Raw genomic sequence first — 57,671 nt, 5'->3', positions numbered from 1 at the left:
CGTCTTGGGAACCTTGCTTGTCTGTTTTCAGTTTGGCTTTCAGTCTGGCTTTCAGGCCAATTCGGCAGCCGCCTCCGCGGCGAAGGCGAAAAACGTTATTTTTATGGTTCCGGACGGATTCTCACCCGCCTATGCCGCCAGCTACCGCTTGTATAAGGGCGACTTGACCGTGATGGATCCGCTGCTTGTAGGCATGGTGAGGACGTATTCGGCCAATTCCGCGTTAACCGATTCCGCCGCTGCCGCGACGGCGATGGCAACGGGTTATAAGACGAACAATGGGATGATCGGGACGACTCCGGACGGAACATCGCGCCGGACGCTTCTCGAGGCGGCGCGGGAACAAGGCAAGTCCACCGGTCTGGTCGCGACCGCGAACATTACCGATGCGACGCCGGCCGCTTTTTCATCGCATATCGCCTCCCGTGACGAAGAAAGCGACATTGCGCCGCAGCAACTGGAAAATGCCGATGTTTTGCTGGGAGGGGGCAAAGCCTTCTTCCTTCCCGAATCGCTGGGCGGCAAGCAAAAGTCACGCAATTTGTTGGAGGAAGCAAGGCGCAGCGGCTACACTATCGTGGAGGACCGCGCTCAGCTGCAAGCCGCAAGCGGCAGCAAGCTGCTCGGGTTGTTCGCGGGCGGGGACATGGCGCCCGAGCTTGATCGGGAGCATACGAATGAACCCAGCTTGAAGGAAATGACCGGGAAAGCGATCGACGTTCTCCGTCAAAACAAAGCCGGCTTTTTCCTGCTAGTGGAAGGGAGCCAGATCGATTCGGCAGGGCACTACAATGACGCCGCTTGGGCGATGAAAGACACCCAGGCGTTCGAAGAGGCGGTTGCGCTGGCGATCACGACACGGGCGGAATGTCGGTCGGCGGATACGGTCAAACCGATGCCAAGCTTGAGGTGCTGCATCGTGTCAAGGCATCCGGGCTCTATATGGCAGACAAGCTGAAGGGGGATAGAAGCAATATCGCAGAAGTGCTTGCAACGTATGCCGGCATCAACCCGACCGCTGCGGAAGCAGCCAACATCAAGAACGCGAAAGATGCGGTGCATGCCATTAACGCCGTGATTAGCGAACGTGCTCTCATTGCCTGGACAACCTATTTGCACACCGGCGTGGACGTCCAAATCTATGCATTCGGGCCGGGAGCGGATTTATTCCGGGGCTTGCACAACAATATCTCGTCGCGCAAGTGCTACATATCGAGTTTGAGCGGTAACTGTCAGAAGAAGTGAAGTTGGCTAGGAAAAGAAGGGGGTGTCCCACAGTGAGACAGCCCCCTTATTCTCGACGTTCGACTTGCCGGAAAATTGCAAAAATGCAGCATTCCTATATGAGGTGTGCTCCGTTACAGGAAATCCTGCAAAACTGCATCAATTCAGCATGTTCAATGGTAATAAATCAAAAAAACGCTGAAAATGATGTATTTTTGCATCAATTCGATAAAATATTGGCTCAAGTACCATAAAATCCTGCATTTAGGCAGGATTTTATGGCCTCATTCATCATCTGACGCTTTTCTCGTCCCCGTCTAATCTGTTATTCTATCTTGCCCCGCACCCATATGCACCGCCTAGGGGATATGCACCACTAGGGGATATGCACCGCCTATGGGGACAGCCTGGCTTTTTTCCCAACCTCTCCGATTTCCGGCGCAACCGTCCCCGTTTTTTGGCCCAACCGTCCCCGATTCTTAGCGCAATCTTCCACGCAGGGCAGCTTGCCGTTACGCTTCCTCCAATACTCCGGCCGGCCCGAAAAACTCGTAATGAATCCGCTCGGGTGCAACGCCAAGTCCGGGCAGAGCCCGATAGATGGCCTTCATGAACGGCACCGGTCCGCAGAAGTACGTATCCGCCCGCTGCCACACATCGGCTGGCAAGGCGGATGCCAGCCACGCCTCGTCTATGAATCCTTGACGGTCACAATCGGCGCCCGCCTCGGGGCGCTCGTAGCAGACGAAGCTCCGGACGCGTTCATTCGCTTCCGCCAAGGCGCGAACCTCGTCGTGGAATGCATGAACCTGGCGATTCCGCGCGGAATGAACGAAATAAACGTCCCTTTCCGGCTCGTGCTCCGCCAGCGCCTGCAGCATGCTCATCATCGGCGTGACACCGACGCCGCCGCTAAGGAGCACGACCGGAGTCGGGCTGCCTGTACGCAGCGTGAATTCGCCGGCAGGTGCCGTCAGCTCTAGCCGATCGCCTTCCTGCACAACGTCATGCAGATAGCAGGAGACGATGCCGGCGGGGGAATGGTCATCGCCGCTTTCGCGCTTGACGCTGATCCGGTATGTGTCTCCCCCTGGAACCTGGGATAGGCTGTAATGGCGCAGATGCGTATTCTCCGAACCCTCCGGCTTCACCCGCACCGTAATATATTGTCCCGGAACATAAGAAGAGATGGCCCCGCCGTCTTCCGGCTGAAGATAGAACGACGTAATGACATCCGATTCCGGCACCTTGCGGACGACGCGGAAGCTGCGGAAGTCTTCCCAGCCGCCTTCCTCCTCCCCCGCAGCCCGGTACATATCGCGCTCGACCTGGATGAAAATATCTGCAATGACGCCGTACGCTTCCGCCCAGGCTTCCAAAATGTCATCGGTCGCCGCATCCCCAAGCACATCCTTGATGGCCAGCAGCAGATGCTTCCCGACAATCGGGTAATGCTCCGGCTGAATATGCAGAGCACGGTGCTTGTGGCCGATCTGCTTCACGACCGGCATAATGTTCTCCAGACGGTCGATATTCGCCGCCGCGGCATAAATGGCAGAGGCGAGCGCCTGCGACTGGCGGCCCTGCCGCTGGTTCGCGTGATTGAAAATATTGAGCAGCTCGGGATGGTTCGAGAACATTAATTCATAAAATCGCTTCGTAATCTGTTGGCCATGCGCTTCCAGAACGGGCACGGTCGCTTTCACAATCTCAATGGTGCGCGGCTTCAGCATCCTAACTCATCCTTTCGTAATTGGAATTCCGCAATGGAACTGATTCCAGTCTAACGAAGTGATCTACATCACAATGTGATCTTGCGCACAGCAAACGTGAGATATTCGTGAACGACGGAGCATTTTCGAGATAAACCGGGAGGGAGCCGCTCAAACATGGAGCGGAGCAAGCAAGATACGGGGACAATCCGATTAATACATAACGAAGGCGATATACGGAGCATAGGTCCGCTAGGGCCGGAATATATATTATGATATAATATAGGTATAGCAACTGTTGCAACCCGGTATTGGTTCAAAATGCCAAATTAAAAAAAGAAAGGATCAGGATACCAATGTGTCCCCGAAGGATGCTTCCCCAAAGGACAGTCTGGAAACGTTATGATCTTTCTTACATCTAGCTTCCTCTCGCAGAGAACCGTCACTCCGATGTAGACTGACTGCGAAGGAAGCGTGAAATGATGCGAAGGACCTGCTCCTCTATCTTGCTTTCCGCCGTCGGTCGAAGGACGAATCCACGAACGATGAGAGGGAACCAAGATGAGGAAAAACGAACAATTACGTCATATTGTATGGATGTTGTTAGGCTCAATGCTATTGGCTTTCAGCTATTATCACATTAATTTTCAGAATCACCTGGCTGAAGGCGGATTTGTCGGTCTCGCGCTGATCGGAAAATATACGTTCGACTGGTCACCGGCGCTGACCGTTCTGATGCTTGATATCCCGGTATTCATTGCCGCTTGGTTCTTCAAGGGGCGAAGGTTCATCATGAATACCGCGATGGCGACGGGAGTGTTCTCCCTTACCTATGAGCTCTGTGAGCGCTACTCGCCGTGGGTAATGAATTTCGGCAGCAATATGGTGCTGGCCGCCGTCGTATCCGGTGTGCTGACCGGCTTCGCCGCAGGAATCGTGCTCCGCCACGGAGGCGCAACGGGCGGCGACGATATCGTAGCCTTATTCATCAGCCGCTGGACGAAGTTAAGCGTCGGCACGGTGTTTATCATTATCGACATTGTGGTACTGCTGGTCTCCTTGTTCTATTTGCCGCTGTGGGATACGCTGTATACCATTCTCGCGGTTAGCATTGGAGGCAAGGTCATTACTTGGACCGTGCAGGCAGGCGTGCCGCGGCATGCCGTATCGGTGCGTTCGCAGACGGCCGTTCACCATCAGCATGGTTAATATACAACATGAGCGAAGGCCCGTCCGATCTCTTCCCTTGGGGGAGGGACCGAACGGGTCTTTTTTGCGTGGAATCGGGGCCGGAATGCATGTTCGCCCAATTTGTGGCATAGGCTTGTGTCAAAGGCATAATGAAAGGAGGACGTCGTATGGAAGGGTTGATGAAGTCAATGCTCGATAAGCTTCCTCCGTGGGCGTATCAAATCTTTGCGGTCGTCATTGCCGCCGGCATGATTTTTTATTTCGTGAAGACGCTCTACATCAATAAAAAGCTTAGCGATATGATCGCCGACGTCATGCGCCGTGACGATCGGATGCAAGATATTCAACTGCGGATGGACGAACTGCGGGGCGGCCAGATTATTCACGAACATACGGCCCAGCAGACGCTGTCGGCGCTGCGCGACGTGAAGCCGTTCATGGATGCGCTTAACGATATCCGGGCGATTGCGGATCCGTATGCGGTCCTGACCGAGGCGTCCTTCTTGCTGCAGCGGATGCTGGATATACTGGCTGTCGACATGAAGCTCAAGGCGGGGGGACATCATCGCTGCGGCATCTGGCTGCATGCGGATCAGATGCTGACGCTGCGCTTCGCCTCGGCTGGGTTCCCCAAGCATTATGTTGGCGAGCGCCAACTGCATGTCGATCGCTCGGTAGCCGGGCGATCCTACCGGAAGCAGGCAATCGTGCAGATTGCGGATGTGACGAAGGATGAGGATTGGGAGCGGAATACGGACTCCAAGAGCCCGTACCAGGCATTGATGTGCTTGCCGCTTGGCACTTACGGGGTGCTCACCATCGACGGGCTTGAGCCGTTTCATGACTCCGGCCGGGCCATCGGTGAGATCTATGCCTCGCTCTCGACCGGAATCATTGCGGAATATATCGCCGCCTACCGGAGATGGTCGCAGACTGATCACGGGAGCACCAGCTTCGGGACCTACGGAGTCATGTAAGTGCCTTCACGGTTAAATTTCCTGTTTATTTCCGAAATAGCGCTAGCAGCAACGACCCGACTATACTGATTATGATGCAGGTGACGATCGGAAAATAAAAAGTCGAGCCGCCGTTTTTGACAACGATGTCGCCCGGCAGGCGGCCAAATGGAATCCAGCGGCCCAACACGGCCCATAATACTCCGACAACGATAAGTACAATCCCTGCCCCGATCAGCAGCTTCGGCATGGAAGGCATCGCGGTCACTCCTTTCTTCTGGCAAGGCGCAGCACGGCAAGCAGGGCCTGCCTGTTCTATTCTGTAGTATACCCCCTTTCCTGACCTATTCGCATGCCGCGCAGGAGCGGATTTATAAAATTCTGATAAAATCGGCAGCCAGACGGTTACAAATCGGGCAACCTTGGGTATACTAAGAGGGAAAGGCATACCCATCACAAGGAGGGGATAGAGCATGGAGCAATTCACGATCAATCTCAACCAAATTGGTGGCGCTTATCAACAGGGCGATTGGGAGCATATCGACGCCATTTACAAGCGGGCGCGAGCGCGAATTACCCAGGGCAGCCCTGTCGTCCTCTATCGGGATACGGCGAATGGTTCGTCCATTACCGTCCGTGTCTATGAGCACTTAAGCGAACTGGAGGAATGGATACAGCATATGGAAGAAGAGTACGGTCTGACAGAACCCTATCTGTTATAACTGTGCTGTCAATAGCGAGCCGCCGGGCAACCGGCGGCTTTTTTTGTCTATAGCGTTAGGCGTTTAACGGAGTCCAATCCTGGGTTCCGCTAATACAATACATTGTATCTTGGATGAAAAGGAGGATAACAAATGAGCGATGGAGTAAAAGAGCGCGGTTATGGCATGGGCGGCCTCTGGACTTCGACAGGTGTCATCCTGGTTCTCTTTATTTTGCTGGTTATCGTATCCCGCGGAATGATGTGGTAAGGTCCGGCCCGTCAGTCCGGGCTTGAAGTGCGATGAGTGAATTGAGCGCGCCGGGAAGAGGCGCGCTTTTTTAGTGGCTCGTCTAGGTTGGCGAGGCGCCGAATGAGCCGATTGCGCGGGCAGAGGCGGCGGTGATTCTCGAGCGGCTGCTGAACAAGGATGACCACGTGTAAAGGAGCCGAAGATCGTCTCTTCGGCTCTGCCGTTCGAGCGGGGATAGAGGCCAAAGGATCCCGGGGTCACGGCCGAATCGTGACGCGGGTATTGACGGGAACATAGGAAGATAATTGGAGGATATCGGCATTATACATCCGGATGCACCCGTGGGACACTATTCTGCCGATGGAAGAGGGATCGTTTGTTCCGTGTATGCCGTAATGCGGCTTGGACAGGCCCATCCATAATACGCCGAACGGGCCGCCGGGATTATATTGCTTGTTAATAATCGTAAATTCTCCCGTCGGCGTCCTGGTGACCATCTTGCCGATTCCGACGGGGTAGCCGCGCACGACCCGGTTTCCGTCCAGCAAGTAGAGCATGCGAGCTGATAAATCGACAATGATGCGGTAGGACGGCAACTATATTCCCTCCTTTGCTCTACTGTATGCGCTCAGCCGCCAGCATGAGCATGCCGGCGGGCAAAGTGGGCGGAAGCACAATAAGGCGGACGATCGCCATGCGCCTGCAGATCTCCCTTCGTGGGAGGATGCCTGCCAAAGACAACACGTCTCGGCACCAGCGGTACGGGGGACGTTCTGGTTCTCCCGCACCGAAGGTATGGAGAGATATGTACTTTGGCCCATTCGCCCGCACTGAGATAGCAACAGGGAACCCTGAAGAGGTTCCCTGCCTTGAGCTTAGATTGCAAAAATATGATTGCCGATTTTGCCGGTCTGCTGGCGCGACCAGATCCATTGGGACGTTGCGGTGGCCGGATTGAAATAATAAAGAGCACCGTTCGTCGGATCCCATCCCCGCACCGCTTCCCAAGCCGCGGCATAGGCCGTACTGTCCGGCTCCAGCCAATATTGGCCGTCATCTACGGCAGTGAACGCCAGCGGCTGGAAGATGACGCCCGCTACCGTATCCGGAAATTGCGACGATTGCAGACGATTCATCACGACAGCTGCCACCGCGACTTGTCCGGTGTATGGCTCACCGCGGGCTTCGCTGTAGACCGTGCGAGCCAGCATCTTCAATTCGTCGGCATTGACCGAGACCCGCTTCAACGCTTGCCAGGTGTTCGGGCCGGCGATGCCGTCAACCTTCAAGCCGTAGTCCTGTTGAAAACGACGCACGGCCTGCGCTGTATTAGAACCGAATATTCCGTCCATAGGCTGCTTGTAGTAATCCAGTATTTGCAGACGAAATTGCAAATCCCACACATCCCCGCTGTAGCTTCCTTGCTGGAGTGTAGGAGCGGCCGACGCCGCCGGAATGAAGGACGACAGACAAAGGATAACCGCCAGAAATGGCAAAATAAGTTTCTTCATGTTCTTCCTCCTTTCCCCTGCATTATATAAACCGAGACGGGGAGGCTCAATGCCAGGATATTGGAAATAAAACTTCAAACTTCCAAGAGCATAGGCAATTGAACGGAGAGCGCCAGATTTTATATTGCAAAATAAGTTGTAATCCGTTATGATGAAATGGCTTTCAAACAATATTTATTGCAACAAATGATAATTCGGGTGTATCATAGCAATTAAAGATAAAATATTAATCGCTAATGGAACACTAAAATATGCGATGAATTGAGGTATGAAAAGATGAGTATTGAAGTCGACTTTACCGATCATTCGAAATTAAACCGAATATTAACAACAAATATTGATGATTTTCTTCACATCGCGAAAGCGCTTTCGACCGAATTGAGAATCGAAATGTTTAAAAGCTTGCTTGTTAGGCCGATGAACGTCGGGGAAATTTCCGACAAATTCAATATTCCTGCATCTACCGCTGCCGTAAACATCAAAAAATTGGAAGATGCGGGATTGATCAAGACGGAAATGGTTCCGGGAACGAGAGGGACCCAAAAAATATGCGCCGCCGTCTTCAGCCGGATTGTCGTCGATTTTGCGTATTTCAACCCGGCGCCATCTGAGTCTTGCGCCATCGTTGCGGTACCGATTGGCCATTACGTAGATTCCGATGTACAGCCGACATGCGGCATGTTAAGCGAAAAATCGATTATCGGCGAAATGGATGAGCCGCGATCGTTTTTTGAACCGGAGCGTATTGACGCTCAGTTGATCTGGTTTAGAAAAGGCTATTTGGAATACCGCTTTCCGAATCGCGCCCCGCGAGGCACTAAGATTCTGCGCTTGGAATTGACGATGGAGGTTTGTTCGGAAGCGCCGCTCCATAACTTGGATTGGCCTTCAGATATAACTTTATGGATTAACGGAAAGGAGTTGGGGACCTGGACAAGTCCCGGCGATTTCGGCGGAGAACGCGGACTGCTTACTCCGTATTGGTGGGGCAGCGAAAATACGCAGTACGGACTGCTCAAAACGTGGAGTACGAACGGGGACGGGTCGTTCATCGACGGAAGAAAAATTTCCGAAGTGCAGATCAAGGATCTGGAAGCGGACGACACGACTTCTATTACGGTCCGTATCGGCGTCAAGCCCGATGCTGACAATGACGGCGGGATCAATTTGTTCGGCAAAAAGTTCGGAAACTATGAAACCGATTTACAGATGAGAATTTACTACGAGAATGAGTCTGAATGAAGGGGTGGGTTTAGATGAAAAAAATAAAATGGTTGAGCGCGCTTCTCATTTTGGCGGTCATTGCGGCTGGCTGCGGAGGGTCCGGCAATACGGGCGAGTCTTCCGCCGGTAACGGCAAGACGACCATTACGTTCCTTAACGGATTTACGGGCGGGGACGGAGGTTACATGAAAAAGATTACGGACGGCTTCAACAGCTCCCAGGATAAATATTTCATTAAAGAGATGCAGGAGAAAGATCATTATACCAAGTTCAAATCCGGCAATTATGATTTGGTTGTCATTCATGCCAATAATTTGCAAACGTACAAAATGGACGGCATGATTCAGGATATCACACCGGTCATGGAGAAAGCGGGCTTGCAAGAAAGCGACTTCCATCCGGCCGCTGCGGACTTGGCGCGGCTGGACGGCAACATGTACGGATTGCCGCTCGATATCCACCCGCTTACGATGTTCTACAACAAAGAGCTTGTCGCCGAAGCGCCGCAAACCTACGCCGATTTGGCGGCGCTCAATGCGGAATTGCAGGCAAAGGATAAAAATTTATTTGCGGCGGGCGTTCCATCTAGCGGGATTGTTGAATTTTATATTATGACGATCGCCGCGCAGAACGGCATTCAATTGCAGCAGGATAATTATTTGAACTTTAATCAGCCTGCATTTGCCGATGCTCTCCTGACATTCCATGACATGATATGGAAGGACAAGCTATCCCCGGCGGGACTTGGACTCGACGGAGAGTTCCAGGCCTTCATGAAGGAAGCGCAGGACGCGAATGCATCCGTGCAGACTGCGGTCGCGCTGACGGGGCCATGGTTCTACGGCGCGGCCAAAGATAAATTCGGCGACCAGCTGGGGATCGGCCCGGTCCCTCAATTGGGGACGGAGCAAGCGGTGTATGGCAACGGTCATATTATCACTGTGCCTGCCGGCGTCAAGGACGACAAGGTGCTCGAAGGGATTGCGGAATATTTGAAGTACATGTTCACGACGGAAAATCTAATCCATTGGGCGGAAGCGGGACAAGCTCCGGCCCATGCGGCAACGATGAACTACATCGAAGAGAATCAAGACCAATACCCGTTGTCCTATGCGAACCAGCAGCAATTCGAAACCTATGTCAAAGCTCCGCAAGTCTACCAATTCGGAGAACAGATGCGCTACATGAACGAAAAAGTATTCAGTAAAGTCGTGCTTACCGAAGATCTAAGCAAGGATGAACTCATGCAGGAACTGGAGACGGCAACGGAAAATGCGAAGCAAATCGCGGCCACGCAGCCATAAGGCCAAGCCGTTCCCGGCGATATAAGGCAATGACGATGCGGCTCTGCTGCTCCCGCTCCGGAAGGTAACGGGGGGCAGAGCCCTCACTATCGCAATGATAAGGAGGAACCTATGAATTACTCCATGAAATCCAAACGATGGGCTCTCCTGTTTGTGCTGCCGTTCGTGGCATGCTTCATTCTGTTCTGGCTGGCTCCGCTCGTATACGGCATCTTCATCAGTCTGTTCAAATGGAATATCGCCAGCGGGAACAATGGGTTTGTCGGCCTGGACAACTACAAGGCGATTCTTACTTCAGGCACGATTTACAACAAGCTGTTCATCAATGGGCTGAAAAATACGTTCATCTTCGTCCTGCTCAGTGTTCCGCCATTGCTCTTGGTGAGCTTGGGGCTCGCTTTAATTATTAATTACTTGCCGAGTCGTTGGAAGACCGTTTATCGGACCGTGTTTTTCATGTCCTATTCCGTCTCGGTAACCGCTGTCTCCGCGATTTTTTTGTGGCTGTTCAACGGCAACGGCGGGTTCGTCAATAATGTGCTCATGTCGGCCGGCATGGACAAGCCGATTATGTGGCTCAACACGCAGCCGTACGCCTGGATCACGATTTTGATTACGACGATATGGTGGACAATCGGCTTTAACATGATGCTGTTCCTGAATGCGATTGACGAAGTGGACGAGCAGCTCTACGAAGCGGCCGGCTTAGACGGGGCCGGAGCATTCAAAAAGTTCTGGTACGTCACATTTCCCGAAATCCGCAATATTAGCATTTTTATTATGATTACGACGGTCATCGCTTCGTTCAACCTGTACGGGCAGACGAAGCTGATTACGGCCGGGGGGCCGGAGCAATCGACAAGCTCTCTCATTATGAATATACAACAGACGGTATTCGATATGAACCAGCTTGGCATCGGCTCGGCGATGGCCATCCTGATGGGGTTGATTATGATGTTCGTGACCGGGGCGCAGTACTGGCTGTCCTATCGGAATCAATGAGCAAGGAGTGGGCATCGTGAGAAAAAAGGGGAAAATAATCAATTTTATCGCCGCTACCATACTAGGACTGTTATTTTTGCTACCCATTCTGTGGATGATCTTCACTTCCTTCAAAACACTCGGGGAAGCGATGTCAAGCTCTGCCCTGCTTCCGAAGCAATGGACGGCAGAGAACTATGCCGGGATTATGAGCGATGCGCAAAATTCGCCGATGCTGCTGTGGATTTTAAATACGGCTATCGTTACGCTCGCGGGCACCTTGCTGGTCGTATTCGTCGATGTGCTGGCTGCCTATTCATTGGCACGATTGCAGTTCCCCGGCAAAAAATTGTTGTTGGCCGCAGTTGTCGGCGCGTTGACGATTCCCGGAATCGTCACCCTGTTCCCGGCGTTCTACTTATTTAAATCGTTTCATTTGCTCGATACGTTCGTACCTCTCATTTTCCCTTATTCAGCCGGTACGATGGGTGTTTTTCTCGTCTATAATTTCTTGCTGTCCTTTCCTAAAGAGTTGGAAGAGGCTGCATATCTGGATGGCGCATCGCAGTGGAAAATATTAACCAACGTTATTTTTCCGGCCATTCGCCCGGTTGTAACGACGTTGTCGGTCATTACCTTTTTGGGCATTTATAACGACTATTTATGGCCGTCGCTCGTGGTCAGCTCCACCGAGATGAAAACGATTACTGTCGGGATAGCCAGCTTGATCCAAGGCTCCAATTTCGTGAATCCGGCCAAGATGATGGCATCGACCGTCATCGCGACGCTGCCGGCCATCCTGATCTTCGTGTTCACCAATAAATATTTCGTCAAAGGCGTTACCAATTCAGGGATAAAATAAAGAAAATAGGAGTGGAGTCATCATGGCATATAGAACCGAATATCCTAGACCGCAATTTATACGAAAAGAATGGGGAAATCTGAACGGCACGTGGCAGTTCGCGTTCGATGATGACAACGTGGGCACCGCCCAGAAATGGTATACGAAAGAGCAATTTTTCAACCGGAAGATCGAGGTTCCGTTTGCCTATCAGACCGAGTTAAGCGGCATTCACGATCCTTCGTTCCACGATGTCGTATGGTACCGCAGAGCTTTTACGGTCAACGAGGCCTGGCAGGGCAAGCGCGTTCTGTTGCATTTCGGAGCCGTCGACTATCGCGCCCGGGTATATGTTAACGGGCAATACGTAGGGATGCATGAGGGCGGCAGCGTTCCTTTTCACTTCGACATTACCGATGAATTGACCTGGGGAACGGAACAGGTGACGGTTCGGGTCGAAGATCCGTCCGCCGACGAGACGATTCCGCGCGGCAAGCAGTACTGGCTGGAGCGTCCGGACGCGATCTGGTATACGCGCACGACGGGAATATGGCAGACCGTATGGCTTGAAGCGGTCCATTCAACAAGAATCGGAACGGTAAAATATCATCCGAACGTCGATGAGGGCGAGGTAACGCTGGAATGGGAAGTAGAGGGCGATTACCTGGGGAAAAGCGTTGACCTCCGGATCTCGTTCCAAGGCGAGCTGATCGCGGAAGATCGCATTTATCTGCAATCGGCTTATACGAAAAGAGCGATCGATTTATTCAACCGTCATATTTTTCGAACGCCATTTCATCACATGGGCTGGACCTGGACACCCGACACGCCGAACCTGTTCGACGTTACCTTCGAATTGAAGCAGGGCGACGAGGTGCTCGATCGCGTAGAATCTTACTTTGGCATGAGAAAAGTTCATACCGAAAACGGTATGGTTTATTTGAATAACAAGCCTTATTACCAGAAGCTGGTGCTTGATCAAGGATATTGGCCCCAAGGATTATTGACGGCGCCGAGCGACGAGGATTTGAAGAAGGATATCGAGCTGGCGAAGCAAATGGGCTTCAATGGCTGCCGCAAGCATCAAAAGGTGGAGGATCCGCGCTTTTTATATTGGGCGGATGTGTTGGGATTTCTCGTGTGGGGGGAATGCGCGGCGGCGGCCTCCTTCAGCGAGAACGCCGTAGCTCGATTAAGTCGGGAATGGATCGACATCGTGGAGAGAGACTATAACCATCCTTCCATCATCGCCTGGGTGCCGATCAATGAGAGCTGGGGAATTCCGATGGTCCAGAGCTGCGAACAGCAGCAGCATCACAGCTTGGGGATGTATCATTTACTTCATTCTTTGGATACGACGCGGCTCGTCATTTCGAATGACGGCTGGGAGCAGACGACAACCGATATTTGCGCGATTCATAACTATTCACATGGCGGGCAGGAGGAACCGGAGAAATACGAGTATTATAAACAATCCCTTGCCACCAAAGAACAAATTTTGCAGGCTCAGTCGGCCAAGCGCCGAATCTACGCGAACGGCTTTGCCCATCAAGGCGAGCCGATCCTGTTAACGGAGTTCGGGGGAATTGCCTACAAGCTTGGCGCCGACGAGGGGTGGGGCTATACTTCCGTAACCAATGAGCGGGATTTCGTGCAGGACTACCGCAGAGTGATCGAGGCCGTCTACGCTTCCCGCGTGATCCATGGATTTTGCTATACGCAGCTGACGGATGTGGAGCAGGAGATCAACGGATTATTGACCTATGATCGGAAGCCCAAGTGCGATTTGAACGACATCCGGCAAATCCATGAGTTGTGGAATCAAGAGATTGTCGAGCAATAAGGGGGAAGGAGCTGATCGAGACGATGCAAAAAGGATTTCGTACGGTACAAACGGTAACGACGGATCAAATTCATGTGCGCGACCCATTTGTATTTCCGGATAAGACAGAGGGGAAATATTATTTGTTCGGCACGACATTCGCCGATGGCTGCGGGGATATCGATCCTGTGTTTGAAGTCTATGAAAGCAGCGATTTGCGGCAATGGACAGGCCCTTATATTGCGTTTCAACCGCCCAAAGGCTTCTGGGGAGTGCGCCATTATTGGGCTCCGGAAGTGTTCGAGGTGGACGGAAAGTATTATATGTTCGCCACGTGCAAGGGCGGCATCAGCGAACACCGGGGGACCGGCATACTCGTGGCGGATCATCCTGCCGGACCGTACCGGCCGCATAGCGACGGCCCCGTGACGCCCCGCGATTGGGAATGCTTGGACGGAACCTACTACGAGGATGGAGAGGGACAGCGCTGGATCGTGTTTTGCCATGAGTGGACCGAACTCTATGAAGGCAAAATAAAGGCGATTCGTCTCACAAAAGACTTAACCTCCTCTTACGGAGAAGCGGTAACGATTCTGAACGCGGCCGACATGGAATGGATTCGCCTGTTCGGCGATCCGCGCATCGAGAAGGAAGGATATTTGACGGATGCGCCGTTCATGTATCACGCTCGCAACGGTGAACTGATCATGCTGTGGTCCAGCTACTCGGTTGCGGGTTATGGGGACGAAGGCTTCGGCGGGTATACGGTCGCGATTGCCCGCTCCGCAACCGGTTCCGTGGAAGGCCCGTGGAGTCACGACAAGCAGCTGCTAATGGATCGCAATGCCGGGCATTCGAGTCTTTTCCGGGACTTAGATAATCAATTATGGCTGTGCACGCACTACCCGGATACGCCGCACGGCAACGAGAGAGCCTTATTCGTTCAGGTCGAGGAGCTTGAGAACGGATTGAAAATAGTCCAATAAACATCACCATCTCTGCCTCCACTCCGGCAGGCGCTGCCTAATTTTATTGGTCTAGGGCAGAGCCAAGTCACACGGGACGACATTCCCATATGATAGGAGCATCAAATGAAAGGAGGTCACCCGAATGAGCGGAGTAGGTGGAATTGGGGGTCTTTGGACCTCGACAGGCGTCATCTTGGTTCTCTTTATTTTGCTTGTCATCGTTTCTTGCGCTTTTATCTTCTAATTGCATGTTACATGGCCATATCCTCCGAACGTGCTCATGGTTACCTTTTTATATTGGCCCTGCTCATTCTGCAGGGCTATTTCGCTTGAATCCGATGTATACTGGATGTACCGGTCTTACCCGGTGAAGGGGAACAGACCGCAGAGGAACAGCGAAGGATTGGTGCCGCTCCGCCGTTCGATGCCCGTGCATGCAGTCCTATTCATTCTAAAGGAGTGATACGAATGAACACCAAAGAGTTAAGAGAAAAAATAGCCGCTTCCTGCCGGCAATATGACAGCTTGTATGGAAAATTGGTCGCCCCGATTAATGACATGCTTATCGATATTAATGCTGACATTTCAGAGAAAACAGCCAATCAAATTATAGAAAACCTTAAATTGTTTCACGAAGGGGAAAAATACATAGCGGATTGCCATCTGGACGAAAGCAATAATTTTATGGAGGATGGCATCGAACAACTCCAAAAAGGAAACCTTGCTGACGGAGCGCTCCAGCTTTTTGGCGCGGGGTTGAATTTCGCCAGCTTCGCGGCCAAGGCCGCTTCATCCAAAAATATTTATCCTCAACAGATGCTTAATGAACGCTTTAAACGGATAAAAAACGCATTGGACTCCTAATTGCAAAGCGCAGCAAGCCTGTATCAGCGCAATCCTCGGAGATGTTTTGGAGCTTTATGGATTAAATATACCGGCGACGACAAGAACCACGCCTTTAATTAAAATGACCGCGCAGCGCCTAATTTGGAGAACGCGGGGGCAGCGGGAATTGTTCCTGTAGGACATGGGAAATCATTCCCTGTCCTCTACAAACTTATGTATAGTTGAAGATGATACGATACCCTTATAACGAATGGGGTGAACACGTCTATGAAATGGGTAGTGAGAGCTTTTGCTGTGGCGATGGTTGCGGGCGGCATCTTCATGGGTTACTACGCCGGGACCGAACTCGTAGCAGTAACCGGTTTATTTCAGTGGGATCTTGCGGTGGCGTGGTGGTTTATCGGCTTCGTGGGCGGCACCCTGTTCCTTACTCTTGACATCGTGTTGAGCCATCTGCCACCAGCAGAACACTCGAATATCACAAAAACGGAACGTAACACGGAAAAAAGCAAAATGACCAACATAGACAGGCTTACCAGAAATAAAGACAGGCTAAACATAAATAAACATAAGGTTAACATAAATAATAACAAGGTTAACATGGAGAAAAAGAAGATGGATCCTGAAAACTTCGAAGCGAAGAGGATTGGCTTCACCAAGCGTGAACCGCCGAACTCAAAGACCATGTGATGCCAAGTGCCTCGGGAGCGACCCGGGGCTTTTTGATGTCTCGAAGCATATTTCAAGCGGAAATTGACATGCTATAGGTGATTAACCCCAAGAGAGTCCAGAGCAACCTTGGAGAGTGAACCATAGCAGGCGGACGCCCGGAGAACCAACGTGCTGCCCTCTGACTTCACCATCCGCTCCCCCTTGTCTCCTCTCTTTTGGTGTACGCTCCATACGTTCATCCTAGTTACAGAATAGATTCAATAGTGGAGGATTACATTATGCCCAAAAAATTAAACATTGCCCTGATTCTCCTGCTCTCCATCCTGCTGATCATGTCAGGATGCGGCAACAAAGCCGCGAAACCGGAGCCGAATAAGGGCGCTGCACAAGAAGAAAAGGATAAAGGAAAAAAAGATGCTACGTCAGGTGCATCCATGGCGAATTATACTCCACTTGAGGAGCTGAAAGAGAGCTACGACATTGTGATCGTTGGCGCAGGCGGCGCAGGCATGAGTGCCGCACTTGAAGCCAAGGCAGCAGGCATGAACCCGGTCATTCTCGAGAAAATGCCGGTTGCAGGCGGCAATACAAGCAAATCGTCCTCGGGCATGAACGCTTCGGAAACGAAATTCCAAAAGGAGCAAGGCATTTCGGACAGTAATGATGTATTTTTCGAAGAGACATTAAAAGGCGGGCATAACACCAACAATAAGGACTTGCTTCGCTTTTTCGTCGACAATTCAGCCGGTGCCATCGATTGGCTGGATTCCATCGGCATCACATTGAACAATATCACGATCACGGGCGGCATGAGCGAGAAACGCACCCATCGTCCCAAAGACGGTTCGGCTGTTGGCTATTATCTAGTGACCGGCTTGCTGAAAAATGTACAAGAACAGGGCATTCCGATTTTTGTCAATGCCAATGTCAAAGAAATTACGAAACAAGACGGAAAAGCAAATGGGGTTAAAGTGGCCTTCAGTCAGCATGGCGAAAAAACAATCACGGCGAAATCCGTCGTCATCACGGCTGGCGGATTTGGCGCCAACATGGATATCATCGCCCAGGTTCGACCGGATCTGGAAGGCTATGTTACGACCAACCATGAAGGAAGCACCGGCGACGGCATTAAAATGATTGAAAAAATGGGAGGCACCCCGGTCGATATGGCTTATATCCAGGTTCACCCGACGGTGCAGCAGGAAAACTCCTACCTCATAGGTGAAGTAGTACGCGGAGAAGGCGCAATTCTCATAAACAACGAAGGCAAACGGTTCATCAATGAAATGGCTGCTCGTGACAGCGTAACTGCGGCGATCAATAAGCTGCCGCAGAAAAACGCTTTCCTTGTGTTCGATTCCGGCGTCAGATCGCGCGCCACAGCGGTTGAAGAGTATGTAAAAATGGGCTTTGTGAAGACAAAGGACACGATCGAGGCGCTGGCTGGTGATATCCGCGTACCGGCAGATCAATTGCAGAAGACGCTTGATACCTGGAACAGTGCGGTAAAAAATAAGAAAGACGCCGAGTTCGGCAGAAAGACGGGAATGGATCACGACCTGTCGGCTGCACCGTACTACGCGATCAGAATCGGACCAGGAATTCACTACACTATGGGCGGCGTGGAAATCAACACGAACACGGAAGTCTTGGACAACAACGGAAAACCTATACCAGGTCTTTTCGCCGCGGGCGAAGTTACCGGAGGTCTGCACGGCGAGAACCGAATCGGTGGTAATTCCGTCGCGGAAATCATCATTTTCGGCCGTCAAGCCGGCATCAAATCGTCTGAATACGTGAAAAGTGTAAAATAAACGGCCGAGCTCCCGCCCCAGGAGCAATTCGGTAAAAAATGACCTCACTTCCATGTTGGCGTGGAAGTTGAGGTCATTTTATTTCGAAACGGCATCCACACCTCGAGAGGCAGAACGAAGGAATGTAAGGGTAAAGACCCAGTGTTACATGGGAGGGTAACATCGGGGGAATGGAGTGGGTATCCAGAGTACGGTCATACTCTCCATCCATAAGTTGTGGGACGTGCGAAACCGTGATCGGGCAGCAACTGCTGTGGTTGACCCTCGTATTCCGCCTGCCCGTGATATCGTAAAATGTGACCCGTTCAGCAAGCCCTACGCAGACATCTCGAAATATGCCTCTTTAATGTTTCGACCGCTGCCGGAACGCTTTGGCCGTCTTTCCCGTTTCACGCTTAAACATGCTGCAAAATTGAGCTTCGCTGGAAAATCCCGACATCAGCGCAATCTTAGAGATTTGTTCGTTTGTTTCATACAGCATGAGCTTGGCATAGTCCAATCGTTTCTTGAAAATATACTGCAGCGGAGCAATGCCGTATGTCTCCTTGAAGAGATGGCGGAACCTGTCGTAGCTGTAGCCCGACATTTTGGCGAGCGATTCGATCGATATTTTTTGCCTGTAATGCTCGTCCAAATAATTTCGTACATATTGCAGCTGGTTTAATGATGATTCAGCGGATTTTTTCAACGCCGTCATTCGTTCGATCTGGATCACCAGCTCGCCGGTCATAAAGTTAAGCATCTCCGAGTAAGATGGCCTCTTGGCCGCAAACTCTTCGTTCATGCGCAGGATTAATTGCCGAATGAGGCCCTCGTTGTCTTCCAGCACGGCGTTGATATTTCGAAGCCCGTCGCTGTCGCTATGGAACCCGATGAACAACACATCTCCTTCGACATCGTGCCGTTCGTCGTGTATTGTGCCCGGCGAAATGACGGCAAATCGGTCATCGCTGAAACTGAACATTTTGGAACCGATTCGCGACTTGCCTGACCCGCCGAAATAATAAACCAATTCATAGCAATCGTGCTCATGCAGCGGAATATAGTAGTTCGTTTTTCGTTTGGAATAGAAAAGAAAGTCCATCCAGTTCATGACACACCTCCATCATAGCCGAATCCTATAATAATGTTGACCGAATTCAGATAAAATAATGCACAGTGTTTTGCTACGATTATATCACAGCAGTAGCCGAACCAAATATAACGCTCGGCTGTCGCTGAAGCATTCCAAATCCATGAAATGGGGGATCGGGTCAACATGAAAAAAGCGCTAAGCTTGATCTTTTTAACAATTCTCATCTTTGTAACCGCTTGCTCCAAAAATACGCCTGCCGACACCGCGGGATCAAATGCCGGATCGGAAAATAAAGGCGACGCATTCAAAGTCGTGCTGCTTATCCCGGGCACGCTGGGCGACAAATCGTTTTTCGACGCTGCCAACGCCGGGCTAAACAAAGTGAAACAAACGCTTGGGGCGGAAACGAAAGTGATCGAAATGGGTGTGGATCAGACGAAATGGGAACCGACATTCAATGACGTCGCCTCCAAGGATTGGGACGTGATCATTTCCGGAGGCTCGAACATTACGGAGCTGATGAACGCAACGGCGGATAAATATCCGGACAAGATGTTCATTAACTACGATACGGACATTAATGAAGTTGCATCGAACGTTTATGCCGTCTCGTATGCGACGAACGAAGTATCCTTCCTAGCCGGGGCGACGGCGGCGCTCGTTTCGACCTCCGATATGCCAAACGCGAATCCGGATAAAAAAATCGGCTTTCTCGGCGGCATGGATATTCCGGGCATCAACGCTTTCCTAATCGGCTACATCGAAGGTGCCCAATATGTCGAACCGGATATCAAAGTGGCGATTTCTTATGCCGGAGATTTTGCGAACCCGGGTAAGGGCAAGGAGCTTTCCTTGCTTCAATACAAGTCCGGCGTTGATGTCATCTTCACCGTGGCCGGTGGAACAGGACTTGGCGCGTTCGACGCCGTTAAGGAACAGAATAAATACGCGATCGGCGTAGACTCCGACCAATCGGCTATGCTGCAAGGCACCGACGATGAGAAGGCGAACCTGATTCTTACGTCTGCCATCAAAAAAATCGACGAAGTCATTTTCAACGCGGTCAGCCAAGCCAAAGAAGGCAAGCTGGAAACCGGAAGCCTGCAAGTCGTCGGCCTCCAGCAAGACGGAGTAGGTCTTGCCGAGAACAACGTCTACAACAGCGTTCTTCCGGAAGAGATCAGGACGACAATTGAAGAGCTCAAGACAAAGCTTGCCTCGGGCGAAATTAAAGTCAGCAATGCGATGGGGATGGACACGGCCAAGATCGAGGAAATTCGCCAGTCTGTCAAACCATAAGTCAGTTGCCAAAGGGGATTCAGCAGGCCGGGAATCCCCTTCATAGTGTTCCGGAATGCGGAAAGGAGATACTGCCCGATGAAGTCCACTACTTTATTGGAAATGCGTAACATTACGAAGGTATACCCGAACGGCGTCGTCGCGAATTCAAACGTGAACTTTGCGCTTGCCGAAGGGGAAATTCACGCAATCGTCGGCGAAAACGGCGCTGGCAAATCGACGCTCATGAAGATGATTTTTGGCATGGAAGAGCCGAGTGAAGGCGATATGCTGCTGGCCGGCCGCAAGGTGCGGTTTGCGTCGCCGCAGGATGCGATTGACAACGGCATCGGGATGGTGCATCAGCACTTCATGCTCGTTCCTTCTTTCACGGTGGTGCAAAATATCATCCTCGGCATGGAGCCGACCAGAGGTTTCAATATCAATTATAAGGAAGCCCTCCGTATGACGGAGGAGTTGTCCGCCAAGTACAATCTTGCGATCGATCCGCTTATGAAAGTCGAGGATTTGTCCGTCGGAATGAAGCAGAAGGTCGAAATTTTAAAGGTGCTCATACGCGGAGCCAAAATATTGATTTTGGACGAACCGACGGCGGTGCTGACGCCACAAGAAACTGAAGAGCTATTTCGTGAGCTGAAGACGCTGAAGCGTGAAGGGCATACGATCGTGTTTATTTCCCACAAGCTGAAGGAAGTCAAAGAAATTTGCGACCGGATTACAATCATGCGCAGCGGCAAGACGGAAGGCGTGTACGAGACAGTGCAGGTGTCGGAGCAGGAAATATCGAGGCTGATGGTCGGCAGAGACGTTGTGCTGAAATATGACAAAGGAAGCCGCAGGCCTGGCGCGGCGGTCCTTCGGGTGGACAATCTTTCCTATGTGAACGAGGATCGGAAGCCGCTTCTTCGCAATATTGGATTTACGATTCGCGAAGGCGAAATCCTCGGCATCGCGGGCGTTGAAGGCAACGGTCAGGCGGAGCTTGTCAAAGCGCTGACGGGCAGCCTGCCTGGGGTTCAAGGGACGGTCATGGTGGGTGCTGAAGTCATTCTCGGGCGTTCGATCAAGCAAATCCGTGATTTGGGCGTATCGTATATCCCGGAAGACCGGATGCGGCAAGGGGTGGCCAAAGACGCAAGCATTTCGGACAACCTGATCTCCATGTTTTACCGGATGAAGGAATGGAACAAAGGATTGTTTTTAAACAAGAAAAAAATCGGCAAGTTTTCCGAAGAGCAAATCGACCGCTACAAAGTACGCTGCAACGGCCCGGCGCAACAGATCGGCATGCTGTCCGGCGGCAATATGCAGAAGGTAGTCGTCGCGCGGGAGTGCGAGGCGGAACCGAAGCTGCTGATCGCCGAGCAGCCGACGAGGGGCGTCGATGTTGGAGCGGCGCAACTGATCCACCAAAGGCTGCTCCAAATGCGGGAGGAAGGATGTGCCATTTTGCTGTTGTCGGCAGATTTGAACGAAATCCTGGAAGTGAGTGACAGCCTGCTCGTCATGTATAACGGGCAATTCGTCGCGTATTACCCGGACGTCAAGCAAGTGACGGAAGAGGATCTAGGTTTCGCGATGTTAGGCCTAAATGTGCAGAGCGAGGCCGAAGTAAGGGGGGCTATACATGCTTAAAGCGGCACATTTTGAAAAAATTCGGACGGTAGCGGTCATCCTCATTGCGTTGTTCCTGACGTTCCTGATTATCGCGATTTTAAGCGAGGATCCGATCCAAACGATTTTGGTCTTTTTGCTCGAACCTGTATCTTCGATGTCGAATTTCGGCAATGTGATCGAAATGTCCATTCCGCTCATGTTCACTGGGTTATCCGTCGTGCTGTTGTTCCGGACGAATTTGTTCAATCTTGGAGCGGAAGGACTTTTTTATTTTGCCGGCATCGTGGCGTCGACGATCGCGATTCATTTCACCATGAGCCACTGGCTGCATCCGATCGTGGGGATCCTCGCTGGCGGGATTACGGGCGCTTTGTTGTCCGCCATTCCGGGTTACTTCAAGGCGAAATGGAATGTGAACGAGCTTGTTACTTCGTTAATGTTCAACAGCATCTTGTTCGGGGTCGGATTATACCTGCTCAATTACAAGCTGCGGGATCCGCAAGCGTTCAGCAACGCTTCGTACAAGCTGCAGCCGACCGCTCTGTTGGATCAAATCGTGCCGGGGACGCGTATTCATACGGGGCTGATCCTGGCGCTCTTGTGCATTTTTGCTGTTCATTATTATATGTACAAAACGAGATGGGGCTACGAACTTCGCATGACGGGTTCGAACCGCTCCTTCGCCGAATACTCCGGCATCAATACGACGAAGGTCATCATCATGGTGCACGTGATCGCGGGTTTCCTCGCGGGCATGGGCGGATCGGTCGAGGTGCTCGGCATGTACACCCGGTTCCAATGGACGTCCTTGCCGGGTTACGGGTTGGACGGCGCTCTGGTAGCTTTGCTTGCCAAAAACAATCCGCTGTCCGTCATCGGAGCATCTTTGTTCCTTGCCTACATTCGGGTCGGCGCCGATCTGATGGCGCGCATGACTGACGTGCCGTCGGAAATGATCTCGATCATTCAAGCGGTTATCATTTTGCTCATTTCTGCGGAGCAGTTCCTGAAATTTTGGAAAACCCGGATGTTGCTGAAGGAGGCGGGCATCCATGAGTAACTTTTTCGATATTTTGTTCTCGACGGAATTCGCTTTTTCTGTGTTTCGCGTCATGACGCCGATTTTGTTCGCCGCTCTGGGCGCCTTGATCTCGAACAAAGCGGGTATCGTCAACATCGGCCTGGAAGGGACGATGCTCGTTGCAGCTTTAACCGGCGTGATTGTGAGCGCTTATACGGGTAGCGCCTGGGTCGGATTGTTGATCGCCGTTATCGCAGGTGTCGGGGTTGCGGCTTTACTCGGTTTTTTTACGCTGAAATTCAAGACCCATATTATTCTCGGCGGTATCGCGGTCAATATGTTTGCGTCTGGCGGCACCGTGTTTATTTTGTATTTGGTCAGCGGGGATAAAGGGGCTTCAACTTCGCTCAAGAGCGCAGTGCTTCCTTCCTTGCACATTCCGCTCTTGCAGGACATTCCGGTGCTCGGGCCGATCCTGTCGGGACATAACGTGCTCACCTATGTATCGTTGGTTTGCGTTGCCGGGCTTTATTACTTGCTGGCGAAAACCCCGCTTGGTCTACAGATCCGATCCGTTGGTGAAAATCCGCATGCTGCCCAGTCGGTAGGCGTTCGGGTCAACCGGGTGCAGTTCGTATCCCTCTTGATCAGCGGATTTTTCGCGGCGCTCGGCGGCGCTTACATGTCGATGGGGTATTTGTCGCTCTTTACGCGCGACATGACCGCCGGCAGGGGCTGGATTGGCCTCGCGGCGGAAGCGGTCGGACGCAGTACGACGCTCGGCACCTTCTTGTCCTCCATGCTGTTCGGTGCGGCGGATGCGCTCGCCAATGCGCTTCAGGTATTGAAAATTCCGGCCGAACTGGTCGGCACGACACCTTATGTCACCACGGTCATCTGCTTGGTCGTGTATGCAATTACCGAAGCGAAAGTGAAGAAGCGGAAGCTCGCGAAAACCGATGCAAATCATGCGAGCAGACCATGATGGGGGCATGACGATGACAACGATATCGAAGATTCAACATCTGCCCAAGGTGGAGCTTCACTATCACCTTGACGGGGGATTGCGGTTGTCTACGGTCCGGGTTTTCGCTTCCGCAGCCGGCTTGCCCCTTCCCGACAGGGAGGAAGAGCTGACAGGGCTATTGCGCGTTACCGAGCATTGCGCCAGTCTAGCCGAATATTTGGAAAGGTTCCGGCTGCCTGCACAGCTGCTTCAGACCGCCGCGAATTTGAAGCGAGCCGCTTATGAAGCCGTTGAGGACGCTGCGAAGACGAACGTCAAATATATCGAAATCCGCTTCGCTCCGCTGCTGCATACAGGGCAAGGATTATCGCCGGAGGAAGCCGTGTCCGCCGTGCTGGACGGCATGAAGGCTGGAGAACAGGCCTCCGGTACGGTAGCCCGCCTCATTTTGATTTGTTTGCGCAATCATTCGATTGCATTGAACTGGCAGGTGCTGGAGCTGGTGCAAGCCTTTTTCGGCAAAGGGGTCGTAGGCATCGATTTGGCCGGGGACGAGGCCGGGTATCCGCCGACGCTTCATCAGCCCGTCTTCGAGGAGGCGTGCCGGCTCGGAATTCCGATTACGGTTCATGCGGGCGAAGCCGCGGGAGCGGATAGCATCCGGGGCGCCGTCCTCGGCCTGCATGCCCGCCGTATCGGGCATGGCGTCCGGCTGGAGCAGGACCTTAGCCTATTGCGATTTGTTAGAGAGCACAGGATTGCACTTGAGATGTGCTTAAGCAGCAATATTCAGACGAAGGCCGCATCGGCCTGGGAAACGCACCCGATCCGAAAATACTACGATGAAGGTATTGCCGTCACCGTCAACACGGACAACACAACCGTCTCGAATACGACGTTGAATCTAGAATACGAGCGGTTAATGTTCCATTACGGGTTTCGGTTGAATGAGCTGCAACGAATGAACCGTTACGCATTGGAAGCATCGTTCGCCGAAGCCGAAGTCAAATTGAAATTGATGCGGGAATACTTCGCTGAAGCTTAAACGGCGCAGACACCGCTTTACAGGATATTCTGGGAGAGGATGGACACCATGGAAACGATGAATCGTGTCATAATCGATACCGATATCGGAAGCGATATCGACGACGCTTTGGCGATCGCACTTGCTTTACGGTCTCCGGAGCTGAAATTGGAGGGCGTTACGACGGTGTACGGAGATTCGGACCTGCGCGCCAGAATGGTCAGTAAAATGCTTCGGCTGTGCGGCAGGACGGACGTGCCGGTTCTGGCCGGGTTAAACCCGTCACTGCTTGGCAATCGTCCCGTCTGGATGGCCGGCCACGAAGGCGACGGATTGATCGAGCCTGGCGAGGAACTTGCCTACGATACTCGCCATGCGGTTGATTTTATCATCAATACTGTCATGAGCAATCCCGGGGAAATTACGCTGATCCTGATCGGGCCACTGACGAATATCGCCGCAGCCCTGATCCGTGAGCCGCTGGTCGCAAATAACGTCAAAGAAATCGTGCTGATGGGCGGGGTAACCCGGCTAGGCGATAACGGAGCGGATTTGCGCGTGGTGGAGCATAACATCGCATGCGATCCGGAAGCCGCGTCCGTCGTATTCGGCAGCGGTGCGCCGATCATGATGGTCGGGCTGGACGTTACGCTTAAGGTGCGGATTACGGAGAAGGAAAGACAGGATCTGATTCGGTCGGGTGATCCCTTGAATCTGAAGCTTGCGGACATGATGGAGCGCTGGTTCGCTTATGTAAAGGAAGAGCATACGTTCATGCACGACCCGCTTACCGTATCGCTGCTCATCGACCGCAGTCTCGTGAAGACGAAAAAAATGAGCGTGCAGGTCGAATACGACCACAGGCCAAGGACGGGACAAACGATCGCATCGTTCGCCGATGACGCGAACGTGGACGTATGTCTGGATGTCGATTCCGACAGACTTGTCCAGCTACTTATGAACCGCCTGCTGAAGGAGAATGCGTCATGAGACCGGAACAAGGAAAAGTGGTTGTCGTCGGCAGTCTGAACATGGACATCGTGGTTCGATCTTCGCGGTTTCCGGCAAGCGGCGAAACGATGTTCGGGCAAGAGGTTCATTTTATTCCCGGAGGCAAAGGCGGCAATCAGGCGGTTGCGTGCGCCCGTCTCGGGCACAAAGCCGTCATGCTGGGCGCTGTGGGCGATGATGGCTTCGGCCAAAGCCTGCTCGAATCGCTGAAGGCGAACGGGGTGCGTACCGGACATATGAAGAAGACGAACGCTGCGGCGACCGGCATCGCCTCGATCACGCTCACACCGGCCGATAACACGATTCTTGTCGTCCCGGGCGCGAACGAAACATTGACTGCCGAAGACATCAACGCCTGGAGCAGCGTTATCTCAGAAGCGTCGATCCTGCTCGTGCAGCTTGAAATTCCGATGGAAGCCGTTGCGGCCGCCGTCGACATCGCCGACCGGCACGGCATTCCGGTCATTCTGAATCCTGCTCCGGCACGTAAAATTGCTGCGGACATTCTTCGCAAAGTCCGCTATATAACGCCAAACCAATCCGAGCTGCTAGAGCTCACGGGCATCGCTCTAAGCGATGAAGGCTTGGAGCGAGCGATAGATGCGCTGCTGGAACGCGGTCCCGAATTCGTCGTTGCGACGTTAGGCAGTAAGGGAGCCGCATGGAAGCAGCGGGGCGGACACCTGCAGCGTATTGACGCCCACCGTCTGGAGGTAACCGATACGACCGGCGCCGGCGATGCGTTCAACGCCGGATTGGCCTGTACATTGTCCAGAGGCGAGCTGATCGGGAACGGCGTCAGATTCGCTGTCGCTGTTTCGGCATTGGCGGTGACGAAGTTCGGCGCGCAGGATGGCATGCCGATGAAAGAAGAAGTAGAACGGTTTATGAGATCATTTAACGAGGGCGCTACAAGATGAAAAAAACGAAAATCATAATCGACGCTGATACCGGCATCGACGACGCGGTGGCGATCTTATACGGCTTAACATGTGGCAAAGCCGATATTGTCGGAATTACGACCGTCTTCGGCAACATTCCCGTCGAGCAGGCTACCGACAATACGCTCCGCATATTGAAGCTGGCCGGCCACGAGCACGTAATTCCCGTCAGCGAGGGCGCAGATCGACCGCTTGTGCGCGATGTGAAAAGATTTGCGACGAACGTGCATGGACATAACGGAATCGGCGACGTGGAGCTGCCGCCATCCTCACAACAAAAAGTCCCGGAATCGGCCGCAGATTTTATCGTCCGCACGGCAAGCGAGCTCGGCGGAGAACTGGTTATTGTCGCGTTAGGAGGACTGACCAATCTCGCGCATGCGTTAAAGAAAGATCCCGAACTCCCCTCCAAGATCAAACATCTTTATATTATGGGCGGAGCGGTTTCGGTGCCTGGTAACGTGACTCCCGTCTCCGAAGCCAACATGTGGGCAGATCCCGAAGCTGCGGACTACGTCATCCAATCGGGACTGCCGATTACGCTGGTCGGACTCGATGTCACGATGCGGACGCTGCTGCATCAATCGCAGCTCGATTGGTTGGAGCGGTCGTGCAGGCTGGAAAATCGCGAAATCGTCAGCTTCATCAATCGCTCGATGCAATATTTTTTCGATTACTACCGCGAGTCCAACGACTTTCACGCCTGCGCGCCGATGCACGATCCGCTCACGATGCTCGTTGCCGTCGAACCCGGGGTCGTGCGCACCCAAACGATGAACCTGTCGGTCGAATGCGAAGGTCAGCATTGCGCCGGCATGACGGTAGCCGACTTGCGCCGCAGGCCGGTCGTTGGCTCACCAGTTCGAGTATGCGTCGACGTGTTCGAGGAGCGGGCGGTTGAGCTGCTATTGGAAGTGTTTGTATAACCATATTGAACTGAACGTCAATGAAGGAGAGGCATGAGCTGCCTGTCCTTCTGTTGTCGAAATAGCCTGTCCGATACAGGAAAGGAGAGGTTGATGTGACCTTATAACAGGTTGAAGTGTTGGAGGCTCCCAAGCCGTTCAATGAAACGACGGCGCTTTTCCGGGTAACCGTCAAATTAGTAGCCCGGCGGATACATGCATCATTGGGCGGAACGGCTCAGGCAAAACGATTATTTTCAAATGTACTTGCGGGTTTATGCAGCTTAACGCGGGAAGCACCCGGATCGACGGACAACCGGTAAAACCTGCGGCTTCACAGAGTATCGGTCTGATTATCGAAGATCCCGGGTTTATCGGTTCGATCAGCGGCTGGCGAGATTCATTTTCTTGATAAATGAGACCTATCAAGGAACGAATATATTAATTTCTGGGGTATGATGGATGCCTAAGGTAAAGAACAATGAAGAGTCCATTCTATGCATTCTTGTTTGACTGTTGGAAAAAGGGTTTCGCTGACGAAGAATAGCTTCAGTCCTATGTGCCAAAGTACATTTCGGATGAAGAGTGTAAAGAAATCATAGAAACGAAGCAATAAGCGCCACGCCATAGAGCAGGCGCTATATTTATGCCCTCGGGATACCAGGGGGCTATTTGATTGCAAAGGGGGCATGGCAGTGGGCGAACAGACACGCATGTTAACGGTGAGCAGGGATGGCATGCTGGTGACGGCAACGGTCCCGGCAATACGACATCTACCGGCATTGAAGTCTGTATGTACCAGGGAATGGACGAGGCGAAGGCGTGGCAGCAAGCGGCGGAGCTGATCGTGCTGCTGTGCAAACGTCACGGACTTGCGGTCAGCTGTGTTGTGCCGCATCGCCATTGGAGCGGGAAGGCGTGTCCGTCCTGGATACTGCCACGATGGTCCGAGTTTGTGAAAATGATTGAGAAGGAGATGCAGGGAATGGAGCAGTCGAAGCAACAGGATTACGTAGGGCACTGGGCGGAGGCTTCGATCCGAAGAGTGATGGACGCGGGGATCATGGGCGGCCGTAACACGGGATTCGCGCCGAACGAGCCGATTACGCGGGCCGAAATTGCTATTATCGTGGATCGCATGTTAAAGCAGATGGGGAAATAAGGGCTGGGGCCGAGCCTGCTCCCTGTTGCACGACAAGAGCCGTGGGATCTTTCCTGCGGCTCGAGTTGGTGTTAAAAAGTAAGGGGGAGGCAAGGCCCCCATGGCTGTGAAACGGTATGAGTCAGTGGTGGACACTAAAGAAGATGATCCCTAACCAATAGCCAATATAGGAATCATCTTCTGAATGCGTAGTGTTTTTTACATGGAGTAATGAGTCCATGTCCTACGTTTATATTTAACCTATACCAAATTCAGCTACAATACGGTACTCCTTTACATCTGAATTTGGAGCGCTGACTTCGACTAAATAGTATCCGTCTTTATCAGCAGTTATTTCTATTTTATCATTTGAATAACCAATAATTGTTGAGCCATCAGCTAAAGTCTTACCACACGTTGCATCTATCCATAATTTTTGTCCTTTACGTAGCTTAACGTATTCAACTACTTTGGACTCACCCGGACTTAGCTTAGAGATAATAATTTCAGGCATTGGATATGAACCATCATAAATATATACGTCATTGCCCGGTTCCTTCGACTGATACATGATATTAATTGTGGGTTTGACTGATACTACCTCATTAACCGATACTTCCGAAGCAGAATCAACAACAGGAGATGCATAAACAGGTACACTTGCAAATATTGCAAGCACAGCGGTTAAAGAAAGAATGGTCTTTTTCATGAAACGTCACTCCTTTTGGTATAATTTAACTCTACTACACTATAATATTATAAAGATATGATTGTAAATAGTATTGTTAATAACTTACGAAAATGAAAGGTTCAATAATAATGTCCTTTTTTTCGGCTGCTATGCATGACAACCGTGTAGGCGGATATCCGCGGGCCAACACTCCCGATCCGCGGCACTTTGCCTATCTGCATGGCACGGCCAAGATGGTGGAAGCGTTGGGTGGTAAATGGGCGCGATCTCACATCATATGGACTCAAATTAGTGCAGTATTTAAAGGAGATACAAGCAATGGAGAAACCGAAGCAGCAGGATTGTGAAGGGCACTGGGCGGAGGCGTCGATCCGGCGCGTTATGGATGCGGGGATCATGAATGGCTGTAATACGGGATTCGCATCGAACGAAACGATCACGCGGGCCGAAATTGCTGTTATCGTAGATCGCATGTTGAAGTCTTCGGGTAAATAGATTATATTGAAAATGTATCGGTTAATCGGTACGGGTTGAACTGCTTCAAAGCGCTGTTCCCTAGTTGTATAAGGAAAGCCCATGAACCAGGCTGGGTATAAACCGATTCATGGGCCTAGGTGCTACGCTAGGTGTTACGCAAATTGTTGAAGCAGTTCAACCAGCTTAGGAATGGATTCACCTATAAATTGCAAAACAGCGATAAAAATAGACATATTAGTCACCTCCTTGATGTAATGAAAGAAACTGTAATGTTCCTTACACTAAATATATCGGTATGGAAACCCAGTTTTTGTAGGGGTTTTATTATGTAAAACAAAAAAATATGATTTTTTTGCATGATAGTAGTTCAACAAAGAATAACGTGCCGTGGGATCATTCCTGCGGCTCTTACTTAGCACGAAATGAGAGTGTGTATCCATTACTACAATAAAAAGAAACCTTGAAAGGCACGAAGCCAATCAAGGTTAAAGCAATTCTTAACTTTTGAACTTATTTATCCAATCCATAATATCTTGTTCTACATGTAAGTATTCGTCTGGCGAGTCTTTTATATCAACTCCTGAGGTGATTTTCAAAAGCTCCCAAACTTCTTCATCCGTTACAATGGGCTCATCTTGCATTACAATTTCGGAAGCCCAATCAGCTACTTCTTCCCTTGATAAACTGCCTTGTAAAATTGACAATAATTTACTAAGAACTTCTTCTTTTGTCGGTTGTTTCAAGTGAATCACCACTGTCCAATGTAGTTTCTATTATTATCGAATCGATAATGAACTTTATTACCACCAGTAAACTTAGTGTCGGGTCTAACCTGTCTTATATTACCAGACTGGTCTAAAGTCTCATGCCATGTTCTCTTATTATTTGTTTGCGGACTCCACTCTCTAACCAATCTTCTTCCTATCATTTCACCAAGTTTTTTAGCAGGCATTACTTCTCCATAGTACCTTATTCTTCCGTCAGGTAGCTCCCTTACTTGAGAGTTTCCGTATTTTTCTGTTTGTGTGAGGTGGGTTTTGTACTTTTCATATTGTGCTATATTTTGTGCACTGTTACCCGTCCCCTTAGGCGCCTGACTATAGCCTCCTCCTGAAGGCGCCCTCATCGGTATACTTCTTGCCCCGGCTCCACAATTATGAGTCCATATTTCTAACTCGGTTACGAAATAATTATGTACTCCTTCGACACGGAAGTTGTATACGGTTGTGCTGTTATTCTTAATCTCGATCCGGTCGATCGGATAGGGCTTGCCTTCTGGATTCTGAAGAAGATCTCCTACCTTTAGGAGCCTTGCCTCTACCCAACCTTGACCGGGCACCCAGAAGGGATGCTCTTCCGTTGTAGTTATCGTAATTCCTTTGACGGAAATGTGATATGTTACTTCTGCTTGTCTTTGGAACAATTCAACAACCGTATTATACCCTGTTTTTCCCGTTGTTTCATCTTTCGTCTGAACGACATCTCCAACGCGAATTTGTTCAATCGGCTTAAATCCCGCCTCGGTCTGCACCGGCGTGCCGGCAGAGAAACAATGTAAATTGCAATTAGCAATGGATTGAGCAGAAGCAAAAGGTATGCTTGTGAATGAAAGGATAAAAAATAACATCAAGGCAATAAACTTTTTCATGTTCGTCTCCTTCTCATAAAAAACTAAATTGGATGCATTCACGATCGGTTAAGGAATGCTGTCGTCCATACATTTCATGTTCATGCTTCGGTTGAGATTAAGCAATGTCTTTCCCCCTTATCTCGTCACACAGCTAAATTGTCTATATATGGTGCTGGATGACGTATATTCCTTGTCAAAAAATGACGTTTTTGAGTATACCAAAAAATGACGGATCGTGTCCTTGTTTTTGAAAATACTTTAAAGATTTGTAATAAACTCCGAAATGATGGGTTCGAAGTCAACGGTAATAAGAGTGGCGAGGGAAGCTTAAATGGACTGATCTCGCCCCGGTCCGGGTTGTAGGCGAAGCGCTTGGCTGCCGAGTAAATTGGAACCAGCAGACCAAAACGGCATTGCTCAATGGCGTGCCTGTACCGGGAGAGTTCATCGGCGGCAGCGAATACGCCCATGTTCGGGCGGTCGCAGAGGCGGAAGGGGCCCGGGCAACGTGGGACGGAAAAGTAAAGAAAGTTGTCCTGTCAACGGACAAAGCCTAATTTTCTCTTAATGGGTCCAAGCCAAGTCAAAACGCGGCTCATTTCATATCATATGAGTACCTAGAAGAGAGGAGGTTGGCTTATGAGCGGCGTTGTTGGAGGTGTTGGAGGCTTCTCATGTGGATCTTGTGGATTCGGAGGCTTTACTTCTACAGGTGTAATTCTGGTTTTGTTTATCTTGCTTGTAATTATTTCTCGTGCATTTATCTTCTAGTAAGATTATTGGCAAGACCTGCGTCTATACCCATGGAGCAGCTTCATTACATGCCCTGCCTCTTCAGCAGGGCTATTTTATTTGGAATAATGTATACAAATCCGGAGGAACCGGTGAAAAGGAGCTCTGCTGGCATTGTGCTGGTGGGGCTCCTTTTTTGTTCTTACCTACGCTATCCATATCTTAAATAATTATAATTGCATGAAATGGGTGGTATTTATAATGAAATACAGAATATAGATATTATCAATAAAGGAGGGTATATTTGTGTCAAAATTAATTAAATTCACTGGAATTCTTATGACTGCATCTAAGGTTAGCGGATGCTTCAACTAAAAGGGAAAGAACAAGAGCCGTTGGGGAAGTGATGTGCTCCCCTTAAAGTAGACAGGTGAAATAATAAAACCTTCTGCTTTAAGGGGAGTTTTTATCATGCGAAAAAAATGGAGTGTACAAGAAAAACTTGTAGTGTTACAGGCACTTAAAAGCGGCCAAGGGGGAATAGAGACTACCGCTAAAATGTACGGTATAGGAGCAACAACACACATCGAATGGCGAGATCGCTATGAACAATACGGATACAAAGGGTTAGAACATCTCGCTCACAACAGAAGTTATTCTACGGAACTCAAGCTCCAAGCCGTAAAAGATTATCTATCCGGGAAGTTCACGCAAAGTCGAGTTATTCATAAGTGTTGATATGATTTGCTTCTTCAAGAAAAACCACCTCATAAGATTATTTGTATAAGTCATATATACAGAGATAAGAGATGATTGTCTAAATAATTAATTCTAAAAAAATGAAATAATGTAAATTTATTGTGAAATATTTTCGCTTCAGGTTATTTCCATTGATAATCGAACATTCATTCGCATATACTGTGATCATTGGAGAACGAATGTTCGGGGTGATGGGAATGAGGTTGGATCAATGCAATGACAGCATTTCGCAACGACGAATTATCGTGCGCCGTGCCTGCGACGGCGTGCTGCACGCAACATGCCTGACAGCTGGGGAGTGGCGCCCGTTTAGGATCGAACGTATTTTGTCCTGGCAGCCGGTTAGGGGGGCGAACGGCGTGAGTTGAAAGCTTTTCAGGAAATGGTATCTGGGAAAGCTAGCGATTCATCGTTCCAGAATTCCGCGAGGCTCCGCGTGAAGGACTGGAGAGAGGATTACAACGGGCAGAGAAGCCGGCAGCAGCGAAGCCGAAGGATGAATCCCTGTGCCAGTGTATGGCCGGAATGAAGGGGAAATGGATTGACGGCGTATACACATCTGTGCGCTGCGAGAAGCCTGTGCAAAAACCAGACTGTCGACAGGATTCGTCGACAGTCTGGGGGACAGTCTTTATTGCTATGGACCTAGTTTATACTCATCTCATTCTAAATCTATGAATTTTTGGGATACTACTTTCATTTCACTATCAATTTCTGCTGATCGAGGTTGGATACCACTCTTATTTGTAATATCGTAAACGGTTACGCGCAACTTACTTCCGAAAATTCCGTTTACCTTTGCCTTCCCGGTTAATAGAAGATTTTTACTCGAATCAAATTTCACCCCACCTACTTGACTTTGTTGACTATTCGATAATTTTTTCCACATATCAGCTGTTGCATAAGTAACCGATGGATATTGATTTCGGCGTGGAAATCCTGCACCAGAATAAGTTGCTAACATGTTAAGTGTTGATTTCACATTTTTCCCAGTTGCAGAAAAGTCTAAATCTCCACTAAATGATTTTTTTGCCATATCCACTTTAACCAAGTATTTCTTACCAGCTGGCACTTTAATATCTTGTGGTGGAACAGTTAAAGTTTTAGTATCTATAACTGTATTTGTCGTACTGGTTGCAGAGTTGAATTCTGCGGTAATATCAATGCCACCTGTTAATAAAACAGGTAATTTAAAAATCGTGCTTTTTCCTCCTACTTTAAATCCTTCAGAAACAGTCGTACTAGCGGAGTTTGTAACTGCATGAGAATAAGATACTGTTTTGAAATTTCCCTCTGTAGGATTATGCGTATTGTCGAATTCATTTTCACCAACATATTCTGGAGTTAAATCACTATACGTAATATTTTTTAAGGGACTTGTTTTTAAGTCTAAGTCCATAACTGTTTTTTTACTATCCAATCTAATATAACGATACACACCACCAGGCATATACTTCCAATCAAACTCATTTTTATAATAAAAATCAGAAATTTTGTTCATTTGCGTATCCACGTCTGTGATGTTTGCAGCAGCCATGGCATTACTTCCAAAAAACATGTTACCTGATAAACCCAGCACGATCCCCAGAGTCATTAGAGAAAGCTTTTTTTGTTTGAATCGAATTTTCATAATTTTCACTCCCTAAGTACTAGTTTGCGCGCGCATTTATATTATATTTATGAAGGCGCTTTCTGTCAGGGGGATATTGTAAAATATGCTCTTTTGGTCACAGAATATAACGATAAGCATTAAGCATTTTTTAAAGATATTTTACATTTCGTAGCTTTATATAAAAGCCATTTTTTTGACGTGGCCAACAGCTGTACATATGTCGTCAGCCAAGCGCTAGGCGAGAAGGTCGAATGGACAACAAGTGGAAAACCGTCACCGTGAAGACTACAGCCGGTAAGAAAATCGATCTGCCTCGGGGGCAAAAGGTTGCAAACATTAATGGTGTGAAGCAATCGCAAGCGATGCACCGGCTATGGAGGTCAGCAAGAGCAAGTTTTTGCTGATTTAATGGAGAAGTATGGTATGCGGTTGACGACCTTACGAGGACTAAAAAAAGGGTCACCACGCAAGCGATGCTTGTTTTTGCAGCCATGAACCTCAAAAAATGGCGACCTGGCTCTGGAAGCCCGGTGCCCATCTATAATTTCAATTTCGTATTTGAAATATGACAAAAAACATAAAAAACTTCCGCGGCTGCAGTATTTCGCGGGAGTTTGTCTTCAATCTGGGCCCTGCTCCGGTGGTCCAATTAGTTCAGTTTGAATTCCTTCGATATAACAGTCTTCTTCATCTACTATTACTTTGACTCTTCGCTTTCGGAAGGACAGTTTTAGATGTGATAATTATTATCGTTATATCCAGTTTTCAATCTGTAACTTTTTCACAACTTTTTTTTATAAGGAATTAATATACAATTATATTATACTTTTTTTCACAAGTTACTTCTTCTAAACTTATTTTTCTTTTTTTACTTTGAAAGGATGGTGAAGTGAGTATCCTACATTTTTCCTGCATGGAATTTGAGTCTACAGGTAATGAAAGGCAGCATTTTTTTGAGGAGTTTTCTGAAGTCTATTGGTTGTCCTAACAGGGGAAAAAAGCAACAAAGAGATCCAAGTATTGCCGACCTGATTTCATGAAACATATTCATGTTTTTAACAAATGGAGGGGAATGTCTGTGAAGAAAACAACGAATATACTTTTGCCGCTCGCTTTATCCGCTCTAATGGTCGGGAGCACAGTTGCAACGGTTCCAGCTTATGCTCAAATTGAAGCCAAGGAAAGTCAAACGGTGGCTCCACAACAAGAGATATCAATGAAGCTGGAGCAAACAGGCTCGATTTACGACGTCCGTAAACGGCTTAAAGTAAAAATTGGACCGAGTAATCGACAACCGACGGGCATCTACAAAAACATGAATGATGTGATTGAAATTTATGTGGACCCAAGCACGGATCAATCCGTTATGCCACAGTATATAATATCGCCGATCGTCCTAACCAATTATTCCGAAGGAAATAAACCCGGAATTACCCTTCGAAAAGGAAGAAATGTCATCACGGATGGGACCGGCATTATTCATTTAATAAACGAATCAGAACCAACACAGAACCCGGTAACTGTAACGATTTCAGGAGGACAAGAATTGCCGAGTTTTATTTTGGGCAAGCATACAGATGACGACTGGGAAATGATAAAGCGCTCTCATCCTAATGCTCCTGGATTCGAACTGGTTAGTAAACACGTGATTATAACAGGCGGAAGCAAGAGTATATCACTCGTACAATCACCAAATGAACTTATGCGGGCGCATGATAAAGCCATTGAAGAACAGTATCGCGTGGCGGGATTGGACAGTTCGAATGTCATTCATCAGCCTGCGCCAATGAAACATCATATGCGTGAAACAAGCGAATCTGGTTACTGGATGTATGCTTTTTTCAATCATACGGCGTATGCCAGCGATGCAATGGACAGAATTCTTAATTCAGATACCTTTCAAAGAAATGGCTGGGGACCTTGGCACGAGGTCGGTCATACGAATCAGATGGATGTGATGGATTGGTCCGGTTTAGGAGAGGTAACAAATAACATCTATTCCCTGTCAGTTCAGCGTTATTTTGGGAACAATAGCCGGCTTGAAGAAGATCAGATCTATGACAAAGTGTTTGATTATTTAGGGCAAGAAAACAATGACTTTAACAAGATTGATGATGTATTCGTTAAACTTGCTATGTTTTGGCAATTAGATTTAGCCTATGGTAACAATTTCTATCCCTCTTTGCATAAAGCGTATCGGGAATTAACCGATCAACCTGGATCTGATGCCGTGAAACAACAACGGTTTATTCGACTCGCATCCCAAACGGCCAATAGAAATTTAACACCATTCTTTGAAAAATGGGGGTTAATGGTGACCGAAGAAACGAAACAGCTACTAGCCTCCTTACCGGACTTGGATAAGAAAATTTGGGAATATAGGGATAATATGGATGACGTTGCTCTGGCCCCTCCAACAGGGCTACAAGCAACAGATATCCAGTCCAATCGTGTGACTTTCCAGTGGAATCCTTCTGAAGGCGATATAATAGGGTACGATATCTATCGCAATGGCTCTTGGAGAGCACGGGTTTTTTCGACTGAATTCACAGATACAAATGTAGAAGCCGATACGGAATATCGATATACGGTTAAATCGATTGATGTAAAAGGAAACGAGTCCGAAGATAGTAATGAAATCGTGGTAAAAACAAAGCAAGAGAGTTCGTCCAGTTACGAACAGTGGAATAGGGATAAGATATATAATAAAGGAGACAGAGTTCAGTACGAAGGATTCGATTACGAAGCCAAGTACTGGACCCAAGGAAATACTCCTGGAAGTTCCGATAATTGGAAATTACTTTCGGAAGTTATCCTGCCATGGAATAGCAATAAATCCTATGAGGGCGGAGATAAGGTTACTTATAACGGTGTAGTCTACATGGCTAAATGGTGGACAAAAGGGGAGATTCCGGATAAATCTTCGGTGTGGGAACAACAGTGAGGGGAGTCAGAGCCTGCTTGTTCATCCCCTGGAATAATTAAATTCTTTTGTCGTTTAACAAGCTTGCCTAATAATCATTTGATTTTGCAAATGAACATGAGAGGTAACTCTTTGACGATACGCCACTACTGAAAGAGCACTCGGAACCTGAGTGCTCTTTTCTATTGGTTAATCCCATACTGGACTGACTAACACCTCCAGACTTTTCCGAGACTTTACATGTTCAAGCTTCAACTCCGCCAAGATTATTTTCAAATTTTTCGGTTCTGCTTTGATTCGTTCCCATTGAAATTTGCTAGTGAAGCTTTTAAAGGCCGTTCCAGCTTTATAACCCATGAAGAGGCCGCCATTAATAACGCAAAAAATCGAAGTACCAGATCCATAGACAGTCACCCTAATTAATTTTTGTAAATGGTTAAATTCTACACTATGTAGCAGCGACCGAATCATCGTGCATACCACTAGAAGGGAATATTTTATGATTGGTACGCTTAGATACTGGGTGAATGCTTTAAACGCCAGCGGGCATATTTATGAAGTTGTTGATCGTAACGTTGTTGTTAACGTAAAAAACGTAACCTATATTGATGTAATAACTAGACATGCGCTTTTTTACGCGGCGGGTGTTAAACCTAAGAAATGCACGATGTCACATTATTTGTGCGAGGCATTTGTAAATAAACATCCTGGTATCCCTAAAAACATAATTTAACCGCGAAGTTATTACGAATTATGTCCAATAATACATGAACATATGGGAAAATCCGAAGGATGGACTTGAGTGTACAGGCGTGCAAAAATTTAGTACAAAATAGGTAAAGTGACGGCCGCTGCTAGGACACATACTTTACGACAACGCCACGAAGAACGTAAAAAATTTAATGAACTCTTCAATATTATCCATCATGAAGAAAGTATCATTGATCCACTTCTTAGGGAAGCCATACTAGAACTTGAAATTATAATGGATGATTTATTTCATGACGAAAGCTAAGGGATGTTTTTTTGGCTCACATTCGGTCCCCAATTGGTCCCCAATAAATAAGAAAATGAATTATTCCAGATATAAGAATCCTTTATAACCCCGTATTTACAGGGGTTTAATACAAAAATAAATTGGGCGCCCCTTGCGGGACGCCCTCATGGGAGAGGAGAAACCGGACGAAGAGCTTATGGGGAAACGTAAGTCTTCTCCGCGGTTGTCTACGACATTCAATGATGTCGATACTTTAAGGATTGCCAGCCGGGAGAAATATATACATACTCCGGATAACTTTTTTTCATTTTGCACGAAGTCGGCGGCGCATTGCGGATTTCATTTTTCAAAATTGGGAAATGTATGTTACGATTAACGTCGAATATGCGGCATGATCGCTGCATGGAAGCTGGCGGAAAGAAGAGAAGGTGAGACAACTGAGAGTGATATCGGGAACGGCCAGAGGCCGTGCGTTGAAGCCTGTGCCTGGCATGGGGACTAGGCCGACGACGGATAAAGTGAAGGAAGCGCTGTTCAGCATGATTGGTCCTTATTTCGAGGGGGGCCGTGCGCTCGATCTGTTCGCCGGAACGGGCGGCTTGGGAATTGAAGCCTTGAGCCGGGGAGCGGAATGGGCGGTATTCATCGATAAGGATGCGAGAGCGGTCGAGGTGGTGCGCGGCAACCTGACGACCACGGGGTTGGCTGACAAGGCCGAAGTGTACCGCAACGATGCGAGGCGGGCGCTCAAGGTGCTGGTCAAGCGGAATCTTTCCTTTCATTATGTATTTCTTGATCCTCCGTACCGGTTGAAGGATGCGGACGAGCTGCTGATGGAGATGTGGGATAACGGCTTGCTAAGCGATGACGCCATCGTTGTCGTCGAGCATGACGCATCCCATGTGTATTCCGAGCGCATTGGTCCGCTCTCGATCTGGAAGAAGGCGGATTACGGGGATATCGCGGTATCGATATACCTCGTGGATACCGAAGCTTCCGGAGAATAAGGAAGCGCTTCTGTTGCAATCGAACAGAACAAAGAGGCGCCCGCCTATGTGCCAATAGGTGCGATGCGCCTTCTAAGGAGGCTTACGAATGATGACAGACAACTACGAGCATGCATGCCGGCCCCGGACTGCCGTATATCCGGGCAGCTTCGATCCGGTGACGCTCGGACACCTGGACATAATCGAGCGGGCGGCGAGGCAATTCGACAGGCTGATTGTCGCTGTGCTGAACAATTCGAGCAAGAAGCCGCTCTTCTCCATTGAAGAACGGCTTGAGCTGCTGCGCACGGTGACGAAGCGGTGGCCCAATGTAGAGGTGGACAGCTTCAGCGATCTGACCGTCAATTATATGGACGCGAAGAACGGCGATGTGATTGTCCGCGGCATTCGGTCGGTCACGGATTTTGAATACGAGCTGCAGCTGGCTTCAACGAACCAGAAGCTGAACCCTCGGGTAGAGACGATCTTCATGATGACGAATCCGAAGTATTCCTACCTCAGCTCCAGCATCGTGAAGGAGATCGCCCATTATGGCGGCGATATTAGCGAGCTGGTGGCCCCGGAGGTCGAGACGGCGCTGCGGAATAGATATAAGCATTGAACGCGGCTCCGATCTGCTCCGTCGATCAGGTGCGTTGCCATCGTCCGATAAAGAACGACACGGCCATGCCAATGAGCAGGAAGATACATAGAATCGGAACAAGCGTCAACGATTGCAGCCATCCTGGCGCAGAAGCCAGTTCGGCAAGGCGCTGAATCCAGGAGGAAGGAGCTTCCCCGAGCCCGTTCCCGGCATCCAGCAACCGGAATGCTTCTTGCTCCGGCGGCGCAATCCGCAAGAGGTTGTGAAGCGGATGCCACAGGATGAACGTGAGCAGGAAGGCAGACGCGGCATGGAGAATCCTCATCAGGAAAAAGCGGCTGTACCGCAAGTCGGTTCCTCGGGTCAAGCTATGGACCTGAAGATGGGCGCTGATTCCGCTCCATGCGATGACGGCGCCGATAAGGGCGGTCTGGAAGAGAGCAGAACGGAAGGCGGCCGAGCCGAGCGAATGCGTGCCAAGGTTCACCTCGAACAGGCCGTTCAGCAAATATACGCCGAATTGCTGGGGGACAGCAAGCCGCAGCACCTGGACAATGACAGAGAACATCATGATAAATCCGCCGATCATCATCAACGTTTGGACGGAAGAAGTGACGGAATCGCCGAGCAGCCGGCCGAACGCGCGTCCGTCCCGGCGGTGGGCCTGCTCCATCGCCTGCAGCATCCGCTTCCATAGCGGCTTGGAAGCAACGGGGGCCGTTCGCCGCCTGTGGAGGCGATCCGCAGCGGGATGAAAAGCTCCCGCCCAACGCACAATAAACATCATAAAAAGGGAAGAAACCCAGTGCACAACCGCAATAATAAGCCCCAATTCGGCCTGCTGCAGGAAGCCGACTCCGACGACGGCGATCATGAAAATAGGACTGGCGGCATGAGTCAGCCCGAGCAGCCGCTCCGCTTCAAGGCGGGACAATTCATTGTCTTTCCGCAAGTGGACGACGGCTTCGGCGCCTGCAGGATATCCTGCTGTCCAACCGACGGACCAGGCCCAGCCGCCGATCCCGGGAAGCCGGAACAGCGCCCGCATGAACGGATCCAGCAGCACGCCGATGCCATGCACCCAGCCGTAGGCCTTCAACATTTCGGACAGAATGAGGAACGGCAGCAGGGCCGGGAATATAATGGTCCACCAGACCTTGAGCCCTTGCAAAGAGGCTTGAAAGGATTTATCCGGATAAGCGATGATGCATAGCACCAATAGTACCGCAGAGCCCCCCATGATGAGCGTGGACAGCCGCTGGGAAGCAGGCGATGTGCGGAACGAGAACATGGCGGTCACCCCTTTGGCCGTAAATGAAGAAGCAAGGCTTCAAGCCCATTACGATCTCATGTGTACGTAACAGGGACGGGCTTTAGACCAAATATCGCCGGCGATCCGAGGGCATAGGGAGGTAGGAGAATGGAAAATGAGTTCAGATCGTACGGGCGGCAGCCGAGTTCTCCCCGCTTCCGTGGATGGAAGTGGATCTTCGCTGCGATCGTGCTGTTCTATGTCGTTGTGTATATGCCGACGCCGTATGTGATTTATACGCCAGGTAGCGCTGAAGAGGTGAAGCCGTTCCTCAATGTGGAAGGCGGCAACGAGACGGAGGAGGGCACGTTCCTTCTGACCACGGTAAGAAGAACGTATGCCAACCTAGCGCTGATTGCGTGGCGGGCCTTCGATCCGAACGCCGAATTCGGCAAGAAGGAAGAAGCGCTTCAAGGGAGAACCGAGCAGGAATATATCAATGAACAGCTGTTCAACATGAGCAATTCGCAGATGGTCGCGATATTGGCGGCGTATAATCAGGTAGGCATTCCGTACAAGATCGAATCCGAGGGCATATATGTTCTCTTTAACAATAAGCAACTGGCTGATAATGAATTCATTACGAATGATCGGATTATGGAAGTGGAAGGCCAGAAGGTGAATGGCTTCGATGATTTGCAGGCCGCTTTGAAGGGGCGGACAGCCGGGGAGACGATTCAGGCTGTCGTTGAGCGGGAGAGCAAGCTGGTGCAGGTCAAGGCGAAGCTTGTCGAACTCCCGGATCAGACTGGCAGCGGCAAGCAGCGGATTGGCTTCGGTCTTGCTTACGGGGAGAAAAAGAAGGTTGTGCCTGAGGATAACAAGCATAGCGTAACCTTCCACGAATCCGATATCGGCGGGCCTTCGGCCGGCTTGATGTTCACGCTGGAGCTGATCAACCGCTTGACTCCGGGGGATCTGACGAAGGGCTACCGGATCGCCGGCACCGGCACAATCGATCCTTCGGGGAAGGTCGGACCGATCGGCGGCGTGAAGCATAAGGTCGTGGCTGCCGACAGGGAAGGGGCGGTCTTGTTCCTGGTGCCTTCCGGCAACTATGAGGAAGCAAAGACGAAGATGGACAAGATGAACACGAAGATGAAGCTGGTGCAGGTCGAGACGCTGCAGGATGCGCTGGAGGCGGTGAAGCAGCTCCAGCCAGCTTCGTAACATGATACGGGCTTCGGTACCGGATTCGGGGCGGACAACGGATGGCGCATGCCAGCCGTTGTTCGCCGTTATGGGGATTAGAACCGGCGGGGCGGCTCATAATAGTCCCGAAAGGCGGCCCTCGCTTCCCAGCCGCGGAACGCGTTGGCATAGGCGGCGGTTGCGCGGGAGTCCGCTTCCAGGCCGGCGCGGCCGCCCAGATGGCTGTTGTCGCGCGTCATGTTGAGGACGATGGGTAGCTCCGCGCAGCGCTTCATGCGCTTTAGCAGATGGCGTCCGCGCTCGGTGAAGCCCAGCACCCGCACGTAAGCGGGACCCGTGGCGAGGGCGTCCGGCCCGAAATGGAATTTATCATGATGCAGCAAGATATGGGCCAAGGTTCGCATCAATTTGGTCCGAGTATAGCGCTTCGTCTTCAGCTTCGCGATCAGCGGCTCAACGCCGGGCTCCTCCAGCGTCTGGAGCGCTTGCTTGATGCGGTGCTCGAGCCCTTCGGTCACCTCCAGATACCGCGCCAGCTCCTCGGGCGGAAGCAGGTAGAGACGATAGAACAGCTCGCGGCGGAACGCTTCCCAATTGAGCGGCGCCCTGCCGGAGGCATGCTCCCGTTCCAGTATGTTAAGCGTGCTCTCCGGCACATAGCGGGCCGCCGCAGCCAGATCCCCGGAGCCGGACCAGAGGCGCCGGACGGCGGTGGCGCTGGCGATAGTGCCTTCCGGCGCCTCCGCATCGTGATAGCCGGCTTCGCGGCGCGGAATCGTCAGCGGCTTCATGTCGCTGTTCAGCCTCCGCATCGCCAGCAAATAGTGCAGCCCAAGCGAATTGTTCGGCTGGGTCAGCCAATGCGCGCCGGGCTCCGCTTCGCTCCCGGCGGCCGCTTCGCCGCCGTCCAGCACCGGTCCGGCCGCGGCGGCGTAGGCGGCCGGATAGCTGCGCCCGGCCTTCAGCTCGGCGCGCAGCCGGCTGGCGAATTCGTCCGGCTCGCGGGCCAGCGCCTTGGCGGCCCCGCGCAGCCGCTTCAGGTCGCCGGATTCGCTGCCGAAGCACAGCGCGTCTACGACGCCGGTGGCTTGCAGCGTCGCTACCGCGCCGTAGGCGAACCATTCGGCCGGCTGGACGGCGTATGCGACCGGCAGCTCCAGCACGAGGTCGACGCCGGCGGCCAGCGCCATATCGGTGCGCGCCCATTTGTCGGCCAGCGCGGGCTCGCCCCGCTGCAGGAAATGGCCGCTCATGACCGCGACGGTGGCTTCCGCCTCAGCCGCGAGCTTCGACTGCTGCAAATGATACAGATGCCCGTTATGAAGCGGGTTATATTCAACAACGATTCCGACCGTTTTCATATCACTCTTCCTTTCGATCACAGAATAAGGTAAGATGGTGATTCATGGACAGAAGGGTGCATAGACTGCCCGTCCGGCGGGCCCTAGGACCCGTCGTGGCACTCCTGAATTTCCCATCCGATCATACCATGAACCAGGAGAGAACGGCGAATTTTTGGCGGAGGGGCAGAGGATGTCCCGGCAATCTGTCAAACAAATTTGGTTGACAAAGCATGACGTTAATCGCTATAATTAATTTTGTTTGTTTGGAGTGATGTTATGAACATTCATTTTCGGGACATTGTCGCAAAAGGACGGGAAACCCGCATTCAATCGGCATTTTCCGCTAACGATGTGGTTCGGGACCGCAAAGATATTTCCATACCCGACCCGGTGACCGTGGATTTGACGGCCAGGGCGGAAGGCGAAGGACAGGTTGGCGTGCATGGCCAGCTGACCGCACGGTTGGAACTGGTATGTTCGCGTTGTTTGACGTCGTTTACCGAGACATACGTCATTCCGTTCGATGAGCAATTCAAGCTGACAGACTCTACTGATCTTTCCCCGGAGGAAGAGGAGGACGACGTCACTGCGGTGACGGAAGACCTTATCGACCTGCAGCCTTATGTGGAAGTCGCGCTTTTGCTGGCCTTGCCGTTCGCGCCGCTGTGCAGCGAATCGTGCAAGGGCTTGTGCCCTACTTGCGGCACGAACCGCAATGAGCAGCCCTGCGGCTGTTCGAACGAGCGCATTGACCCGAGACTGGCGGGGTTACAAGATTTCTTCAAGAAATAAATAGCGACAGTAGAAGTATTCTGTTCAAGAAGAGCGCTAGCCGCACTTTTTGGACAGCCTTGGAAGAGCACGTAACTTGGGTAAGGAGGTGTAGAACATGGCAGTACCTCAAAGAAGAACGTCGAAGACTCGTCGTGACAAGCGCCGTACGCACTTTAAATTGTCTGTGCCTGGCATGGTGAAGTGCCCACAATGCGGAGAGTTGAAATTGGCTCACCATGTATGCAAAGTGTGCGGAACATACAAAGCAAGAGAGATCATCAAACAATAATGATTCATAGGAAAAGGCAGTGCTTCGCCATCGGTGGGGCGCTGTTTTTTTATTAATCGAAGCCGATTTCATAACTTCTGCTTTTCTTTGCCGGCGATTTTATATATACTGGATTAGTACCAGGTTCTAATGGCTCCTATTAACGGCCTCTTCATTTGTGAAGATGAGATAAAGTAATTATTCCGATTATTCCGAGGCTCCGAAGTCGATGTGACGATCCGGACAACAGGACAAGAAGGTGGTGCGGGGTCATTCAACGTTTGCCGAAGCGACAGCGTCAACAGCAGTTGGCGAAAATCATTGAGGAAAATCCGTTTGTAACCGATCAGGAACTGACCCGCATGCTGAAGGTCAGTATCCAGACCATTCGCCTCGACCGGATGGAGTTGGCTATCCCGGAGCTGCGGGAACGCTTGAAGATGATGGCGGAGCAGACCTACGACCAGGTGCGGTCGCTGCCGCTGCATGAAGTGATCGGTGACATCGTCGATCTGCAGCTGGATCATAGCGGCATCTCGTATTTCGAGATACGCGAGGAACATGTCTTTTCGCGGACGCATATCGCCCGAGGCCACCATTTGTTCGCGCAGGCGAACTCGCTGGCCGTGGCTGTTATCAACGACGAGATCGCGCTGACGGCCACGGCGGACATCCGGTTCATCCGGCCGGTGCGCCTTCGGGAGAAATGCATCGCCAAGGCGTATGTCCGATCCGGGTCGGGGGAGCGGAGCAAAGCGAAGGTGGAGGTATTCACCTATGTCGGCGAGGAGCTGGTGTTCCAGGGCAACTTTATCATATTCCGTTCAGGCGCGATGAACGGCAGCGAAGGAGGAGACGAGCATGAGAATCGCCATTGACGCCATGGGGGGAGACCACGCTCCGGAATGCAATGTGCAGGGGGTTCTTGCCGCGGCGCAGGCATGGTCTGATATCGAGCTGCTGCTGGTGGGGGACGAGGCGAGGCTGGAGCGGCTGCTGACATCCCGCCCCGCGAATGTCCGCATCGTTCATGCGGCGAGCACGATCGAAGCGGATGACGAACCCGTTAAGGCGGTCAGACGCAAGAAGGACGCTTCGATGGTTGTCGCCGGACGAATGGTGCGGGAAGGGGAAGCGGACTGCATGATCTCGGCCGGGAACACCGGCGCGCTCATGACGACGGGCCTGCTGGTTGTTGGCCGGATGGCCGGCGTCGAGCGGCCGGCGCTGTCGCCGATGATACCGACGATGGACGGGCGCGGCGTGCTGGCGCTCGATCTGGGAGCGAACATGGATGCGAAGCCGGAGCATCTCGTGCAGTATGCGCTGATGGGCAGTATTTACCGGGAGAAGGTGCACGGCATTCCGAAGCCCCGTGTCGGGCTGCTCAACGTCGGCACGGAAGCGATGAAGGGCAATGAACTGACGAAGCAGGTATATCCGATGCTGGAAGAGCTGCCGATTCATTTCGTCGGCAATGTGGAGGCGCGCGATGTGCTGGAAGGCAGTTGCGACGTGCTCGTATGCGACGGGTTCGTCGGCAATGTGCTTCTGAAGTCGCTGGAAGGCACGGCCGGCTCCTTGTTCAGTGTACTGAAGCAGGAATTTACCCGTTCCTGGTATACGAAGCTGGCAGCCGCGGTGCTGATGCCGGGCTTGAAGCGTCTGAAGAAGATGATGGATTACAAGGAGCACGGCGGTGCGCCGCTGCTCGGGCTGAACGGACTGGTGTTGAAAGCCCACGGTTCTTCGGACGCGCGGGCGATCGAGAATGCGGTCCGCCAAGCGCGCACGGCGCTGCAGCATGATCTTATTCATACGATTGCAACGGAAATCGGAGGGAATACAAGCGGGAAGTGAGTGGTGCGAGAATGAAATTGCGTTCGGTAGGCATTATCGGTACGGGGAAATACGTACCCGAACGGGTATTGACCAATGAAGACTTGGAAAAGATGGTCGATACCAATGACGAATGGATTGTAACCCGGACCGGGATTAAAGAGCGGCGTATTGCAGCCGACCATGAAGCGACATCGGATTTAGCGTATCATGCCGCCCAGGAGGCGCTGAAGGCGGCCGGGATAACGGCCGAGCAGCTGGATCTTATCGTCGTCACGACGATTACGCCGGACATGACTTTCCCGTCTACGGCCTGCCTGCTTCAGGAGCGGCTCGGCGCCAAGCGCGCCGCGGCCTTCGACCTGTCGGCGGCGTGTGCGGGCTTCATTTACGGGCTGGCGAATGCGAGCAACTTCATCGCGATGGGCACTTACCAATATGCGCTCGTCGTAGGGGCGGAATGTCTGTCCCGAATTACGGATTATACAGACCGGAACACGTGCATCCTGTTCGGAGACGGTGCCGGAGCCGCTGTGCTCGGTCCCGTTCCGGAAGGCCGCGGCTTCCAGTCATTCGAGCTGGGCGCGGACGGCGGCGGCAAGGAGCTCTTGAAGCTGGAAGGCGGAGGTTCCCGCTACCCCGCATCGCATCAGACCGTAGACGACAAACGCCATTATATCTATATGAACGGCAGGGAAGTATTCAAGTTCGCGGTGCGCGTCATGGGCAATGCTGCCGATGAGGCGCTCAAAAAGGCGGGAAAGACGAAAGAAGACATCGATCTGCTTATCCCGCATCAAGCGAATACCCGGATTATTAATGCCGCGATCGAGCGTCTGAATCTGCCGGAGGAGAAATGCGTCATCAATCTGCCGAAGTATGCGAACACGTCGGCGGCATCGATACCGCTCGCTTTGGCGGAAGCGGTAGAGGAAGGCCGGGTGAAGGAAGGCGACACGCTTCTTCTCGTCGGCTTCGGCGGGGGCTTGACTTGGTCGGCCTCGGTTATTCAATGGTAATCCGGCGCCATCGCCGCGAAAAATTGAACCGAATCACGGCGCCTTGCCGTAATACGTTATAGACATCAGTCATTGGAAGGAGTGTGCCCAATGGGCAAATTGGCATTTGTCTTTCCTGGACAAGGCTCGCAAGAGGTAGGCATGGGCAAGGATGTGTACGATGCCGTTCCGGCGGCGCGGGAAGCGTTCGAGACAGCGGACCGGGTATTGGGATTCCCGTTGACCGAGATGATATTCGAAGGTCCGGAGAGCGACTTGAAGCAGACGTCGAACACGCAACCGGCGCTGCTGGCGACGAGCTGGGCGCTGTATCAGGCATTGGAGCGCCATGGCATCCGGCCGGATTATGTAGCCGGACATAGCTTGGGCGAATACGGCGCGCTTGTGGCGGCCGGCGTGCTCCGCTTCGAGGACGCGATCGCGATCGTGCGCCAGCGCGGCCAGTTCATGGAGCAGGCGGTTCCGAGCGGCCAAGGCGCTATGGCAGCGGTGCTTGGCGCCGAACGCGAACGGCTGGGAGCACTGTGCGGCGATATCTCCGCCGCCGGGACCCCGGTCGAGATGGCGAATCTCAACTGTCCGGGCCAGATCGTCGTGTCCGGATCCCGCGAAGGGATCGACGCGCTGGTCGAGCGCGGGAAGGAAGCCGGAGCGAAGCGGGTCATTCCGCTCGAAGTGAGCGGACCTTTCCATTCCGCGATGATGAAGCCGGCGGCCGAGCGGCTCGGCGAGGCGCTGCGGGCAATCGAGATGCAGGTTGCGCGCATTCCTGTCATCGCGAATGTGACCGCCCGTCCGGTCACCGAGGCCGAGCAGATTCGCGGCTTGCTGGTTGAACAGGTATTTTCGCCTGTCCTCTGGGAGGACAGCGTCCGCTATTTGATCGATCAAGGCGTGGACACCTTTGTCGAGATTGGGTCGGGCAAAGTGCTGTCCGGTCTCATCAAAAAAATCGACAGATCGGTGCGCATCGTCTCCATCAACAGTCTAGAGGCGATCGAAGCATACGAGTGATGGCCTGGACGGGCGCGGCTATGCGGTAACCGCATGCAACGAACAAGGCCGGCCTGACATTATCTCGTGTCCATGCCGATAGAGCGTATAGACGGCTCGTATCGAAGATTTTGCGAAAGGGGGAATACCGATGTCCAGCTTGGAAGGAAAAACAGCGCTCGTCACAGGAGCATCCCGCGGTATCGGCCGGGCGATTGCCATTCATTTGGCGGAAGCCGGAGCCGATGTCGTCGTCAATTATGCCGGAAGTGAAGCGGCGGCGGCCGAGACGGCGGCAGCGATTGCGGCCCTTGGTCGTAGAGCTGTCACGGTGAAGGCCAACGTCGGCAAGATGGAGGAAGCCGAGCAGCTTGTCAAGAGTACATTGGAACAATTCGGAAAAATTGACATTTTGGTGAATAATGCCGGCATTACAAGAGATAATTTAATTATGCGGATGAAAGAAGAAGAGTTCGATCAAGTGATCGAGACGAATCTGAAGGGCGTCTTCAACTGCATCAAAGCCGTGACGCGCCCGATGATGAAGCAGCGTTCCGGCCGCATCATCAACATTTCGTCTGTCGTCGGCGTGCTGGGCAATCCCGGACAAGCCAACTACGTGGCGGCCAAGGCGGGAGTCATCGGCTTGACGAAGGCGTCGGCCCGCGAGCTTGCGTCCCGGGGCATTACCGTCAACTGCGTCGCGCCGGGATTTATCGAGACCGACATGACCGACGTGCTGTCGGAAGACATGAAGGCGCAGCTGCTCGGCCAGATTCCGCTTGGCAAGCTCGGCCAGCCTGCGCATATCGCCAAGGCGGTGCGTTTCCTGGCGTCGGAGGACGCGGAGTACATGACCGGCCAGACGATTCACGTCGATGGCGGCATATATATGTAGGGGCTTCTCAGTCTATGAATCCATGGACTTTAAGCATTTTTTTGTAAGAGGTTTTGATATGGTAATTTAAAATGTTTTTTCGTATAATACCAAGGAGGAGGTGAACCGGATGTCAGCAGAAGTGTTTGAGCGAGTGAAGCGCATCATCGTTGAGCGCCTTGGCGTGGATGAAGCGGAAGTAACACTGGAAGCATCTTTTAAAGATGATCTTGGCGCTGATTCCCTCGATGTTGTGGAATTGGTCATGGAATTGGAAGATGAGTTTGATATGGAAATCTCTGATGAAGACGCAGAGAAGATTACTTCGGTAGGAGAAGTAGTGAATTACATACAATCTCATAAGTAAGCAGGTAGTGAGTCCCGTTCAAGCAGTAACGGGACTTCTCCTCATTTACATTGTATGTAGCGCGTTGTCTACCTAAGGGATGCGCTTGATGAATAGAACTCGGAACTGATATAGAGGTGATACGCGTTGAAACAGAGGGTTGTAGTGACCGGGATGGGCGTAGTAACGGCTCTCGGTTCGGACCTTGAGACCTTGTGGAGGAGCCTGATGGAGGGCAAGTCAGGCATTTCGCAGATCGAGGCGTTTGATACGACCGATTACCCGACTAAGATCGCTGCTTCCGTGAAAGATTTCAATCCGGAAGACTATATAGATAAGAAGGAAGCCCGCCGTATGGACCGCTTCGTCCAATTCGGCATCGCTGCGAGCAAGAAGGCGGTGGATGATGCCAAGCTGGACATGGATCAGACGAACCGGGATCGGGTCGGCGTCATCGTCGGTTCGGGAATCGGCGGACTGGGAACTTGGGAAGAGCAGCATCGCATTTTGCTGGAAAAAGGGGTTAAGCGAGTTAGTCCGTTCTTCATTCCGATGATGATCGCGAACATGGCGTCAGGCCATATCTCGATGATGATCGGCGCGCGCGGCCCGAATACGGCTGCCGTATCGGCATGCGCGACTGGGACTCACTCGATCGGAGATGCGTTCAAGATTATTCAGCGCGGCGACGCCGACGTCATGATCTGCGGCGGTGCGGAAGCGACGATCCGCCCGATCGGGATGGCCGGATTCTGCTCGATGCGCGCCATGTCCACCCGCAATGACGAACCGGAACGCGCGAGCCGGCCGTTCGATGTCGATCGCGACGGCTTCATTATGGGCGAGGGCGCCGGCGTGCTCGTTCTCGAGTCGCTGGAGCACGCGCTGGAGCGCGGAGCCCGCATCTATGCGGAGGTGACCGGCTACGGCATGAGCGCGGATGCGCATCATATTACGGAGCCGGATCCGGAAGGCCCTGCGCTCTGCATGACGAGAGCGATTCAGGATGCAGGATTCCAGCCGGAGCAGATCGATTATATCAACGCGCACGGAACATCGACCCCGGTCGGGGACCGGTCGGAAACCCGGGCCATTAAGGCCGCGTTGGGTGACCATGCAAGGAATGTAGCAATTAGTTCTACGAAGTCGATGACAGGACACTTGCTTGGTGCAGCCGGCGGAGTGGAAGCCGTTATCTGCGCATTGACGCTGCAGCATGGCATGATTCCGCCAACTATCAACTTAGAGAATCAAGATCCGGAATGCGACCTGGATTACGTGCCGAATGTGCCGCGCAAGGCGGACGTCCGCACGGCCATGTCGAACTCATTCGGCTTCGGAGGGCATAACGCGACCGTTGTATTAACGAAATACGAAGCGTAAGGAGTCAGACTGTTGAGTGTAGAATTGAAGCAGTTACAGCAGAAACTGAACATTCATTTCCGAAACAGGCAGCTGTTAAAGCAGGCGTTTACCCATGCTTCCTACGTGAACGAACATCGCTTCGGTCAGCACCAAGACAATGAACGCCTTGAATTTTTGGGCGATGCTGTGTTGGAGCTGACAGTGTCCGAATTTTTGTTCCATCAATGTCCGACACGGCCCGAAGGAGAACTGACCAAGATGCGCGCATCGATCGTCTGCGAGCCTTCCCTCGTCAAATTTGCCAATCAGCTTCAATTCGGCAAGTATGTGCTGCTCGGCAAAGGCGAAGAGCTGACGGGAGGGCGGACACGCCCAGCGTTGCTGGCCGATGTGTTCGAATCGTTCATCGGTGCATTGTATCTCGATCAAGGGCTGGAGCCTGTGCGGGAGTTTCTTCGGAATCATATTTTTCCGCAGATCTCGCTTGACGGCAAGCTGCAGACGAATGATTACAAGACGCAGCTGCAGGAGCTCACGCAGCACCATAACCTGGGGTCGCTTGAGTATCGTATCGTAGAGGAACGCGGACCTGCGCATGAACGGGAGTTCGTGTCCGAGGTTCACATGGGAGAGACCTGTCTGGGCCGCGGAGTCGGCCGCTCCAAGAAAGAAGCGGAGCAGCAGGCTGCGGCTGAAGCCCTCGAGCACTTGGTTATTCCGAAATTATAAGGTACTGTTAGGCCGGCGGGATCCTGCCGGCCGGTTTCGCAGAAAGAGCAAAGAGCAGCTGGCGAGACGGAACGGATGCCATTCCGTGACAGGCTGGTTTTTGCTCTTTCTTTGTCCACAGCAGGGGCTGGGTCAGGCAGCGTGGACAACCGGACGGAGAGGGCTGATTCGGATCGCGATATGGTACAATAAACGTTGAGGTGAATGAGGAACGATGTTCTTAAAACGGTTAGAACTGGCGGGCTTTAAATCGTTCGCGGATCGAACGGAGTTGGAGTTCGTTCAGGGAATTACCGGTGTCGTCGGCCCGAACGGCAGCGGCAAGAGCAATATATCTGACGCCATCCGCTGGGTGCTCGGCGAACAGAGCGCCAAATCGCTGCGGGGCGGCAAGATGGAGGACATTATCTTTGCGGGCAGCGATGCGCGGAAGGCGGTGAACTTCGGGGAAGTCTCGCTGACGTTGGACAATACCGACGAGACGCTCGGTCTGGACTTCCATGAAGTGACCGTCACTCGGCGGGTCCACCGCTCGGGGGACAGCGAATATTTTATCAACAAGCAGCCCTGCCGCTTAAAGGATATTACGGAATTGTTCATGGATACGGGCATCGGCAAGGAAGCCTACTCCATTATCGGGCAAGGCCGGATCGAAGAGATTCTGAGTACGCGTTCCGAAGATCGGCGCGGTATTTTTGAGGAAGCATCCGGCATTGTGAAGTACAAGTCCCGCAAGCGGGATGCGAAGAAGAAGTTGGACGACACCGAGCAGAATCTGCTGCGCATTCACGATCTGGTCGTGGAGCTGGAGGATCAGATCGGACCGTTGAAGGAGCAGTCCGAGAAGGCGCGCCACTTCAAGCAGCTCAAGGAATTGCTGAAAACGAAGGAGATCGCCGTCTACATTCATCAGATTGAGCAATTGCATTCATCCTGGCAGGAGGCCAATGCGAAGCTGTCTGAACTGAAGGAACGGGAGCTAGCGCTGTCCACGGTCGTAAGCGAGCATGATTCGAAGCTGGAAGTGCACCGGGTCGAGCTGCGCAAGCTCGAGGAAGAACTGGAGCGGCTGCAGGCGACGCTGCTGCATTATAGCGAGGAGTATGAGAAGTGCGAAGGTCAGGGCGAGGTGCTCCGCGAGCGCAAGCGCAACCTGGTCGCGAATGAGCAGCAGATGCGGTCCAGTCTGGCGACGACATCGGAGCGGATGCGGACGAAGCAACTGGAGGTTCAGGCGGTCCGTGAGAAGCTGCTGTCGCTGGAAGGCGAGCTGGTCGAGACGAAGGGGCTCATTCATGCGGAGGAGGCGCGGCTTGTCGGCGTAACCGGCGGGACGAGCTCCGATGCGGAGGAGAGCTTGAAGGGCGAACTGCTCGACATTATGAACCAGATGGCCCAGCAGCGCAATGATATCCGCTATTACGGTCAGCAAAAGGAAGCGTTGGACAAGCGGCTGCACAAGATGAAGCAGGGCCGTACGAAGCGGGAGCAGGAGCAGGCCGAACTGCGCAAGCGGATGGAAGATGCGAAGCGGCGCACGGAGACGATGGCCGAGGATCTTGCATACATACGGAACCGCTATTTGCAGGAGAGCGAGCAGTTGAAGAAGGACGAAGCGCTGCTTGGCGAGACCGAGCAAGCGGCTCGCAAATGGCAGCAGCAAGCCGATGCGCTCGTCTCGCGCCGCGATACGATGAAGGAGCTGGCGAATGATTACGACGGCTTCATGCTCGGGGTACGGGAGGTGCTCAAGGCAGCCCGGCGCAACAGCCTGCAGGGCGTTCACGGGGCGGTAGCCGAGCTGATCCGGGTGCCGGAAGAGCTCGAGACTGCGGTCGAGACCGCGCTCGGTGCTGCGCTGCAGCACATCGTCATGGAAAATGAAGCCGTATCCCGGACGGCCATTACGTTCCTGAAGCAGCGGCAGTTGGGACGTGCCACGTTCCTCCCGCTCGATGTCATTCGGAGCCGGAAGATGAATGAGTCGGATCGCCGGGCCGTGGAAGGCGCCGAAGGATATATCGGAATTGCTGCCGATCTGGTGCGGAGCGACAAAGCCTATGCGAATGTGGTCGGAAGCCTGCTCGGCAATGTCGTGTTGGCGGAGACGCTGGAGGATGCGAATCGGATTGCGGCCCGCCTCCAATACCGCTATCGCATCGTGACCCGCGAAGGCGACGTCGTCAATGCCGGCGGCTCCATGACCGGGGGCAGCCTGAACAAGAAGAACGCCAATCTGCTCGGAAGGCAGCGCCAACTCGAACAACTCGACGCCGATATCAAAGCGACAGACAAGCAGTTAGCGAAGCTGAACGAATCGGTTGCCGAGCTGAAGAAGCGGACGGTTGCGGCGGTCAAGCGGCTGGATGATCTTCGCGAGCAAGGCGAGAGCAAGCGAATCAGCGAGCAGCAGCTGGCGAGCGAGCTGACCCAACTGGAGAAGGAAGAGCGCCAGTTGGCTGAAGTGCTGGAGTTGGAAGGCCAGGAGTTGGCCCATGCCGCCGAAGAAATGACGACGCTGGAGTCCGGGCGCAGAACGGCGGAGCTGCGGCTATCTGAACTGAAGATCGAGGAGGATCGTCTCCACGTCGCTATCGAGACGGCTGAATCGGCGCGCAAGGCGAACGAATCGGCCAAGGAGGAACTGCAAACCCAACTGACCGACATGAAGGTTCGCCAGGGCAAGCTGGAGCAGGAGACGTTCTCCCTTCAGGAGCGCTTGAAGCGAGTAGAGGAAGAGGCTCACGGCTATGAGCAGGAGTATACGCAGCTCACCCAGAGCTTGATTCAAGTGCAAATCGATCTGGAAACGGCCGAGCGCGAAGCGATGAAGCAGACGGAGGATCTGAATCATTTCGGCGTGAAGAAGCAGGAGGCCGGGAACCAGATCGAGTTCAAGCGCGCGGATCGCGCCGCTTCCCTGGAGCGCCTGGAGATCGCCGAGAGCGATACGAAGGAGCAGCGCACCGAATTGAAGCAGGTGGAAGAGGCGATGCGGCAGACCGAGATCCAATCGAACCGGTTGGATGTGGAACTCGACAATCTGCTGCGCAAGCTGAGCGATGAATACGAGATTAGCTTCGAGCTCGCGAAGCACCGCTATGCGATGCCGGACGATATCGAGGCGGCCCAGCAGGAAGTGCGCGACCTGAAGCGCCAGATTTCGGCGCTCGGGGAAGTCAATCTCGGAGCGATTGAAGAATACGAGCGAATCAATGAAAGATATCAATATTTGAGCGAGCAAAAAGACGATCTAATCGAAGCGAAAACGGCATTGTACCAAGTCATCCGCGAAATGGAAGACGAGATGTCGAAGCGGTTCAAAACGACCTTCGATGAGATCCGCCAGCGGTTCGTTGTCGTCTTCGCTAAGTTGTTCGGCGGCGGACGCGCCGATCTGGTGCTGCTTGAGCCGGACAACATTTTGGAGACCGGCATCGATATCGTAGCGCAGCCTCCCGGCAAGAAGCTGCAAAATCTGCAGCTGCTGTCCGGTGGGGAACGCGCGCTCACAGCCATGGCGCTCTTATTCGCCATTCTGCATGTGAAGCCGGTGCCGTTCTGCGTGCTGGATGAGGTGGAGGCTGCGCTGGATGAAGCCAATGTGACGCGGTTCGCCCAGTATTTGCGCGAATTTGCGGAGGAGACCCAGTTCATCGTCGTAACGCACCGCAAAGGCACGATGGAAGAGGCAGATGTGCTGTACGGCGTGACGATGGAGGAAGGCGGCGTATCCAAGCTGGTCTCCGTCAAGCTGGAAGATGAGGAAGCTATCATTGCATAAGGAGCGGGGGAGCTATGAGTTTTTTCAAAAAATTGAAGGAAAGCATCGCATCCAAGACCGAATCGGTTACGACCAAGTTCAAGGAAGGCTTGGAGAAGACTCGCCAAGGATTGGTCGAGAAAGTATCGGATCTCATTACGCGGCGCAAAAAGATTGACGAAGCGTTCTATGAAGAGCTGGAAGAGATTCTGATCGGGGCGGACGTGGGCGTTACGACCGTCATGAACCTGATTGACGATCTGCGCGTCGAAGTGCGCCAGCGCAAAATCGAGGACGCAGCGGAACTGCAGCCCGTCCTGTCCGAGAAGCTGATCGAGCTGCTGCGCGGCGACGAATCGAACAAGCTGACGATGAATCCGAACGGAATGACCGTCATTCTGTTCGTCGGGGTGAACGGCGTCGGCAAGACGACGACGATTGGGAAGCTGGCCTACCGCTTCAAGCAGGAAGGCAAGTCCGTGCTGCTTGCGGCGGGAGATACGTTCCGCGCCGGAGCGATTGAGCAGCTGGAAGTATGGGGACAGCGCGTCGGCGTAGATGTCATCAAGCAGCAGGCTGGTTCGGATCCGGCCGCCGTCATGTATGACGCCGTCCAGGCCGCGAAGCAGCGCAATGTCGATGTGCTGCTGTGTGACACTGCCGGCCGTCTGCAGAACAAGACGAACCTGATGGAAGAGCTTAACAAAATTTTCCGCGTCATCCGCCGCGAGATTCCGGATGCGCCGCATGAAGTGCTCATGGTGCTCGATGCGACGACAGGCCAGAATGCGCTCAGCCAGGCGAAGCTGTTCGGCGAGAAGAGCAGCGTCACCGGCCTCGTGCTCACGAAGCTGGACGGAACCGCCAAAGGCGGCATCGTCATCGCGATCCGCCAGGAACTGAGCCTGCCGGTCAAGCTCGTCGGCTTGGGCGAGAAGATGGAGGACCTGCAGGAATTCGATTCCGAACAGTTCGTTCACGCCCTGTTCGCCGGGCTAATCCAGGAAGCAGAAGCGCAAGAGGCGGAGGAGCAGCAATAATAATGCAAGTGCAAGGCGCATAGAGCAAATCAAAGCGATTCCGAAGACGTCCCGGCAAGGGGCGTCTTTTTGTGTATCTACAACAGGTGACCGGATAACTGATACGCAACTCTCTCCACATACGCGCATTCTCCCAACGGCCAAGAATGGTAAATATGTGCTACGCCGCTTATGACACACTGTCCCAAACGGTCAGGAGCGGTGAATATATGATCGCAGTGCTTATGTGCACTCTCCCATTTAATCAGGAAAGGTCTACGTGTCACGCCGCTTACGTTCACTCCCCCAATCAGTCAGGAGGGGTATACGTGTTACACTGCTTATGCGCACTCTCCCAATCAGTCAGGAGAGGTCTACGTGTCACACCGCTTACGTTCACTCCCCCAATCAGTCAGGAGCGGTATATGTGTTACACTGCTT

At 52.0% G+C, this 57,671-nt stretch carries 56 protein-coding genes and 2 pseudogenes (1 of these 58 running past the window's edge); 47 read left to right on the top strand and 11 right to left on the bottom strand.

Features of this window, described 5'->3' with window-relative positions; all coding sequences use genetic code 11:
• A pseudogene (locus DQX05_RS03325) lies at positions 1-1,245 on the top strand (alkaline phosphatase) (it extends 23 nt beyond the left edge of the window).
• 491 nt (positions 1,246-1,736) lie between these two features.
• Here DQX05_RS03325 and hmpA read toward each other — a convergent pair.
• Positions 1,737-2,957 (bottom strand): NO-inducible flavohemoprotein, encoded by a 1,221-nt coding sequence (gene hmpA / locus DQX05_RS03320; RefSeq protein ID WP_119790866.1) that lies wholly within the window; start codon positions 2,955-2,957, stop codon positions 1,737-1,739.
• 576 nt (positions 2,958-3,533) lie between these two features.
• Here hmpA and DQX05_RS03315 point away from each other — a divergent pair.
• The gene (locus DQX05_RS03315) at positions 3,534-4,145 is read left to right on the top strand and encodes a YitT family protein (protein WP_119791420.1); all 612 of its coding nucleotides are present in this window, start codon (positions 3,534-3,536) and stop codon (positions 4,143-4,145) included.
• Between the two features lie 149 nt (positions 4,146-4,294).
• On the top strand, positions 4,295-5,104 hold the full coding sequence (locus tag DQX05_RS03310; RefSeq protein ID WP_119790864.1) for a GAF domain-containing protein: 810 nt from the start codon (positions 4,295-4,297) through the stop codon (positions 5,102-5,104).
• 25 nt (positions 5,105-5,129) lie between these two features.
• On the opposite strand, the gene DQX05_RS03305 is transcribed toward DQX05_RS03310, so the two are convergent.
• On the bottom strand, positions 5,130-5,342 hold the full coding sequence (locus DQX05_RS03305) for a DUF2905 domain-containing protein (RefSeq protein WP_087442986.1): 213 nt from the start codon (positions 5,340-5,342) through the stop codon (positions 5,130-5,132).
• 214 nt (positions 5,343-5,556) lie between these two features.
• Between DQX05_RS03305 and DQX05_RS03300 the strand changes: the two genes are divergently transcribed.
• Together DQX05_RS03300 and DQX05_RS31355 are read left to right on the top strand one after the other, a co-directional pair.
• Positions 5,557-5,805: a hydrogenase maturation factor gene (locus DQX05_RS03300; RefSeq protein WP_119790862.1), complete on the top strand. Its 249-nt coding sequence runs from the start codon at positions 5,557-5,559 to the stop codon at positions 5,803-5,805.
• A 132-nt stretch (positions 5,806-5,937) separates the two neighbouring features.
• Complete coding sequence (locus tag DQX05_RS31355) at positions 5,938-6,054, top strand: sporulation protein YjcZ (RefSeq protein ID WP_220483153.1); 117 nt, start codon at positions 5,938-5,940, stop codon at positions 6,052-6,054.
• 239 nt (positions 6,055-6,293) lie between these two features.
• Here DQX05_RS31355 and DQX05_RS03295 read toward each other — a convergent pair whose 3' ends face one another.
• On the bottom strand, positions 6,294-6,632 hold the full coding sequence (locus tag DQX05_RS03295; protein WP_119790860.1) for a L,D-transpeptidase: 339 nt from the start codon (positions 6,630-6,632) through the stop codon (positions 6,294-6,296).
• Positions 6,633-6,911: 279 nt separating this feature from the next.
• Positions 6,912-7,547, bottom strand: a complete 636-nt coding sequence (sleB, locus tag DQX05_RS03290; RefSeq protein WP_119790858.1) for a spore cortex-lytic enzyme — start codon at positions 7,545-7,547, stop codon at positions 6,912-6,914.
• A gap of 276 nt (positions 7,548-7,823) precedes the next feature.
• Between sleB and DQX05_RS03285 the strand changes: the two genes are divergently transcribed.
• The 10 genes from DQX05_RS03285 (at position 7,824) to DQX05_RS03245 (ending at position 18,019) form a co-directional block, all read left to right on the top strand.
• Complete coding sequence (locus tag DQX05_RS03285) at positions 7,824-8,789, top strand: ArsR/SmtB family transcription factor (protein ID WP_119790857.1); 966 nt, start codon at positions 7,824-7,826, stop codon at positions 8,787-8,789.
• Between the two features lie 14 nt (positions 8,790-8,803).
• The gene (locus tag DQX05_RS03280) at positions 8,804-10,075 is read left to right on the top strand and encodes an ABC transporter substrate-binding protein (protein WP_119790855.1); all 1,272 of its coding nucleotides are present in this window, start codon (positions 8,804-8,806) and stop codon (positions 10,073-10,075) included.
• A 111-nt stretch (positions 10,076-10,186) separates the two neighbouring features.
• Positions 10,187-11,077, top strand: a complete 891-nt coding sequence (locus tag DQX05_RS03275; RefSeq protein WP_119790853.1) for a carbohydrate ABC transporter permease — start codon at positions 10,187-10,189, stop codon at positions 11,075-11,077.
• 16 nt (positions 11,078-11,093) lie between these two features.
• A complete protein-coding gene (locus DQX05_RS03270; RefSeq protein WP_259391761.1) occupies positions 11,094-11,918 on the top strand; it encodes a carbohydrate ABC transporter permease in 825 nt (274 codons plus the stop codon).
• A 22-nt stretch (positions 11,919-11,940) separates the two neighbouring features.
• Complete coding sequence (locus tag DQX05_RS03265) at positions 11,941-13,740, top strand: glycoside hydrolase family 2 protein (protein ID WP_119790850.1); 1,800 nt, start codon at positions 11,941-11,943, stop codon at positions 13,738-13,740.
• Between the two features lie 23 nt (positions 13,741-13,763).
• The gene (locus tag DQX05_RS03260; protein ID WP_119790848.1) at positions 13,764-14,705 is read left to right on the top strand and encodes a glycoside hydrolase family 43 protein; all 942 of its coding nucleotides are present in this window, start codon (positions 13,764-13,766) and stop codon (positions 14,703-14,705) included.
• A gap of 124 nt (positions 14,706-14,829) precedes the next feature.
• Positions 14,830-14,931: a sporulation protein YjcZ gene (locus tag DQX05_RS31645; protein ID WP_259391760.1), complete on the top strand. Its 102-nt coding sequence runs from the start codon at positions 14,830-14,832 to the stop codon at positions 14,929-14,931.
• A 224-nt stretch (positions 14,932-15,155) separates the two neighbouring features.
• Positions 15,156-15,551: a hypothetical protein gene (locus DQX05_RS03255; protein ID WP_119790846.1), complete on the top strand. Its 396-nt coding sequence runs from the start codon at positions 15,156-15,158 to the stop codon at positions 15,549-15,551.
• Between the two features lie 249 nt (positions 15,552-15,800).
• Positions 15,801-16,223 (top strand): hypothetical protein, encoded by a 423-nt coding sequence (locus tag DQX05_RS03250; RefSeq protein WP_119790844.1) that lies wholly within the window; start codon positions 15,801-15,803, stop codon positions 16,221-16,223.
• Between the two features lie 260 nt (positions 16,224-16,483).
• Entirely contained in the window at positions 16,484-18,019 is a 1,536-nt protein-coding gene (locus DQX05_RS03245) for a flavocytochrome c (RefSeq protein WP_119790843.1), read from the top strand.
• Between the two features lie 343 nt (positions 18,020-18,362).
• Here the strand turns inward: DQX05_RS03245 and DQX05_RS03240 are convergent, their stop codons facing one another.
• Entirely contained in the window at positions 18,363-19,112 is a 750-nt protein-coding gene (locus DQX05_RS03240) for a helix-turn-helix transcriptional regulator (protein WP_119790841.1), read from the bottom strand.
• 165 nt (positions 19,113-19,277) lie between these two features.
• Here DQX05_RS03240 and DQX05_RS03235 point away from each other — a divergent pair, with 165 nt between their 5' ends.
• From DQX05_RS03235 to DQX05_RS03190, 10 genes are all read left to right on the top strand, one after another.
• Positions 19,278-20,393, top strand: a complete 1,116-nt coding sequence (locus tag DQX05_RS03235; RefSeq protein ID WP_119790839.1) for a BMP family lipoprotein — start codon at positions 19,278-19,280, stop codon at positions 20,391-20,393.
• A 78-nt stretch (positions 20,394-20,471) separates the two neighbouring features.
• Positions 20,472-22,028: an ABC transporter ATP-binding protein gene (locus DQX05_RS03230; protein WP_119790837.1), complete on the top strand. Its 1,557-nt coding sequence runs from the start codon at positions 20,472-20,474 to the stop codon at positions 22,026-22,028.
• Positions 22,021-23,070 (top strand): ABC transporter permease, encoded by a 1,050-nt coding sequence (locus DQX05_RS03225; protein WP_119790836.1) that lies wholly within the window; start codon positions 22,021-22,023, stop codon positions 23,068-23,070. The genes DQX05_RS03230 and DQX05_RS03225 overlap by 8 nt, the downstream gene beginning before the upstream one ends.
• Complete coding sequence (locus tag DQX05_RS03220) at positions 23,063-24,016, top strand: ABC transporter permease (RefSeq protein WP_119790834.1); 954 nt, start codon at positions 23,063-23,065, stop codon at positions 24,014-24,016. The genes DQX05_RS03225 and DQX05_RS03220 overlap by 8 nt, the downstream gene beginning before the upstream one ends.
• A 13-nt stretch (positions 24,017-24,029) precedes the next feature.
• Positions 24,030-25,043, top strand: a complete 1,014-nt coding sequence (gene add / locus DQX05_RS03215; protein WP_182914606.1) for an adenosine deaminase — start codon at positions 24,030-24,032, stop codon at positions 25,041-25,043.
• A gap of 48 nt (positions 25,044-25,091) precedes the next feature.
• Positions 25,092-26,012: a nucleoside hydrolase gene (locus DQX05_RS03210; RefSeq protein WP_259391759.1), complete on the top strand. Its 921-nt coding sequence runs from the start codon at positions 25,092-25,094 to the stop codon at positions 26,010-26,012.
• Positions 26,009-26,953 (top strand): ribokinase, encoded by a 945-nt coding sequence (gene rbsK, locus DQX05_RS03205; RefSeq protein ID WP_119790830.1) that lies wholly within the window; start codon positions 26,009-26,011, stop codon positions 26,951-26,953. Before DQX05_RS03210 ends, rbsK begins: the two co-directional genes overlap by 4 nt.
• Positions 26,950-27,900, top strand: a complete 951-nt coding sequence (locus DQX05_RS03200; protein ID WP_119790828.1) for a nucleoside hydrolase — start codon at positions 26,950-26,952, stop codon at positions 27,898-27,900. The genes rbsK and DQX05_RS03200 overlap by 4 nt, the downstream gene beginning before the upstream one ends.
• Before the next feature lie 175 nt (positions 27,901-28,075).
• Positions 28,076-28,291, top strand: a complete 216-nt coding sequence (locus tag DQX05_RS33015) for an ATP-binding cassette domain-containing protein (RefSeq protein WP_119790826.1) — start codon at positions 28,076-28,078, stop codon at positions 28,289-28,291.
• 264 nt (positions 28,292-28,555) lie between these two features.
• Complete coding sequence (locus tag DQX05_RS03190) at positions 28,556-29,041, top strand: N-acetylmuramoyl-L-alanine amidase (protein ID WP_310735638.1); 486 nt, start codon at positions 28,556-28,558, stop codon at positions 29,039-29,041.
• Between the two features lie 235 nt (positions 29,042-29,276).
• On the opposite strand, the gene DQX05_RS03185 is transcribed toward DQX05_RS03190, so the two are convergent.
• Positions 29,277-29,729: a small-conductance mechanosensitive channel gene (locus tag DQX05_RS03185; RefSeq protein WP_119790824.1), complete on the bottom strand. Its 453-nt coding sequence runs from the start codon at positions 29,727-29,729 to the stop codon at positions 29,277-29,279.
• A 300-nt stretch (positions 29,730-30,029) separates the two neighbouring features.
• Between DQX05_RS03185 and DQX05_RS03180 the strand changes: the two genes are divergently transcribed.
• Positions 30,030-30,206: an S-layer homology domain-containing protein gene (locus DQX05_RS03180; RefSeq protein WP_119790822.1), complete on the top strand. Its 177-nt coding sequence runs from the start codon at positions 30,030-30,032 to the stop codon at positions 30,204-30,206.
• A gap of 479 nt (positions 30,207-30,685) precedes the next feature.
• Here DQX05_RS03180 and DQX05_RS03175 read toward each other — a convergent pair whose 3' ends face one another.
• Both DQX05_RS03175 and DQX05_RS31640 read right to left on the bottom strand, forming a co-directional pair.
• Positions 30,686-30,931 carry a DNA-binding protein gene (locus DQX05_RS03175; protein ID WP_119791416.1) on the bottom strand — a complete coding sequence of 82 codons (246 nt, stop codon included), beginning with the start codon at positions 30,929-30,931 and terminating at the stop codon, positions 30,686-30,688.
• A 5-nt stretch (positions 30,932-30,936) separates the two neighbouring features.
• Positions 30,937-31,836 carry an HINT domain-containing protein gene (locus tag DQX05_RS31640; RefSeq protein ID WP_259391758.1) on the bottom strand — a complete coding sequence of 300 codons (900 nt, stop codon included), beginning with the start codon at positions 31,834-31,836 and terminating at the stop codon, positions 30,937-30,939.
• A 395-nt stretch (positions 31,837-32,231) separates the two neighbouring features.
• On the opposite strand from DQX05_RS31640, the gene DQX05_RS03160 reads away from it, so the two are divergent.
• The 3 genes from DQX05_RS03160 to DQX05_RS03155 all read left to right on the top strand — a co-directional run bounded on the left by DQX05_RS03160 (position 32,232) and on the right by DQX05_RS03155 (position 33,288).
• The gene (locus DQX05_RS03160) at positions 32,232-32,375 is read left to right on the top strand and encodes a copper amine oxidase N-terminal domain-containing protein (RefSeq protein WP_259391757.1); all 144 of its coding nucleotides are present in this window, start codon (positions 32,232-32,234) and stop codon (positions 32,373-32,375) included.
• Between the two features lie 82 nt (positions 32,376-32,457).
• Positions 32,458-32,589, top strand: a complete 132-nt coding sequence (locus DQX05_RS31350) for a YjcZ family sporulation protein (RefSeq protein WP_220483152.1) — start codon at positions 32,458-32,460, stop codon at positions 32,587-32,589.
• 432 nt (positions 32,590-33,021) lie between these two features.
• Entirely contained in the window at positions 33,022-33,288 is a 267-nt protein-coding gene (locus tag DQX05_RS03155) for a transposase (RefSeq protein ID WP_119790820.1), read from the top strand.
• A 682-nt stretch (positions 33,289-33,970) separates the two neighbouring features.
• On the opposite strand, the gene DQX05_RS03145 is transcribed toward DQX05_RS03155, so the two are convergent.
• Positions 33,971-34,939, bottom strand: coding sequence for an ETX/MTX2 family pore-forming toxin (locus DQX05_RS03145; RefSeq protein ID WP_119790816.1), 969 nt, complete (start codon positions 34,937-34,939; stop codon positions 33,971-33,973).
• Between the two features lie 369 nt (positions 34,940-35,308).
• Between DQX05_RS03145 and DQX05_RS33010 the strand changes: the two are divergent.
• From DQX05_RS33010 to coaD, 5 genes and pseudogenes are all read left to right on the top strand, one after another.
• Positions 35,309-35,465: pseudogene (locus DQX05_RS33010) on the top strand (transposase); the annotation flags it as partial.
• A 534-nt stretch (positions 35,466-35,999) separates the two neighbouring features.
• Complete coding sequence (locus tag DQX05_RS03135; RefSeq protein WP_182914605.1) at positions 36,000-37,865, top strand: M60 family metallopeptidase; 1,866 nt, start codon at positions 36,000-36,002, stop codon at positions 37,863-37,865.
• 478 nt (positions 37,866-38,343) lie between these two features.
• On the top strand, positions 38,344-38,577 hold the full coding sequence (locus DQX05_RS03130; RefSeq protein ID WP_119790812.1) for a hypothetical protein: 234 nt from the start codon (positions 38,344-38,346) through the stop codon (positions 38,575-38,577).
• Positions 38,578-39,278: 701 nt separating this feature from the next.
• The gene (gene rsmD / locus DQX05_RS03120; RefSeq protein ID WP_119791412.1) at positions 39,279-39,848 is read left to right on the top strand and encodes a 16S rRNA (guanine(966)-N(2))-methyltransferase RsmD; all 570 of its coding nucleotides are present in this window, start codon (positions 39,279-39,281) and stop codon (positions 39,846-39,848) included.
• A 91-nt stretch (positions 39,849-39,939) separates the two neighbouring features.
• A complete protein-coding gene (gene coaD, locus DQX05_RS03115) occupies positions 39,940-40,449 on the top strand; it encodes a pantetheine-phosphate adenylyltransferase (protein WP_119791410.1) in 510 nt (169 codons plus the stop codon).
• A 25-nt stretch (positions 40,450-40,474) separates the two neighbouring features.
• Here the strand turns inward: coaD and DQX05_RS03110 are convergent, their stop codons facing one another.
• The gene (locus DQX05_RS03110; RefSeq protein ID WP_119790810.1) at positions 40,475-41,722 is read right to left on the bottom strand and encodes a nucleoside recognition domain-containing protein; all 1,248 of its coding nucleotides are present in this window, start codon (positions 41,720-41,722) and stop codon (positions 40,475-40,477) included.
• 129 nt (positions 41,723-41,851) lie between these two features.
• Here DQX05_RS03110 and DQX05_RS03105 point away from each other — a divergent pair, with 129 nt between their 5' ends.
• The gene (locus DQX05_RS03105; protein WP_119790808.1) at positions 41,852-42,913 is read left to right on the top strand and encodes a YlbL family protein; all 1,062 of its coding nucleotides are present in this window, start codon (positions 41,852-41,854) and stop codon (positions 42,911-42,913) included.
• Between the two features lie 77 nt (positions 42,914-42,990).
• Here the strand turns inward: DQX05_RS03105 and DQX05_RS03100 are convergent, their stop codons facing one another.
• Entirely contained in the window at positions 42,991-44,256 is a 1,266-nt protein-coding gene (locus tag DQX05_RS03100) for a nucleotidyltransferase (RefSeq protein WP_119790807.1), read from the bottom strand.
• Between the two features lie 258 nt (positions 44,257-44,514).
• Here DQX05_RS03100 and DQX05_RS03095 point away from each other — a divergent pair, with 258 nt between their 5' ends.
• The 12 genes from DQX05_RS03095 to ftsY all read left to right on the top strand — a co-directional run bounded on the left by DQX05_RS03095 (position 44,515) and on the right by ftsY (position 57,251).
• Positions 44,515-45,030 (top strand): YceD family protein, encoded by a 516-nt coding sequence (locus DQX05_RS03095; RefSeq protein WP_119790805.1) that lies wholly within the window; start codon positions 44,515-44,517, stop codon positions 45,028-45,030.
• 97 nt (positions 45,031-45,127) lie between these two features.
• Complete coding sequence (rpmF, locus tag DQX05_RS03090) at positions 45,128-45,301, top strand: 50S ribosomal protein L32 (protein WP_119790803.1); 174 nt, start codon at positions 45,128-45,130, stop codon at positions 45,299-45,301.
• Positions 45,302-45,561: 260 nt separating this feature from the next.
• Positions 45,562-46,158, top strand: a complete 597-nt coding sequence (gene fapR / locus DQX05_RS03085) for a transcription factor FapR (protein WP_119790802.1) — start codon at positions 45,562-45,564, stop codon at positions 46,156-46,158.
• Positions 46,142-47,140: a phosphate acyltransferase PlsX gene (plsX, locus tag DQX05_RS03080; protein ID WP_119790800.1), complete on the top strand. Its 999-nt coding sequence runs from the start codon at positions 46,142-46,144 to the stop codon at positions 47,138-47,140. The genes fapR and plsX overlap by 17 nt, the downstream gene beginning before the upstream one ends.
• Positions 47,141-47,151: 11 nt before the next feature.
• Positions 47,152-48,138, top strand: a complete 987-nt coding sequence (locus DQX05_RS03075) for a beta-ketoacyl-ACP synthase III (protein WP_119790798.1) — start codon at positions 47,152-47,154, stop codon at positions 48,136-48,138.
• 90 nt (positions 48,139-48,228) lie between these two features.
• Positions 48,229-49,152, top strand: a complete 924-nt coding sequence (fabD, locus tag DQX05_RS03070) for an ACP S-malonyltransferase (RefSeq protein ID WP_119790797.1) — start codon at positions 48,229-48,231, stop codon at positions 49,150-49,152.
• Positions 49,153-49,282: 130 nt separating this feature from the next.
• Entirely contained in the window at positions 49,283-50,029 is a 747-nt protein-coding gene (fabG, locus tag DQX05_RS03065) for a 3-oxoacyl-[acyl-carrier-protein] reductase (RefSeq protein ID WP_119790795.1), read from the top strand.
• A 109-nt stretch (positions 50,030-50,138) separates the two neighbouring features.
• The gene (gene acpP / locus DQX05_RS03060) at positions 50,139-50,375 is read left to right on the top strand and encodes an acyl carrier protein (protein WP_006676625.1); all 237 of its coding nucleotides are present in this window, start codon (positions 50,139-50,141) and stop codon (positions 50,373-50,375) included.
• A 126-nt stretch (positions 50,376-50,501) separates the two neighbouring features.
• Positions 50,502-51,737 carry a beta-ketoacyl-ACP synthase II gene (gene fabF / locus DQX05_RS03055; RefSeq protein WP_119790793.1) on the top strand — a complete coding sequence of 412 codons (1,236 nt, stop codon included), beginning with the start codon at positions 50,502-50,504 and terminating at the stop codon, positions 51,735-51,737.
• Positions 51,738-51,749: 12 nt separating this feature from the next.
• Positions 51,750-52,448 carry a ribonuclease III gene (gene rnc / locus DQX05_RS03050; RefSeq protein ID WP_119790791.1) on the top strand — a complete coding sequence of 233 codons (699 nt, stop codon included), beginning with the start codon at positions 51,750-51,752 and terminating at the stop codon, positions 52,446-52,448.
• Between the two features lie 214 nt (positions 52,449-52,662).
• Positions 52,663-56,232 (top strand): chromosome segregation protein SMC, encoded by a 3,570-nt coding sequence (gene smc, locus DQX05_RS03045; protein ID WP_119790789.1) that lies wholly within the window; start codon positions 52,663-52,665, stop codon positions 56,230-56,232.
• A 14-nt stretch (positions 56,233-56,246) separates the two neighbouring features.
• Positions 56,247-57,251: a signal recognition particle-docking protein FtsY gene (ftsY, locus tag DQX05_RS03040; RefSeq protein WP_119790787.1), complete on the top strand. Its 1,005-nt coding sequence runs from the start codon at positions 56,247-56,249 to the stop codon at positions 57,249-57,251.
• The last annotated feature ends 420 nt before the right edge of the window (positions 57,252-57,671 follow it).

The sequence above is a fragment of the Paenibacillus thiaminolyticus genome, assembly GCF_003591545.1.
In the GTDB taxonomy this organism is placed as follows: domain Bacteria; phylum Bacillota; class Bacilli; order Paenibacillales; family Paenibacillaceae; genus Paenibacillus_B; species Paenibacillus_B thiaminolyticus_A.
The sequence above is the reverse complement of the archived record's forward strand: the minus strand, read 5'-3'. Positions and strand labels throughout refer to the sequence as shown.

Bases quoted from the DNA above. Each gene is read 5' to 3' on its own strand.
- hmpA (WP_119790866.1), bottom strand. From the start codon at position 2,957: ATGCTGAAGCCGCGCACCATTGAGATTGTGAAAGCGACCGTGCCCGTT.
- DQX05_RS03315 (WP_119791420.1), top strand. From the start codon at position 3,534: ATGTTGTTAGGCTCAATGCTATTGGCTTTCAGCTATTATCACATTAAT.
- DQX05_RS03310 (WP_119790864.1), top strand. From the start codon at position 4,295: ATGGAAGGGTTGATGAAGTCAATGCTCGATAAGCTTCCTCCGTGGGCG.
- DQX05_RS03305 (WP_087442986.1), bottom strand. From the start codon at position 5,342: ATGCCTTCCATGCCGAAGCTGCTGATCGGGGCAGGGATTGTACTTATC.
- DQX05_RS03300 (WP_119790862.1), top strand. From the start codon at position 5,557: ATGGAGCAATTCACGATCAATCTCAACCAAATTGGTGGCGCTTATCAA.
- DQX05_RS31355 (WP_220483153.1), top strand. From the start codon at position 5,938: ATGAGCGATGGAGTAAAAGAGCGCGGTTATGGCATGGGCGGCCTCTGG.
- sleB (WP_119790858.1), bottom strand. From the start codon at position 7,547: ATGAAGAAACTTATTTTGCCATTTCTGGCGGTTATCCTTTGTCTGTCG.
- DQX05_RS03285 (WP_119790857.1), top strand. From the start codon at position 7,824: ATGAGTATTGAAGTCGACTTTACCGATCATTCGAAATTAAACCGAATA.
- DQX05_RS03280 (WP_119790855.1), top strand. From the start codon at position 8,804: ATGAAAAAAATAAAATGGTTGAGCGCGCTTCTCATTTTGGCGGTCATT.
- DQX05_RS03275 (WP_119790853.1), top strand. From the start codon at position 10,187: ATGAATTACTCCATGAAATCCAAACGATGGGCTCTCCTGTTTGTGCTG.
- DQX05_RS03265 (WP_119790850.1), top strand. From the start codon at position 11,941: ATGGCATATAGAACCGAATATCCTAGACCGCAATTTATACGAAAAGAA.
- DQX05_RS03260 (WP_119790848.1), top strand. From the start codon at position 13,764: ATGCAAAAAGGATTTCGTACGGTACAAACGGTAACGACGGATCAAATT.
- DQX05_RS31645 (WP_259391760.1), top strand. From the start codon at position 14,830: ATGAGCGGAGTAGGTGGAATTGGGGGTCTTTGGACCTCGACAGGCGTC.
- DQX05_RS03255 (WP_119790846.1), top strand. From the start codon at position 15,156: ATGAACACCAAAGAGTTAAGAGAAAAAATAGCCGCTTCCTGCCGGCAA.
- DQX05_RS03250 (WP_119790844.1), top strand. From the start codon at position 15,801: ATGAAATGGGTAGTGAGAGCTTTTGCTGTGGCGATGGTTGCGGGCGGC.
- DQX05_RS03245 (WP_119790843.1), top strand. From the start codon at position 16,484: ATGCCCAAAAAATTAAACATTGCCCTGATTCTCCTGCTCTCCATCCTG.
- DQX05_RS03240 (WP_119790841.1), bottom strand. From the start codon at position 19,112: ATGAACTGGATGGACTTTCTTTTCTATTCCAAACGAAAAACGAACTAC.
- DQX05_RS03235 (WP_119790839.1), top strand. From the start codon at position 19,278: ATGAAAAAAGCGCTAAGCTTGATCTTTTTAACAATTCTCATCTTTGTA.
- DQX05_RS03230 (WP_119790837.1), top strand. From the start codon at position 20,472: ATGAAGTCCACTACTTTATTGGAAATGCGTAACATTACGAAGGTATAC.
- DQX05_RS03225 (WP_119790836.1), top strand. From the start codon at position 22,021: ATGCTTAAAGCGGCACATTTTGAAAAAATTCGGACGGTAGCGGTCATC.
- DQX05_RS03220 (WP_119790834.1), top strand. From the start codon at position 23,063: ATGAGTAACTTTTTCGATATTTTGTTCTCGACGGAATTCGCTTTTTCT.
- add (WP_182914606.1), top strand. From the start codon at position 24,030: ATGACAACGATATCGAAGATTCAACATCTGCCCAAGGTGGAGCTTCAC.
- DQX05_RS03210 (WP_259391759.1), top strand. From the start codon at position 25,092: ATGGAAACGATGAATCGTGTCATAATCGATACCGATATCGGAAGCGAT.
- rbsK (WP_119790830.1), top strand. From the start codon at position 26,009: ATGAGACCGGAACAAGGAAAAGTGGTTGTCGTCGGCAGTCTGAACATG.
- DQX05_RS03200 (WP_119790828.1), top strand. From the start codon at position 26,950: ATGAAAAAAACGAAAATCATAATCGACGCTGATACCGGCATCGACGAC.
- DQX05_RS03185 (WP_119790824.1), bottom strand. From the start codon at position 29,729: ATGAAAAAGACCATTCTTTCTTTAACCGCTGTGCTTGCAATATTTGCA.
- DQX05_RS03180 (WP_119790822.1), top strand. From the start codon at position 30,030: ATGGAGAAACCGAAGCAGCAGGATTGTGAAGGGCACTGGGCGGAGGCG.
- DQX05_RS31640 (WP_259391758.1), bottom strand. From the start codon at position 31,836: ATGAAAAAGTTTATTGCCTTGATGTTATTTTTTATCCTTTCATTCACA.
- DQX05_RS31350 (WP_220483152.1), top strand. From the start codon at position 32,458: ATGAGCGGCGTTGTTGGAGGTGTTGGAGGCTTCTCATGTGGATCTTGT.
- DQX05_RS03155 (WP_119790820.1), top strand. From the start codon at position 33,022: ATGCGAAAAAAATGGAGTGTACAAGAAAAACTTGTAGTGTTACAGGCA.
- DQX05_RS03145 (WP_119790816.1), bottom strand. From the start codon at position 34,939: ATGAAAATTCGATTCAAACAAAAAAAGCTTTCTCTAATGACTCTGGGG.
- DQX05_RS03130 (WP_119790812.1), top strand. From the start codon at position 38,344: ATGATTGGTACGCTTAGATACTGGGTGAATGCTTTAAACGCCAGCGGG.
- coaD (WP_119791410.1), top strand. From the start codon at position 39,940: ATGACAGACAACTACGAGCATGCATGCCGGCCCCGGACTGCCGTATAT.
- DQX05_RS03110 (WP_119790810.1), bottom strand. From the start codon at position 41,722: ATGTTCTCGTTCCGCACATCGCCTGCTTCCCAGCGGCTGTCCACGCTC.
- DQX05_RS03105 (WP_119790808.1), top strand. From the start codon at position 41,852: ATGGAAAATGAGTTCAGATCGTACGGGCGGCAGCCGAGTTCTCCCCGC.
- DQX05_RS03100 (WP_119790807.1), bottom strand. From the start codon at position 44,256: ATGAAAACGGTCGGAATCGTTGTTGAATATAACCCGCTTCATAACGGG.
- DQX05_RS03095 (WP_119790805.1), top strand. From the start codon at position 44,515: ATGAACATTCATTTTCGGGACATTGTCGCAAAAGGACGGGAAACCCGC.
- rpmF (WP_119790803.1), top strand. From the start codon at position 45,128: ATGGCAGTACCTCAAAGAAGAACGTCGAAGACTCGTCGTGACAAGCGC.
- plsX (WP_119790800.1), top strand. From the start codon at position 46,142: ATGAGAATCGCCATTGACGCCATGGGGGGAGACCACGCTCCGGAATGC.
- DQX05_RS03075 (WP_119790798.1), top strand. From the start codon at position 47,152: ATGAAATTGCGTTCGGTAGGCATTATCGGTACGGGGAAATACGTACCC.
- fabD (WP_119790797.1), top strand. From the start codon at position 48,229: ATGGGCAAATTGGCATTTGTCTTTCCTGGACAAGGCTCGCAAGAGGTA.
- fabG (WP_119790795.1), top strand. From the start codon at position 49,283: ATGTCCAGCTTGGAAGGAAAAACAGCGCTCGTCACAGGAGCATCCCGC.
- acpP (WP_006676625.1), top strand. From the start codon at position 50,139: ATGTCAGCAGAAGTGTTTGAGCGAGTGAAGCGCATCATCGTTGAGCGC.
- smc (WP_119790789.1), top strand. From the start codon at position 52,663: ATGTTCTTAAAACGGTTAGAACTGGCGGGCTTTAAATCGTTCGCGGAT.
- ftsY (WP_119790787.1), top strand. From the start codon at position 56,247: ATGAGTTTTTTCAAAAAATTGAAGGAAAGCATCGCATCCAAGACCGAA.